The 57,671-nt window shown below is 35.0% G+C and carries 58 protein-coding genes and 1 riboswitch (2 of these 59 running past the window's edge); of the genes, 42 read left to right on the top strand and 16 right to left on the bottom strand.

Going from position 1 to position 57,671, the window contains the following annotated elements:
• Positions 1 to 98: the final stretch of a redox-regulated ATPase YchF gene (gene ychF, locus MKX53_RS18685; protein WP_093538004.1), read on the top strand. 1,003 nt of this gene lie to the left of the window's left edge; only the last 98 of its 1,101 coding nucleotides appear in the window; the start codon falls outside the window, past its left edge; the stop codon is at positions 96 to 98.
• Positions 99 to 313: 215 nt separating this feature from the next.
• On the opposite strand, the gene MKX53_RS18680 is transcribed toward ychF, so the two are convergent.
• The gene (locus MKX53_RS18680) at positions 314 to 871 is read right to left on the bottom strand and encodes a DUF3267 domain-containing protein (RefSeq protein ID WP_340913168.1); all 558 of its coding nucleotides are present in this window, start codon (positions 869 to 871) and stop codon (positions 314 to 316) included.
• 168 nt (positions 872 to 1,039) lie between these two features.
• Here MKX53_RS18680 and rpsF point away from each other — a divergent pair, with 168 nt between their 5' ends.
• The 17 genes from rpsF (at position 1,040) to rlmH (ending at position 18,434) form a co-directional block, all read left to right on the top strand.
• Positions 1,040 to 1,348: a 30S ribosomal protein S6 gene (rpsF, locus tag MKX53_RS18675; RefSeq protein WP_093538002.1), complete on the top strand. Its 309-nt coding sequence runs from the start codon at positions 1,040 to 1,042 to the stop codon at positions 1,346 to 1,348.
• Positions 1,349 to 1,387: 39 nt separating this feature from the next.
• Positions 1,388 to 1,888 (top strand): single-stranded DNA-binding protein, encoded by a 501-nt coding sequence (gene ssb, locus MKX53_RS18670; protein ID WP_093538001.1) that lies wholly within the window; start codon positions 1,388 to 1,390, stop codon positions 1,886 to 1,888.
• Positions 1,889 to 1,937: 49 nt separating this feature from the next.
• Positions 1,938 to 2,174, top strand: coding sequence for a 30S ribosomal protein S18 (gene rpsR / locus MKX53_RS18665; protein ID WP_093538000.1), 237 nt, complete (start codon positions 1,938 to 1,940; stop codon positions 2,172 to 2,174).
• A gap of 232 nt (positions 2,175 to 2,406) precedes the next feature.
• The gene (locus tag MKX53_RS18660) at positions 2,407 to 3,348 is read left to right on the top strand and encodes a YybS family protein (RefSeq protein ID WP_093537999.1); all 942 of its coding nucleotides are present in this window, start codon (positions 2,407 to 2,409) and stop codon (positions 3,346 to 3,348) included.
• A 12-nt stretch (positions 3,349 to 3,360) separates the two neighbouring features.
• Positions 3,361 to 5,337 (top strand): DHH family phosphoesterase, encoded by a 1,977-nt coding sequence (locus tag MKX53_RS18655; protein WP_340913165.1) that lies wholly within the window; start codon positions 3,361 to 3,363, stop codon positions 5,335 to 5,337.
• Positions 5,334 to 5,783: a 50S ribosomal protein L9 gene (rplI, locus tag MKX53_RS18650; protein ID WP_093537997.1), complete on the top strand. Its 450-nt coding sequence runs from the start codon at positions 5,334 to 5,336 to the stop codon at positions 5,781 to 5,783. The genes MKX53_RS18655 and rplI overlap by 4 nt, the downstream gene beginning before the upstream one ends.
• Before the next feature lie 12 nt (positions 5,784 to 5,795).
• A complete protein-coding gene (gene dnaB, locus MKX53_RS18645) occupies positions 5,796 to 7,151 on the top strand; it encodes a replicative DNA helicase (RefSeq protein WP_093537996.1) in 1,356 nt (451 codons plus the stop codon).
• A gap of 202 nt (positions 7,152 to 7,353) precedes the next feature.
• The gene (locus MKX53_RS18640) at positions 7,354 to 8,640 is read left to right on the top strand and encodes an adenylosuccinate synthase (RefSeq protein WP_340913163.1); all 1,287 of its coding nucleotides are present in this window, start codon (positions 7,354 to 7,356) and stop codon (positions 8,638 to 8,640) included.
• Between the two features lie 355 nt (positions 8,641 to 8,995).
• On the top strand, positions 8,996 to 10,474 hold the full coding sequence (locus MKX53_RS18635) for a M23 family metallopeptidase (protein WP_340913161.1): 1,479 nt from the start codon (positions 8,996 to 8,998) through the stop codon (positions 10,472 to 10,474).
• Between the two features lie 247 nt (positions 10,475 to 10,721).
• Entirely contained in the window at positions 10,722 to 11,426 is a 705-nt protein-coding gene (gene yycF, locus MKX53_RS18630; RefSeq protein WP_093537993.1) for a response regulator YycF, read from the top strand.
• Positions 11,427 to 11,431: 5 nt separating this feature from the next.
• Positions 11,432 to 13,255, top strand: coding sequence for a cell wall metabolism sensor histidine kinase WalK (walK, locus tag MKX53_RS18625; protein ID WP_340913159.1), 1,824 nt, complete (start codon positions 11,432 to 11,434; stop codon positions 13,253 to 13,255).
• Complete coding sequence (locus MKX53_RS18620) at positions 13,246 to 14,574, top strand: YycH family regulatory protein (RefSeq protein WP_340913158.1); 1,329 nt, start codon at positions 13,246 to 13,248, stop codon at positions 14,572 to 14,574. Before walK ends, MKX53_RS18620 begins: the two co-directional genes overlap by 10 nt.
• Positions 14,561 to 15,364 carry a two-component system regulatory protein YycI gene (locus MKX53_RS18615; RefSeq protein WP_340913156.1) on the top strand — a complete coding sequence of 268 codons (804 nt, stop codon included), beginning with the start codon at positions 14,561 to 14,563 and terminating at the stop codon, positions 15,362 to 15,364. Before MKX53_RS18620 ends, MKX53_RS18615 begins: the two co-directional genes overlap by 14 nt.
• A gap of 12 nt (positions 15,365 to 15,376) precedes the next feature.
• Positions 15,377 to 16,165: an MBL fold metallo-hydrolase gene (locus tag MKX53_RS18610; protein WP_093537989.1), complete on the top strand. Its 789-nt coding sequence runs from the start codon at positions 15,377 to 15,379 to the stop codon at positions 16,163 to 16,165.
• Between the two features lie 135 nt (positions 16,166 to 16,300).
• Positions 16,301 to 17,533, top strand: a complete 1,233-nt coding sequence (locus MKX53_RS18605; protein ID WP_445678275.1) for a S1C family serine protease — start codon at positions 16,301 to 16,303, stop codon at positions 17,531 to 17,533.
• A 166-nt stretch (positions 17,534 to 17,699) separates the two neighbouring features.
• Entirely contained in the window at positions 17,700 to 17,867 is a 168-nt protein-coding gene (locus tag MKX53_RS18600; protein WP_340913154.1) for a CxxH/CxxC protein, read from the top strand.
• Positions 17,868 to 17,954: 87 nt separating this feature from the next.
• On the top strand, positions 17,955 to 18,434 hold the full coding sequence (rlmH, locus tag MKX53_RS18595; RefSeq protein WP_340913152.1) for a 23S rRNA (pseudouridine(1915)-N(3))-methyltransferase RlmH: 480 nt from the start codon (positions 17,955 to 17,957) through the stop codon (positions 18,432 to 18,434).
• A 277-nt stretch (positions 18,435 to 18,711) separates the two neighbouring features.
• Here the strand turns inward: rlmH and MKX53_RS18590 are convergent, their stop codons facing one another.
• Complete coding sequence (locus MKX53_RS18590) at positions 18,712 to 19,917, bottom strand: GGDEF domain-containing protein (RefSeq protein WP_340913151.1); 1,206 nt, start codon at positions 19,915 to 19,917, stop codon at positions 18,712 to 18,714.
• A 367-nt stretch (positions 19,918 to 20,284) separates the two neighbouring features.
• Between MKX53_RS18590 and MKX53_RS18585 the strand changes: the two genes are divergently transcribed.
• The gene (locus MKX53_RS18585) at positions 20,285 to 20,434 is read left to right on the top strand and encodes a hypothetical protein (RefSeq protein WP_340913150.1); all 150 of its coding nucleotides are present in this window, start codon (positions 20,285 to 20,287) and stop codon (positions 20,432 to 20,434) included.
• Here MKX53_RS18585 and MKX53_RS18580 read toward each other — a convergent pair.
• From MKX53_RS18580 to MKX53_RS18570, 3 genes are all read right to left on the bottom strand, one after another.
• Complete coding sequence (locus MKX53_RS18580) at positions 20,421 to 21,656, bottom strand: polysaccharide deacetylase family protein (RefSeq protein WP_340913148.1); 1,236 nt, start codon at positions 21,654 to 21,656, stop codon at positions 20,421 to 20,423. The genes MKX53_RS18585 and MKX53_RS18580 overlap by 14 nt on opposite strands.
• A gap of 45 nt (positions 21,657 to 21,701) precedes the next feature.
• Positions 21,702 to 22,433 (bottom strand): hypothetical protein, encoded by a 732-nt coding sequence (locus tag MKX53_RS18575; RefSeq protein WP_340913146.1) that lies wholly within the window; start codon positions 22,431 to 22,433, stop codon positions 21,702 to 21,704.
• A 372-nt stretch (positions 22,434 to 22,805) separates the two neighbouring features.
• Positions 22,806 to 23,351: a glutathione peroxidase gene (locus MKX53_RS18570; RefSeq protein WP_340913144.1), complete on the bottom strand. Its 546-nt coding sequence runs from the start codon at positions 23,349 to 23,351 to the stop codon at positions 22,806 to 22,808.
• A 454-nt stretch (positions 23,352 to 23,805) separates the two neighbouring features.
• Between MKX53_RS18570 and MKX53_RS18565 the strand changes: the two genes are divergently transcribed.
• Positions 23,806 to 25,287, top strand: coding sequence for a methyl-accepting chemotaxis protein (locus MKX53_RS18565; protein ID WP_340913143.1), 1,482 nt, complete (start codon positions 23,806 to 23,808; stop codon positions 25,285 to 25,287).
• A 411-nt stretch (positions 25,288 to 25,698) separates the two neighbouring features.
• Here the strand turns inward: MKX53_RS18565 and MKX53_RS18560 are convergent, their stop codons facing one another.
• A complete protein-coding gene (locus MKX53_RS18560; protein WP_340913142.1) occupies positions 25,699 to 26,577 on the bottom strand; it encodes an EamA family transporter in 879 nt (292 codons plus the stop codon).
• A gap of 231 nt (positions 26,578 to 26,808) precedes the next feature.
• Here MKX53_RS18560 and MKX53_RS18555 point away from each other — a divergent pair, with 231 nt between their 5' ends.
• From MKX53_RS18555 to MKX53_RS18520, 8 genes are all read left to right on the top strand, one after another.
• Positions 26,809 to 27,927 (top strand): ABC transporter, encoded by a 1,119-nt coding sequence (locus MKX53_RS18555; RefSeq protein ID WP_340913141.1) that lies wholly within the window; start codon positions 26,809 to 26,811, stop codon positions 27,925 to 27,927.
• Positions 27,928 to 27,939: 12 nt separating this feature from the next.
• Complete coding sequence (locus MKX53_RS18550; RefSeq protein WP_340913138.1) at positions 27,940 to 29,130, top strand: ABC transporter permease; 1,191 nt, start codon at positions 27,940 to 27,942, stop codon at positions 29,128 to 29,130.
• Between the two features lie 18 nt (positions 29,131 to 29,148).
• Positions 29,149 to 30,054, top strand: a complete 906-nt coding sequence (locus tag MKX53_RS18545; RefSeq protein ID WP_245762733.1) for an ABC transporter ATP-binding protein — start codon at positions 29,149 to 29,151, stop codon at positions 30,052 to 30,054.
• A gap of 209 nt (positions 30,055 to 30,263) precedes the next feature.
• Positions 30,264 to 31,013, top strand: a complete 750-nt coding sequence (locus MKX53_RS18540) for a methionine ABC transporter ATP-binding protein (protein ID WP_340913137.1) — start codon at positions 30,264 to 30,266, stop codon at positions 31,011 to 31,013.
• Entirely contained in the window at positions 31,006 to 31,668 is a 663-nt protein-coding gene (locus tag MKX53_RS18535; protein WP_340764605.1) for a methionine ABC transporter permease, read from the top strand. The genes MKX53_RS18540 and MKX53_RS18535 overlap by 8 nt, the downstream gene beginning before the upstream one ends.
• Before the next feature lie 25 nt (positions 31,669 to 31,693).
• A complete protein-coding gene (locus tag MKX53_RS18530; protein ID WP_340764251.1) occupies positions 31,694 to 32,518 on the top strand; it encodes a MetQ/NlpA family ABC transporter substrate-binding protein in 825 nt (274 codons plus the stop codon).
• A 369-nt stretch (positions 32,519 to 32,887) separates the two neighbouring features.
• Positions 32,888 to 34,396 carry a malate:quinone oxidoreductase gene (locus tag MKX53_RS18525; protein WP_093537976.1) on the top strand — a complete coding sequence of 503 codons (1,509 nt, stop codon included), beginning with the start codon at positions 32,888 to 32,890 and terminating at the stop codon, positions 34,394 to 34,396.
• A gap of 169 nt (positions 34,397 to 34,565) precedes the next feature.
• Positions 34,566 to 34,790: a DUF1540 domain-containing protein gene (locus tag MKX53_RS18520; RefSeq protein ID WP_093537975.1), complete on the top strand. Its 225-nt coding sequence runs from the start codon at positions 34,566 to 34,568 to the stop codon at positions 34,788 to 34,790.
• A 118-nt stretch (positions 34,791 to 34,908) separates the two neighbouring features.
• Here MKX53_RS18520 and MKX53_RS18515 read toward each other — a convergent pair whose 3' ends face one another.
• Complete coding sequence (locus MKX53_RS18515) at positions 34,909 to 35,442, bottom strand: ECF transporter S component (protein ID WP_093537974.1); 534 nt, start codon at positions 35,440 to 35,442, stop codon at positions 34,909 to 34,911.
• Positions 35,443 to 35,753: 311 nt separating this feature from the next.
• Positions 35,754 to 36,497: an alpha/beta hydrolase gene (locus tag MKX53_RS18510; protein WP_340913134.1), complete on the bottom strand. Its 744-nt coding sequence runs from the start codon at positions 36,495 to 36,497 to the stop codon at positions 35,754 to 35,756.
• 77 nt (positions 36,498 to 36,574) lie between these two features.
• Here MKX53_RS18510 and MKX53_RS18505 point away from each other — a divergent pair, with 77 nt between their 5' ends.
• From MKX53_RS18505 to MKX53_RS18480, 6 genes are all read left to right on the top strand, one after another.
• Entirely contained in the window at positions 36,575 to 37,378 is an 804-nt protein-coding gene (locus MKX53_RS18505) for an AraC family transcriptional regulator (protein ID WP_340913132.1), read from the top strand.
• Positions 37,379 to 37,563: 185 nt separating this feature from the next.
• Positions 37,564 to 38,526 carry an ABC transporter substrate-binding protein gene (locus tag MKX53_RS18500; RefSeq protein ID WP_340913129.1) on the top strand — a complete coding sequence of 321 codons (963 nt, stop codon included), beginning with the start codon at positions 37,564 to 37,566 and terminating at the stop codon, positions 38,524 to 38,526.
• Positions 38,527 to 38,616: 90 nt separating this feature from the next.
• Positions 38,617 to 39,597: a FecCD family ABC transporter permease gene (locus tag MKX53_RS18495; RefSeq protein WP_445678286.1), complete on the top strand. Its 981-nt coding sequence runs from the start codon at positions 38,617 to 38,619 to the stop codon at positions 39,595 to 39,597.
• A complete protein-coding gene (locus MKX53_RS18490) occupies positions 39,597 to 40,613 on the top strand; it encodes a FecCD family ABC transporter permease (RefSeq protein ID WP_340913125.1) in 1,017 nt (338 codons plus the stop codon). Before MKX53_RS18495 ends, MKX53_RS18490 begins: the two co-directional genes overlap by 1 nt.
• A gap of 5 nt (positions 40,614 to 40,618) precedes the next feature.
• The gene (locus MKX53_RS18485; RefSeq protein WP_340913124.1) at positions 40,619 to 41,407 is read left to right on the top strand and encodes an ABC transporter ATP-binding protein; all 789 of its coding nucleotides are present in this window, start codon (positions 40,619 to 40,621) and stop codon (positions 41,405 to 41,407) included.
• A 42-nt stretch (positions 41,408 to 41,449) separates the two neighbouring features.
• The gene (locus tag MKX53_RS18480; RefSeq protein WP_340913123.1) at positions 41,450 to 42,262 is read left to right on the top strand and encodes a hypothetical protein; all 813 of its coding nucleotides are present in this window, start codon (positions 41,450 to 41,452) and stop codon (positions 42,260 to 42,262) included.
• A gap of 74 nt (positions 42,263 to 42,336) precedes the next feature.
• Here the strand turns inward: MKX53_RS18480 and MKX53_RS18475 are convergent, their stop codons facing one another.
• Together MKX53_RS18475 and pgeF are read right to left on the bottom strand one after the other, a co-directional pair.
• Entirely contained in the window at positions 42,337 to 43,527 is a 1,191-nt protein-coding gene (locus MKX53_RS18475; RefSeq protein WP_340764246.1) for a M14 family metallopeptidase, read from the bottom strand.
• Between the two features lie 112 nt (positions 43,528 to 43,639).
• Positions 43,640 to 44,401: a peptidoglycan editing factor PgeF gene (gene pgeF / locus MKX53_RS18470; RefSeq protein ID WP_340764245.1), complete on the bottom strand. Its 762-nt coding sequence runs from the start codon at positions 44,399 to 44,401 to the stop codon at positions 43,640 to 43,642.
• Positions 44,402 to 44,538: 137 nt separating this feature from the next.
• Between pgeF and MKX53_RS18465 the strand changes: the two genes are divergently transcribed.
• The 3 genes from MKX53_RS18465 (at position 44,539) to gltP (ending at position 48,096) form a co-directional block, all read left to right on the top strand.
• On the top strand, positions 44,539 to 45,804 hold the full coding sequence (locus MKX53_RS18465; RefSeq protein WP_340764242.1) for a sensor histidine kinase: 1,266 nt from the start codon (positions 44,539 to 44,541) through the stop codon (positions 45,802 to 45,804).
• Between the two features lie 4 nt (positions 45,805 to 45,808).
• Entirely contained in the window at positions 45,809 to 46,693 is an 885-nt protein-coding gene (locus MKX53_RS18460) for a response regulator (protein WP_340913122.1), read from the top strand.
• Positions 46,694 to 46,815: 122 nt separating this feature from the next.
• Entirely contained in the window at positions 46,816 to 48,096 is a 1,281-nt protein-coding gene (gene gltP / locus MKX53_RS18455; RefSeq protein WP_093537968.1) for a glutamate/aspartate:proton symporter GltP, read from the top strand.
• A 307-nt stretch (positions 48,097 to 48,403) separates the two neighbouring features.
• On the opposite strand, the gene MKX53_RS18450 is transcribed toward gltP, so the two are convergent.
• Positions 48,404 to 49,708: a helix-turn-helix domain-containing protein gene (locus tag MKX53_RS18450; RefSeq protein WP_340913120.1), complete on the bottom strand. Its 1,305-nt coding sequence runs from the start codon at positions 49,706 to 49,708 to the stop codon at positions 48,404 to 48,406.
• Between the two features lie 412 nt (positions 49,709 to 50,120).
• Here MKX53_RS18450 and MKX53_RS18445 point away from each other — a divergent pair, with 412 nt between their 5' ends.
• The gene (locus MKX53_RS18445; RefSeq protein ID WP_340913400.1) at positions 50,121 to 50,315 is read left to right on the top strand and encodes a YvrJ family protein; all 195 of its coding nucleotides are present in this window, start codon (positions 50,121 to 50,123) and stop codon (positions 50,313 to 50,315) included.
• Positions 50,316 to 50,503: 188 nt separating this feature from the next.
• Here the strand turns inward: MKX53_RS18445 and MKX53_RS18440 are convergent, their stop codons facing one another.
• Entirely contained in the window at positions 50,504 to 51,904 is a 1,401-nt protein-coding gene (locus MKX53_RS18440; protein ID WP_340913118.1) for a purine-cytosine permease family protein, read from the bottom strand.
• A 189-nt stretch (positions 51,905 to 52,093) separates the two neighbouring features.
• A riboswitch (Lysine riboswitch) is annotated at positions 52,094 to 52,277 on the top strand.
• A 124-nt stretch (positions 52,278 to 52,401) separates the two neighbouring features.
• Between MKX53_RS18440 and MKX53_RS18435 the strand changes: the two genes are divergently transcribed.
• The 4 genes from MKX53_RS18435 (at position 52,402) to MKX53_RS18420 (ending at position 55,650) form a co-directional block, all read left to right on the top strand.
• Positions 52,402 to 53,247: a transporter substrate-binding domain-containing protein gene (locus MKX53_RS18435; protein ID WP_340913116.1), complete on the top strand. Its 846-nt coding sequence runs from the start codon at positions 52,402 to 52,404 to the stop codon at positions 53,245 to 53,247.
• A gap of 130 nt (positions 53,248 to 53,377) precedes the next feature.
• Positions 53,378 to 54,139, top strand: a complete 762-nt coding sequence (locus MKX53_RS18430) for an amino acid ABC transporter permease (RefSeq protein WP_340764224.1) — start codon at positions 53,378 to 53,380, stop codon at positions 54,137 to 54,139.
• An 18-nt stretch (positions 54,140 to 54,157) separates the two neighbouring features.
• Complete coding sequence (locus tag MKX53_RS18425; protein WP_340764222.1) at positions 54,158 to 54,892, top strand: amino acid ABC transporter ATP-binding protein; 735 nt, start codon at positions 54,158 to 54,160, stop codon at positions 54,890 to 54,892.
• A 23-nt stretch (positions 54,893 to 54,915) separates the two neighbouring features.
• Positions 54,916 to 55,650 carry a hypothetical protein gene (locus MKX53_RS18420; RefSeq protein WP_340913114.1) on the top strand — a complete coding sequence of 245 codons (735 nt, stop codon included), beginning with the start codon at positions 54,916 to 54,918 and terminating at the stop codon, positions 55,648 to 55,650.
• 16 nt (positions 55,651 to 55,666) lie between these two features.
• Here MKX53_RS18420 and MKX53_RS18415 read toward each other — a convergent pair whose 3' ends face one another.
• From MKX53_RS18415 to MKX53_RS18400, 4 genes are all read right to left on the bottom strand, one after another.
• Positions 55,667 to 56,005, bottom strand: coding sequence for a heme oxygenase (locus tag MKX53_RS18415; RefSeq protein ID WP_340913113.1), 339 nt, complete (start codon positions 56,003 to 56,005; stop codon positions 55,667 to 55,669).
• Between the two features lie 76 nt (positions 56,006 to 56,081).
• Positions 56,082 to 56,615: a 1,2-dihydroxy-3-keto-5-methylthiopentene dioxygenase gene (locus MKX53_RS18410; RefSeq protein WP_340764216.1), complete on the bottom strand. Its 534-nt coding sequence runs from the start codon at positions 56,613 to 56,615 to the stop codon at positions 56,082 to 56,084.
• A 15-nt stretch (positions 56,616 to 56,630) separates the two neighbouring features.
• Entirely contained in the window at positions 56,631 to 57,245 is a 615-nt protein-coding gene (locus MKX53_RS18405) for a methylthioribulose 1-phosphate dehydratase (protein ID WP_340764214.1), read from the bottom strand.
• A protein-coding gene (locus MKX53_RS18400) for a 2-hydroxy-3-keto-5-methylthiopentenyl-1-phosphate phosphatase (RefSeq protein WP_340913112.1) crosses the window boundary here: on the bottom strand, positions 57,242 to 57,671 show its 3' portion. 236 nt of this gene lie beyond the right edge of the window; the window shows 430 of its 666 coding nt (coding positions 237-666); the start codon falls outside the window, past its right edge; it ends in the stop codon at positions 57,242 to 57,244. Before MKX53_RS18400 ends, MKX53_RS18405 begins: the two co-directional genes overlap by 4 nt.

The raw sequence follows: 57,671 nt of genomic DNA, 5'->3' as shown, positions 1-57,671 counted from the left end.
CTATGGCAGCTGCAAAAGAAGCTGGTAAAGTTCGTTTAGAAGGAAAAGAGTATATCGTACAAGACGGAGACGTAATGTTATTCCGCTTCAACGTATAATAGAAAAAGGATTAGTGAGAAATCACTAATCCTTTTTTCTATTGAATAATAAGTATATGAAATGTACACAATCAATTAATTGAGTAGTACTCTCATCTATTAGATAGAGCACAGCTTCTGCTTAGATGTTAAAAGTAGTAAAATTGGTTTTGTATCCAATTATATAAAGTAGAGATCTAATTGATTGGAGCGCAAATCAATCGCATATCTCCCTTTTAATTTTGCGTGCTTTTTCTTAATACATATAACCTAGGCTTCACTGGATCATCTTTTATCAATAAATCATTTGGATATTTTCTGAGCTCCTTATACATGGCAAAGTCTCCAGCTGCTCCAGCAATTAACCAGGCACCCAACAGGACAAGTGAAAGAGAACCAATCCAAAAACCAAAAATCATTGGTAAAAATCCAGTAGCCCAAAAAGGAAGTAACAATGCTTTTTTCATGGCACTGTTTGGGATAGGCATAGTTGTAGTAGCATATGCTACCCCCATTTTTAGGTTGACCCCATAGTCCATACTATTCCAAGGTGCTTTACCAAAAAGCCAGAATCCAACGAGATGAAGGCACTCATGCAATATGATTAATACTACATAACCGATAAAGAACCAGAGGAAGTTCCAAAAAGAGAAAGTTATTTCGGTAATACTAGTTAACCAAGGAAATAGAATTAGCCCTGTTATAGATAAACCCACAGTTAGTCCAATGCTTTCCAATGCGACCTTTTTTAAATTGATATCAATTACGGCTAAAGTTTCTTCATTGTTTTCCATATACGTGCCTCCTATTTAAAATAAATATACCTCAATGAGTAAAATAATGACAATCATCCTTGATACGTTAGATAAACTATGTTACAATTCATTGATGTGAGTAATAGAATTACTTGCTCCTTGTCGGCTTTCAATAGTCGGCCAAAGACCATAGGGAGGTGTAAATAGATGAGAAAGTACGAATTAATGTACATTATTCAACCAGCAATCGAAGAAGATGCGAAGAAAGCTTTAGTAGAGCGTTTCCAAGATATCTTAACTTCAAATGGTGCAGAAATCATCGAAGCAAAAGAGTGGGGTAAACGCCGTTTAGCTTACGAAATCAATGACTTACGTGAAGGATTCTACCAAATCCTTAAAGTAACTGCTGATTCAAAAGCAATCGATGAATACACACGTTTAGCTAACATCAATGAAGACATTATCCGTCACATTGCTGTTCGTATCGATGATATTAAAGTTAAAGCAAAAAAATAAAACTGACTAAAAAAGCTGATCGAGGGAGGTTGTTTACTGATGATTAACCGTGTCGTATTAGTTGGAAGACTAACAAAAGATCCGGAACTTCGCTATACACCAAGTGGTGTTGCAATGGCTAGATTTACACTAGCTGTAAATCGTACATTCTCCAACCAACAAGGTGAAAGAGAAGCTGATTTTATCAACTGTGTCGTTTGGAGAAAACAAGCTGAAAACACAGCAAACTACTTGAAAAAAGGAAGTTTAGCTGGTGTTGAAGGACGCATTCAAACGGGTAGTTATGAAGGACAAGATGGAAAACGTGTTTATACTACAGACGTTGTTGCAGACAGCGTTCAGTTCTTAGAACCACGTAATAGCTCTGGAGGCAACCAAGGTGGACAATCATCTTCGGGGAATGGCCAGCAGCAATATTCAGCACCTTCATATCAGCAAAACCAACCATCGAATCAGCAAAATTATACACGTGTAGATGAGGATCCTTTTTCTAATAGTAGTGGACCAATCGAAGTATCGGATGACGACTTACCGTTCTAAAAAGCATTACTTAGCATGTTTACTTTAATCGAAAAGGAGGCAACCCGATATGGCAATTCGTCGCGGAGGCAAAAGACGCCGTAAAGTTTGTTACTTCACATCAAACAATATCGTACACATTGATTATAAAGATGTAGATTTGTTGAAAAAATTCGTGTCAGAACGTGGGAAAATTCTTCCACGTCGTGTGACAGGAACTAGTGCGAAGTATCAACGTAAATTAACACGAGCTATTAAAGTATCTCGTATCATGGCTTTACTTCCATTCTCTTCTGAAGAGAGATAAGTATAAATTAGAAAGACCGGGAAACCGGTCTTTTTTTTGTAAACTTTTAAAATACTTCAAGTCCTTCACTTTTATTGACAGATAAAGGAAAAGGGTGCCTTTACCTTCATACTTCCCCCGCATTTCAAGGCAAACATAGACGCTTGTACTTTTCTATACAGTATGTGGAATTTTAGTTGTTGTAAACAATCTGTTACAATGAATAGATGATTACATTAAAGGAAGGTCTTAAATGCAAAGAAATCAAACAAATTATTTAACTTATGGATCTATGATGATTGCGCTATTTGCTATTTTGTTGGCAATGTCAGTTTATGTTCCAGTACTAGGATTTTTCACGTCATTTATTGTACCGTTACCCCTTGCATGGTACAGTGCAAAGTTTGAAAGAAAACAAGCTGTATTTGTCACGGTGATTGCGATTATTATTTCTTTTGTTATTGGCGGAGTTTTTGGATTTATCTTTGGATTACTAGTTGGTCCGTTAGGTTTTCTCATTGGATATGCAATCCAGGCTAAAAAGTCCAAATTGTATATGCTCATGTCAACAGGGTTGTTTTTACTTTTAATGACTGCTGTACAATACATAATATCCATTTTGTTTTTAAATATGAATGTTTTGAAGCAATTAATCACGACCATTGAAGTATACTACGAACAACTGGGAAATATTATGTCTTCTTTTGGTCAATTGCCTGAGGGTTATGACGAGTTAGTTGAACAAAGCATAATGCTTATCGAATCAATTATGCCCAGCTATTTTATTGGCGGGGTGTTTATTAGTGCTTGGTTATATTTAATCATTAATTTATCGCTATTAAAAAAGTTGAAATTAAGTGTACCTAAGTTCCCTAAATTCATGGATTTTAGACTACCTAAAGCAGTGTTATGGTATTATTTAATCGTATCGATTTTCTCATTGTTTGTATCATTTGACGTAGGAACGTTTGGCTATTTAGCTTTGGTGAATGCAGCATTAATATTACGAGCTCTTTTGTTTTTACAAGGTGTTTCTCTAATACACTACTATTTTTATATAGAGGGATGGCCAAAATGGTCAATGATTCTTGCGACAATCTTTGCAGTTCCACTATATACATTCACTATTATAGTAGGGGTATTAGATTTAGGATTTAATATCAGAGGTTTTATAAAAGACAGATACAAAAAATAAGGAGCTGATCTAGTGGCATCTTTTTTTAGAAAACGGCCAATTCGATATCCACTCATATTGTTTTTACTTCTTAGTGGGGTTGCAACTTATTTATTACTGTCTATCAACACATTGATTGGACTATTGTTCGCTCTAATGGTAATTGGTGTATTCATCTATGCATGGATGATTGAACAACGTGTGTATGAAGAGACAGAAAAACATATAGAAACTCTTTCTTACCGGATGAAAAGGGTAGGAGAAGAAGCCTTATTAGAAATGCCAATCGGAATTTTACTCATAAATGATCAGTACATCATTGAATGGGCCAATCCGTACATGACCCAACAACTTCCATTCGATACGATTATTGGTGAGGAGCTTCTTTCGATATCAAAGGATTTTCAACAGCTTAAAAAACAGGAAGAATCTAAAGAAATGGTTATTTCCTTAGATGAAAAAAATTATAAAGTGTTTTATAAAGCGGAAGAAAAGCTTCTATACTTCTTTGATATAACCGAACAGATAGAAATGGAATCGCTCTATTATGGAGATCGAACAGTTATTGGTGTTCTGTTTATAGATAACTATGATGAAATATCACAAGGGATAGATGATCAAACTCGAGGAAGGCTTAACAGTCTGGTAACTTCCTCTGTGAACGACTGGGGAGCCAAATACGGAATTTATGTAAAACGGATTTCCTCGGATCGTTTTTTAGCCGTTTTTAATGAATCCATATTAGTAGAAGTAGAAAAAAGTAAATTTTCCATATTAGATGATATAAGAGAAACTACTGCTAAATTCGGATTTTCCCTTACTTTAAGCGTAGGTGTTGGTGCTGGGTCCACTTCCCTAGTAGAACTTGGAGAACTTGCTCAGTCCAGCTTAGATTTAGTATTAGGACGTGGTGGAGATCAGGTAGCGATAAAGCATTCAAGTGGAAAAGTGAAGTTTTATGGTGGGAAAACAAATCCAGTAGAAAAACGTACGCGAGTAAGAGCAAGAGTTATTTCCCATGCGCTACGTGATCTTATCCAGGATAGTGACCAAGTATTTGTTATGGGGCATAGAATGCCCGATATGGATGCAATTGGCTCTGCTGTTGGTGTAAGAAAAATGGTTGGTATGAACAAAGTAGAAGGTTATGTTGTATTGGATACTAATGAGTTGGATAATAGTGTTGTTCGTTTAATGGATGAGATCAAAGAACAACCAGAGTTATATAATCGTTTTATAAGCCCAGAAGAGGCATTAAGCAAAATTACAGACAAAACATTATTAGTAGTAGTAGATACACATAAGCCTAGCCTAGTTATTGATGAAAAGCTGCTTCAAAAAGCAGAGAAGGTAGTTGTGATCGATCATCATCGACGTGGAGAAGAATTCATCTCCAACACGATGCTGGTTTACATGGAACCTTATGCATCCTCTACTTCAGAGTTGGTAACTGAACTAATTGAGTATCAACCGAAAAATGAGAAGTTATCTATGTTGGAAGCAACATCCATGTTAGCTGGTATTATTGTTGATACGAAAAGCTTTACGCTACGTACAGGAGCAAGAACATTTGAAGCAGCATCCTATTTGCGTACGCATGGTGCAGATACAATTCTTGTTCAACGTATGTTGAAGGAAGACATTGACACCTATATTGAACGCTCTAAAATTGTTCAGACGGTAGAATTCTTTAGAGAAGGCATTGCTATTGCACATGGTATGGAAGACATCTCTTATAGTCAAGTATTGCTTGCTCAAACCGCTGATATCTTATTGACGATGAATAATATTGGTGCCTCTTTTGTAATAGGCCGGAGAAGTGAATCTACTATAGGAATCAGTGCCCGATCATTGGGTGATGTAAATGTTCAAGTTATAATGGAAAAGCTAAATGGTGGAGGGCACTTAACTAATGCCGCCTGTCAGTTAGAAGATACCACAATAGACGAAGCAATAATACTTCTAAAAAATGCAATTATAGATACAATCGAAGGAGGAAATGAAGAATGAAAGTAGTATTCTTAAAAGACGTAAAAGGTAAAGGGAAAAAAGGCGAGGTTAAAAATGTTGCAGATGGTTATGCACACAACTTCTTACTAAAAAACAAATTAGCGGTAGAAGTAAATGCAGCTGCATTAAGTGCTCTTGAAGGGCAAAAGAAAAAATCAGAAAAAGAAGCAGCTCAAGAGCTAGCAGATGCACAACAATTAAAAGAAACAATAGAGCAATTAACAGTAGAGTTAAAAGCAAAGTCTGGAAATGATGGTCGACTATTTGGCTCAATTACAACAAAACAAATTGCTTCTCAATTAGAAAAGTCACATGGTATAAAATTAGACAAACGCAAAATGGAATTAGATGATGCAATTCGAGCATTAGGATATACTAATGTTCCTGTGAAACTTCATCATGAAGTTGTAGCAACATTAAAAGTTCTTGTTGCAGAAGAAGCGTAAGGAGAGAGGTAAATGAGCGATCCAATGCTGGACCGTGTACCGCCACATAACCAAGAAGCCGAACAATCTGTCATAGGAGCAATATTTTTAGAACCACAGGCATTAATTACTGCAGGCGAGATCTTACTAGCTGAAGATTTTTATCGTGTAGCACATCAAAAAATCTTCCAGACGATGCTTCATTTAAGCGACAAAGGGAAGGCAATCGATGTTGTAACCGTGACGGAAGAACTTTCTGCTAAGAAGGAATTAGAAGATGTAGGTGGCATTTCGTATATTAGTGAGATTGCTAACGCCGTTCCAACCGCAGCAAATATAGCATATTACGCCAAGATTGTAGAAGAGAAATCTATTTTACGTCGTTTAATCCGAGTAGCTACTACCATAGTAGAAGATGGTTTTACTCGGGAAGACGAAGTAGAAGCATTGTTAGCAGAAGCTGAACGTAAGATGATGGAAGTTGCCAGCCGCAAAAATGCTGGTGATTTCGAGCATATTAAAGACGTTTTAGTGGAAACATACGATAATATAGAAAAACTTCATACAAGAAAAGGTGATGTTACTGGTATAGCAACAGGGTTCCGTGATTTGGATCGAATTACAGCTGGTTTCCAACGAAATGATTTAATCATTGTAGCTGCCCGTCCATCTGTAGGGAAAACTGCATTTGCACTAAATGTAGCACAAAATGTAGCGACCAAAACAGATGAAAATGTAGCAATCTTTAGTTTAGAGATGGGTGCAGAACAGTTAGTCATGCGTATGCTTTGCGCGGAGGGGAATATAGATGCTCAAGTACTCCGTACGGGGGCATTGACAACCGAAGATTGGCGCAAGTTAACAATGGCAATGGGAAGTCTTTCAAATGCAGGAATTTTCATTGATGATACTCCTGGTATTCGAGTTAATGAAATTCGAGCTAAATGTCGTCGCTTGAAGCAAGAGCACGGACTTGGAATGATTCTAATTGATTATTTACAGTTAATCCAAGGTAGTGGTGGTAGCCAAGCTAACCGTCAACAAGAGGTATCAGAAATTTCTCGATCATTAAAAGGCTTAGCGCGTGAACTGCAGGTTCCTGTTATTGCTCTGTCTCAGCTATCTCGTGGAGTGGAGCAGCGTCAAGACAAGCGACCGATGATGTCTGACTTACGTGAATCTGGTTCTATTGAGCAGGATGCGGATATTGTATCCTTCCTATACCGTGAAGATTATTATGACAAAGAAACCGAAAATCAGAACATGATCGAAATCATTATTGCAAAACAACGTAATGGTCCGACTGGAACAGTTACACTTGCATTCGTTAAAGAGTTCAACAAATTCGTTAATATTGATTGGAGTCAACACCAAGCACCACCTGCATAATTAGAAAAGAGCAAGAACTTAAAATTTCATTAATAATTTATAATGAAAATAGAACTTTATATCTAAAACACGAACAATAAATGCGCTTACACATTTTCTGTTCGTGTTTTTGTGTTAAATCAGTTGACTAAGGACACTTAGATTGGTACAATAACAATGTTTGAATCAGGACATACAAAATGTCTGACGGAGGTGCTGGCAAATGCCATCAGTAGTAGTAGTTGGAACACAATGGGGAGACGAAGGTAAAGGGAAAATCACAGACTTTCTATCCGAACACTCAGAAGTAATCGCACGTTACCAAGGCGGTAATAATGCAGGCCATACGATTATTTTTGGAGGAGAAACTTACAAGCTTCACTTAATTCCTTCAGGTATTTTCTATAAAGATAAAATTTCTGTTATAGGAAACGGAATGGTAGTGGATCCGAGAGCGCTTGTAAAAGAGCTAAAGGGATTACATGATCGTGGTGTTACAACTGAAAACTTACGCATTTCAAATCGTGCGCATGTTATTCTGCCATATCATTTAAAACAAGATGAAGTTGAAGAAGCTCGTAGAGGAGCAAATAAAATTGGTACTACAGGTAAAGGTATTGGACCAGCTTATATGGACAAAGCTGCTCGTGTAGGAATCCGTATTGCAGATCTTCTGGATTACGAAGTTTTTAAAGAAAAGTTAGAACTTAACTTACAAGAAAAGAATAGAATGTTTGAGAAGTTTTATGAAACAAACGGCTTTACATTAGAAGAAATTTTAGAAGAGTTTTATGGTTATGGACAAGAGATTGCTAAGTACGTTACAGATACTTCAAAGGTATTAAATGACGCATTAGATGATGGCCGTCGTGTATTATTTGAAGGTGCACAAGGAGTTATGTTGGATATCGACCAAGGTACTTACCCGTTTGTAACTTCTTCCAATCCAGTAGCTGGCGGAGTAACAATTGGTGCAGGAGTAGGTCCAACCAAGATCAGTCATGTAGTAGGAGTTTGTAAAGCTTATACATCACGTGTAGGTGATGGTCCTTTCCCTACGGAGCTATTTGATGAAGTTGGAAATCAAATCCGTGAAGTTGGTAAAGAGTATGGGACAACTACTGGCAGACCACGTCGAATTGGTTGGTTTGATACAGTAGTTATCAGACATGCACGTCGTGTAAGCGGGTTAACTGATTTAACTGTTAACTCTATTGATGTTTTGACTGGATTAGATACCGTTAAAATATGTACTGCTTATAAATATAAAGATGAATTAATTACAGAGTATCCAGCTAACCTTCGTATTTTAGGTGAATGTGAACCAATTTATGAAGAGATGCCAGGTTGGAGTGAAGACATTACTAAGTGTAAATCACTTGATGAACTTCCTGAAACAGCTCGTCATTACTTAGAACGAATTTCACAACTTACAGGTGTGCAAATCTCTATTTTCTCAGTAGGTCCAGATCGCACTCAAACAAACATCATTACAAGTGTTTGGAAATAATAAGCAAAAAAACCGTCATAAAGCATGCTTTATGACGGTTTTTTGTCTGTTAATGTAGAAATTCAGGAATTCGCTATTATATAAGTCTTCTATTATGACAAATATAACAAAGATATTTGGCGGTATATATATAATATATGAATATTTTGGAGATTACTAATTTATATAAATAGAGGCAATAGGTTAAAAGGATTATTTTATTATAAAAAATGTAAAAAATAACTAGTATATGGAAGTAATACTACAGTTTCTTTACAACGTCCTGTTATCCTACACATCTTCATTTCAAATATGTTAAATTAGAGTAGCGTGAAATGAAGTAAAAGTTTATATATAGTTTGGAAGGGGCTTTATCATGTTTTTGAAAAGTAAGAATGAGGAACAAAAGTTATCAAAACTGAATGTTCTATCAAACGGAAAGTCAAATATGGTGAAAAAAGCAGCCGTATCAGTTTTACTTATCTCAAGTATTTCATTTAATATGGCTTTTGCAAAAGAAAGTGAGAGCAGCACATTAAAAGAAATATACCATATATATACGAATGGTCAATATGTCGGGGCCGTTTCGGATCAAACAAAAGTACAGTCAATGCTTAACAAAAAGGTTGAAGAATCTAGCTCCCAGTTTAAGGATTTGTCTTTAACGGCTGGATCTAAGTTATCGGTAGTACCGGAACAAGTTTTTACTCCTAATACTGATGATAAAGCTACTCTTCAAAAGCTTGAGAGCTTAGTAGAAGTAGAAGCAAAAGCATTTGCATTATCGATCAATGACGAGATGGCAGTCTACGTCAAAGACTTAGATGCATACAACGAAGCTCTAAGAAAACTAAAATTACACTTTGTTTCAGAAGCAGAATTAAATATACTGGAAGCTAGAAATAATACTAGTGACACTTTACCCGACTTAAAAGAAAACGAAACTCGTATTTCTAATTTAATAATAAAAGAAAAGGTATCAGGGGTGACAGTAGAAACAAAACCTAGTCAGATTGTTTCACCAGACGATGCCGTGAAACTTCTTTTAGAAGGAACTTTAGAAAAAGAGTTATATACAGTTGCTACAGGTGACGTATTAGGAACTATTGCTGAAAAGCATAGTTTAACATCTGCTGGACTTATGGCACTTAATCCTGGGATAACAGATTCTACCGTATTACAAATAGGTCAAGAGTTAAACGTTACAGTCTTAAAACCACTTATTAATATAGAAGTACAGTATGAGAAAAAGGCTGTAGAAACTATGTTACATACAAAAAAAGTAGAAGAAACAGAAGATATGTATAAAGGCGATACGAAGGTAAAACAAGAAGGCTCGGATGGTCAAAAAGAGGCGACATACTTAATTAGTAAAGTGAATGGGTTACAAGTTGGGCAATCTGTAATTGAAGAGACAATTCTTGTGGAGCCAAAAGATCATATCGTTTTAAAAGGAACGAAAGTAATTCCCTCACGCGGCTCGGGTGTATTCGCTTGGCCAGCTGAAGGTGGATATATTTCTAGTAAAATGGGACATCGTTGGGGGCGCCAACATGAAGGCATTGATATTGCACGACCAAGTGGGTTTACGATAAAAGCAGCAGATAATGGAATAGTAGTTGCTGCTGGTTCGGATGGGACATATGGCAACCGTGTAATCATTGACCATCAAAATGGATACAAAACAACTTATGCTCATCTGTCGTCTATTTCTGCAAAAGTAGGTCAAGTAGTACCAACCGGCACTAAAATTGGAGTAATGGGAAGCACTGGACGTTCTACAGGAACTCATCTCCATTTCGAAGTGGAGAAAAATGGTGTGACGATTAACCCATTAACTGTATTAAATCAATAATGTATAGGAGACAGTCGTAATATGGACTGTCTCTTTTTTATCCAAGTAAAATAGAGTGCAAATCCCCACTGGCGGAATTTGCACTTTATTAAATTTCCTGGGAAATAATTCGACAAAGTGAGTCGAATTATGGGGCCATGACCTGTCAGGGATGCAGGAAGTTTAAAACAATGTTAAAGTAGATATGATTATTATTAAAAAAAATTACTTAAAATAAATATAGATAATAGAAAAAGGGGAATTTAAAATGAGTAAAAAAATATTAGTTGTAGATGATGAAAAACCAATTGCAGACATACTGCAATTTAACTTGAAAAAAGAAGGGTATCAAGTAGTTTGTGCCTACAATGGTGATGAGGCATTAAAAAAGGTGGAGGAAGATCAACCTGACTTAATGTTATTGGATATTATGCTTCCTAACAAAGATGGAATGGAAGTTTGTAGAGAAATCCGAAAAAAATATGATTTCCCTATAATCATGCTAACAGCAAAAGATTCAGAGATAGATAAAGTACTTGGTTTAGAACTTGGTGCTGATGATTATGTAACAAAACCATTTAGTACAAGAGAATTAATTGCTAGAGTTAAAGCGAATATGCGCAGACACCAAACTATTCAAGAAGATGCAGAAGTAGTGACAAATGACATTGTTATTGGTCCACTAACGATACAGCCAGATGCTTATCAAGTGTTAAAAAGAGAAGAGACAATTGAGCTTACACATCGAGAATTCGAGTTATTGCATTATTTGGCGAAACATATAGGACAAGTGATGACTCGCGAACATTTACTACAAACGGTCTGGGGGTATGATTATTTTGGGGATGTGCGTACAGTGGATGTAACAATTCGACGTCTACGTGAGAAAATTGAAGATAGCCCAAGTCATCCTACCTATATCGTAACTAGAAGAGGTGTAGGATATTATTTAAGAAGTCCTGAACAGGAGTAGAAGGAATGCAAAAAGTTGGCTACTTTAAATCGATTCACGTTAAGATTGTGCTGATTTATGTATTACTTATTGTTATTGCGATGCAAATTATAGGGTTATATTTTGTTCGTGAACTAGAAATAACACTGAGAGAAAACTTTCAAGACTCTATATCCGATCGTGTTAGCTTAATAGAATATAGTGCCCGGGAAGAAATGATCAAAGTACGAAGCGAAGAAGACCAAACAAAAGAACAAAGTTTATATTCTATTTTGTCTGGTCTCAATTCAATTGATATTAAAGAAGTACGTGTTATAGATGCTAGGTATCAGATTTTAGCAACCTCAGATTCAAACAACCAATCGATTGTTGGCCAACGATCAATGGATGATTTAGTTCGAAAATCCATTACGGCAGAAGCCACCTTTAATAATATATCGGTAGATAGAGAAACAACAAATAGAATTTGGAATCTAGCCACACCGATTATTTATAAGGGTGAAGTAATTGGAACATTATATGTAGAGTCTAATATTGAAAATGTTTTTGGTCAGATGAATGAAATTAATCGAATACTTGCTGGAGGTACCGCAGTAGCATTAGTTATTACAGTAATATTAGGGATACTAATTGCCCAGACTATTACACGTCCTATCTCCGATATGAGAAGACAAGCACAAGCAATGGCAAAAGGGAACTTTTCAAGAAAAGTACGAGTTTATGGTAATGATGAAATCGGACAGCTGGCAATTGCCTTTAACCATTTAACGAATAGATTACAGGAAGCTCAATCAACAACGGAAGCAGAGCGTAGAAAGCTAGCATCTGTTTTAACCAACATGACTGACGGGGTAATAGCGACAGATCGTAAAGGTAGGGTTATCCTTATAAACGATCCGGCTCTAAGATTATTACGTATACCAAGAGAAATGGTTTTAAATCGTCCGATCATTTCAGTACTTGGAATAGATCCAGTCTATTCATTTGAAGATTTAATCCATTTAAAAGAAGCAATTAATTTGGATTTAAGCTCAAAAGAAAGACCTTTTATTTTACGCGCCAACTTTTCGGTCATTCAAAAAGAAACTGGTTTTGTCAACGGATTAATAGCAGTATTACATGACAATACAGAACATGAAAAAGTTGATATGGAAAGAAGAGAGTTCGTAGCAAACGTGTCTCATGAACTCCGTACACCTCTTACAACAATGAGTAGTTATTTAGAAGCTTTGGCTGATGGTGCTTGGCAAGATGAAGAAATTGCACCATCATTTTTACAGGTAACTCAGACAGAAACACAAAGAATGATTAGACTAGTAAATGACCTACTTCAATTATCTAAAATGGATAGTAGAGATTATGATTTGAATAGAGAAATTGTTAACTTCAATCAGTTTTTCAATAGAATTATCGATAGATTTGAACTTTCCAAGTCAGATCATGTAAGCTTCGTACGAATACTTTCTGACAATGCTTATTACGTGGATATTGATACAGATAAGTTAACACAAGTAATCGATAATATTATCTCAAATGCTATTAAGTATTCTCCAGATGGGGGCAACATACGGTTTGGTGTCGTAGTTTCAGACTCTATCTTAAAAGTTATGATTTCTGATGATGGTATGGGTATTCCATCTGAAAATGTAGATCGAGTCTTTGATCGTTTCTACAGAGTGGATCGTGCGAGAGCAAGATCAATGGGTGGTACAGGCCTAGGCTTAGCAATTGCCCGGGAAATGATTGAGGCCCATGGCGGTAAAATTTGGGCAGAAAGCGATGAAGGGAAAGGAACGACTATTTTCTTCACACTAGATATTTTAACTGAAGAGGAAGGTGAGTGGGATTGAAATATATTGAGCAATTAAAATCAGTTGTTCTGGTCTTACTTATTTTCCTTAGCTTTACATTAACTTTTGCTATCTGGACATATTCTCCTGTTATTCAAACAAGCGAAGGAACCACTGTAGATATATCCATTGCTCAAAAAAAGAAAATGGAAGACGTTATTAAACCTTATCGTATGATTATAAGTCAAGAAGGTGAGTTAAAAGGGTCTTTTAACAGTAAGCCTATTGAGTTTATACTCGACAATATGAAAAATTGGGAAATTCAAACGGTCGAATTAGCTAGTAATAAACTAAATACCGATCAAATAAATGAATTTATCAAAAAGCCTAATCGTGCAAGTTTGTTTTTTGCAGCGGATGTTCCTGTAGAGGTTTTAGGCACGACCTTAAAATTTGCAGATCCCGCTTTTCCAGATGCTTATTTTAATCGATTAATAATCGATTGGAATGAGGAAACCCCGGAGCACATGAACTTGTATTTTATAAGTACATCACAACAGAAGATGTATACAGCGACTGCTAAACAGGTGAATAAATTAGGATTTACGGATCGTATTTTAAAGTACACAGAAAAAATGCAAGTATATAATGAAATAATTACAGACAATAAATTATCATTATACGTTTCATCGTCACCAGAAAAAATCTTGAGTTATACCTATTCTATTAAAGAGATTGAATCAGAGAAATTCAAAGATGCTCTTTTCAATAACCCAAGCTTAGTGAGAAGTAATTCAGTTGGTACGAACGAGCTGCAATTCACCGATGATAGCGCATTAATGAAAGTGAATTATAATACTAGAAGTTTAAACTATGTGCATCCTGCTTCGGAGAACGATAATCCAGGGGTCCCAGTAGATCTTATTCAAAATAGCTTAAACTTTGTCAATGAGCATAACGGATGGACAGATGACTATCGTTATTACCGAATGAACACCGACAATAGTCAAATTAACTATCAGTTGTATTTTGCCGACTTACCGGTTTTTGGTAGAGAGATATTAACTGAAATCGCTCAGAAGTGGGGAGTTGAGCGAGTGTATGAATATTATCATCCTCTTTATACACTTTCCGCTGCTGTCCCTTTTAAAACACGGGAAGTAGAGCTAGCTTCAGGACAGTCCGTTTATGACTTTTTGTCTAATGCAACTGATATTAATACGAGTACTATAGACGATATCATAATAGGATATTACTTATCTCGAGATGAGACTCAACCTCACTTCAATTTAGAACCTTCCTGGTACTACTTAGAGAGTGGAAGCTGGATTCCCATATCTCCTGAATTATTAGGAGGGATGAAATATGGATTGGAATAAAACAAAAACTATCTTTATAATTGTCTTTTCTATTTTAAACGTATTCTTACTTTCTTTATATTTAGGTCGGTATAATGAATCTCAACAAATGGACAAACCAAATGATACACCTATCTCAGAGAAACTCGCTATAGATAATATAAAAATTTTAGAGACAGATCATGCCATACAAGAGGCTTCGTATGTGTCAGGAACTGTTCATAAATTTACTCTAGAGGAAATAGAAGAATTAGAGAATCAAGAAATAGAAAACCTTAATACAGATAAACTAGTGAGTACCTTTAAAGAACCTATAAAAATAACCGATGAAAATACCATTGAAAAAATAGTACAAGAGCAAGTGATAAGAGGTTCAGCTTATGGTCTATGGAAAATAGATGAAGAAAGCAAAACAGCTATATTATTTCAGCAAGTAAATAAACGGTTGGTATACTATAATACGAATGCGAAGCTAGTAGTTCACTGGAATGATAATAATGAGCTCATTGGTTATGAACAGACTATACTTGATGACTTAGAAAATTATAATGAGTCCCAAAAATTGTTGCCTCATTTACAGGTGATAAAAATACTGTATGATAATATTCTTTTAAAACCAGACTCCATGATTAAAGATATTGAACTTGGATATTCGACGTTAGCCCAGGTAACAGAGACACAAGTTTTTGCACCAACTTGGCATATTCTTGTAGAACTAATAGATGGCACAATGGAAGAATACTTTGTAAATGCAGTAGAAGGAAGAGTAATTGAGATGCCAAAAGAGACGGAACAATCAGTAGTAGAATAAGGAGTTTTAAAGATGAAGTTTAGTGTGTTAGCAAGTGGTAGTAGTGGTAATGCTGTTTATGTAGAAAATGAGGAACATTCATTTTTAGTAGACGTAGGACTAAGTGGGAAAAAGATGGATCAGTTATTTCAAGAAATTGATCGCGATATTAAAAAGCTCTCAGGAATTTTTATCACACATGAGCATAGCGATCATATTAAAGGGTTAGGGGTCTTAGCTAGAAAGTATGGCATTCCTATTTTTGCAAATGAAAAAACATGGTCTGCTATGGATCCACTAATCGGTAACGTACCATTAGACCAAAGATTTCAATTTGATATGGAAACAGTAAAACAATTTGGCTCTATTGATATACAATCTTTTGCAGTATCTCATGATGCAGCCGACCCTATGTTTTATATTTTCCATGAAAATGATCGAAAACTTGTTTTAATCACGGATACAGGATATGTGAGCGATCGTATGAAAGGGCTTATTAAAGGAGCAGACTCCTTTGTCTTTGAGAGTAATCATGATGTTAGCATGTTGCAGATGGGTCGTTATCCTTGGTCCGTTAAACGAAGAATATTAAGTGATGTTGGACATGTCTCTAATGAGGATGCTGCAGTTGCTATGAGTGAAGTAATTGATGTGAAGAATACGAATATCTATTTATCACATTTAAGTAAAGATAATAATATGAAAGACTTAGCTCGTATGAGTGTTACGCAAACACTTCAATCCTGTGGTGTGATTGCAGGAGAGTATGTGCATCTACATGACACAGATGCCAATAAACCTACAGAGCTAGTATTTGTATAAAAATCGAAGTTCCGAATACTATGGATGTAGTATTTGGAACTTTTATTTATTTTTTAAGAAATTTTCATCTTATTTTAATGTGTAATGGGTACATTGTTAGTATCAGACATATTAGAAATAGAGAGGAAGAGAAAGATGGATATAAATAATCCCTATGGACCACAATTGCCAAATGAACAATCAACGATAGAACCCAAGAAAAGGAATGGAAAAAAACGAGGCATGGCTGGCTATTTCTTTAGTGGACTTGCAGGCGTACTTGTTGGTGCTTTACTCGTATGGTTCTTAATACCTTCTGTAGTAACAAACCTACCATCAGACAGTGAAACAAAGTCAAAAGATACAACACAACAGACACAACAGCTTTCAGTAGATGTTACTACAGATGTCACTGATGCTGTAGAAAAAGCTTCAAGTGCAGTTGTTGGGATAACTAATATTCAGTCCGCAACAAATTTCTGGAACCAATCAGAAGCAACTCAGGATGCGGGAACAGGCTCCGGCGTAATATATAAGAAAGAAAATGGTAAAGCTTATGTTATTACAAATTATCATGTTATTGAAGATGCAAAATCAGTAGAAGTAACATTAGCTGATGGATCTAAAGCAGAAGCAAGTATTGTAGGAGGAGACATTTGGTCTGACTTAGCGGTGCTTGAAATTGATGATACTGGTGTAGAAGCGGTTATAGAGTTTGGTGACTCAGATATATTAAAACAAGGTGAAACAGTTATTGCTATAGGTAATCCTCTAGGACTTGATTTTTATGGCTCGGTTACAACAGGAGTGGTATCTGGTAAAGACCGTGCAATACCAGTAGATTTAAATGGCGATGGTTTAGAGGATTGGCAGTCAGAGGTTTTACAAACGGATGCTGCGATTAACCCTGGAAACAGCGGTGGTGCTCTGATTAACTTAGCAGGGCAGCTTATCGGAATAAATTCGATGAAGATTTCTGAATCTACGGTAGAGGGTATAGGTCTTGCAATACCAGTTAATACAGCCATTCCAATTATAGAAGATTTAGAGCAAAACGGAAAAGTTAATCGCCCTTCTATGGGAATAACACTTATTGATTTAACGAATGTACCGGCGGTTCACCAAAAGGAAACATTAAAATTACCGGCTGAAGTTACAACTGGTGTTGTAGTTGATGAAGTAGTGGAAGGAACTCCAGCGGCAGCAGCGGGGATGAAATCATACGATGTCATTGTAGAAATGGATGGTGAAAAAGTAGAAAATACTATTGAACTCCGCAAACATCTGTACAACGAAAAGGAAACAGGAGAAGAACTAAAAGTAAAAGTCTATAGACAGGGAAAACTAGTAGAGTTAACATTACTTCTAAAGGAAACAACAGAACTATAAACATGTGGATAACTTATTAGTGCAAATAAAAGATGTACACAACGAGTAGGAAAAAAAAGCGTGGCTTTCCTACTCGTTTTTTCTTTGGTAAAATAGGTTGTGGATAACAACGAGTGATTTGTGTATAACTATTAAAAGTATTCGGACAATAAAAGGAGTGATGGAAGTGAGAATATTCAGTTGTGAAACCCATATAAACCACGCTTTAGACATGTTTGTGGCAGAACAAAAAACTTTTCCTATGTTAGAGGAATTAAAACAAGAGGAAAAGTTATCCACAGTTTGTTCATACTGTGAAAACTCTGCATTATATATTGTGGCTAATGAAAATTGAAACACAAGATGTAGATAACTATTGTGGATATGTGCATAAGTGGTGTGCATAACTTGTTTGTAAACGAAATGTAAAGGTGGATAACCTGTGAATATACAAATTGTATCAGTAGGTAAATTAAAAGAAAAGTACTTAAAAATGGGAATTGAAGAATATACGAAGAGACTAGGGGCATACGCCAAAATAGATTTAGTAGAGGTGGCTGATGAAAAAGCACCTGAAAATCTAAGTGAAGCTGATATGGAAATTGTAAAGAAAAAAGAAGGTGACCGAATTCTATCAAAAATAGGAGCAGATACATATGTTATTGCTCTTGCAATTGAAGGGAAGATGAAAACGTCGGAGCAATTGGCTGGCGATATAGAATCCCTCATGACATATGGAAGAAGCAAAATTGCGTTTGTTATAGGAGGATCTTTAGGATTACATGTAGATGTCATGAAACGCTCTGATGAAAAACTTTCCTTTAGTAAAATGACCTTGCCTCACCAATTGATGAAGTTGGTGTTGGTGGAGCAGATTTATCGTGCTTTTAGAATTATGAAAAATGAACCTTATCATAAGTAATGAGGTTTACATGAGAAAATCTGAAGTGAAAGAGGAAGGGGGTTAATCTATCTCTTTCACTTTGTAAATTATGATCAATCGATAATCAATTTTCAGAAAATGTCCCTTGTCTTTATTTTATTATCTGAATTAAAATGAGCCATAACATAAATGACTTAGATTATAGTTGAAATTAAATTATTTAGAATACTTGCTTATGATTTAAAAAAATCGAATGAGTGACCTTCCGAGAGAGTCAATCTTCCTCTACTAATAAAAAATGAACTATAATCAGCAGTTATTTGCTTACACAGTTTCGACCTTTTTTCTTAGCTCTGTAAAGAGCCTTGTCAGCTCCTTTTGTTACATCGCTAGAATTCTTATATGTACTGTTTTTCTCACATACTCCTATGCTTATAGTGACAAATAATTGGCTTAAATTTCCACGTTTTGATTTTGAGTTTTGAGCTTTTGATAATTTTCTGGTGTATCCTGACTTGGATACTTGTTCACGTAATTTTTCCAAATGAGGAAGTACATCATTCATAGATTTACCTGGAAACAGAATTGTAAATTCTTCCCCACCATAACGAAAGGCTTTTCCCCCACCTGTGACCTTCACCAAATTAGAAGCTACCAATTTTAAAACATCATCTCCAACATCATGTCCATGCTTATCATTGAATTTTTTAAAAAAATCAATATCAATCATTGCAATAACATATTTATTTCCTAGTTTCATCAAGTTTTCCCTAAGGGCGCGGCGGGAAGGGATTCCTGTAAGTTCATCAAGATATGCCATGGAGTAGGAGTCCTCGATAATGCTAATAATTAATATTAAACCGGAGGCACTTAAAAATATAGAAAAAGATATTTTATCATTAATGAAATAGAGGGCTGTGAAAATAGAAATAATAACCCCAACTAGTCGTACCTCAAAGACACTATTTTTCACATAGGCTTTTATTATAAAATATATTAACGTGAATAAGAAAATTGCCAAAGCTGTTTGATTTATAATGGTTCGCTCTAAAGGGAGATTGATGAGTTGATAATTCAATACCTTTTGTATTGAATTATTGGACACAGCGATTTTATATATAACAAACAGCTCAATTAGTAAAAGAGTTATACGTATTTTTCCCCATAAGGAGAATAACCCTCTTTCCTTTAAGTGCGAGATAGTAAAGATATTAAGAGGGATAAGCAAGCACATCAAGGAATAAAGGTCCTGAGAATAAGTTGAGTTATTTATTGATAATTCTAAGTAATAGTTCAAAAACAGTTGAGATAGGATAAGCAGTAAAGTTATCAGGAAAACCCTTCCTTGATTAAATCGAATGCTTAAGGCAATTCCTAACCCAAAAATGACGTATGAAGAATATTCAATGACAAGTATAACTGGAGGTGTGAAGGAAGGAATGTTTTTGATTAAGTAATAACATCCCAAGAGAATAAAAATAGAAATAATAGATGAAAAGACAGTTTTAAAAGTAATTTTCACTTAAGCTTGACTCCTTTAATTGTGTGGTCATATTATACTATTTGTAGCTTAAGAAGCTAAGTTGTCGATTAAGACTATACAATAAATTTCGGCTATTCAATTAGAATCTTTAACTTTAAAAATTATAGAAATAGTGATGTTCCTAAATGCTTATTGTTAACGCTGACGATAAGTAATCACAGTAAATACTAATAAGTAAAACCTCATTCAGATAAACTAAGGAGAACCGTCACATAAGTAAGTCGATTTTTTTATTTGTAAAACCGAAGATTGGATTAGTAATATTTTCTTATTCTGATGGTAGTGAGATAAAAAATTGTTCTATAGTCGAAGTTTTCCTGATAGAAACAAGCAGAGGAAGGGGAATATGAGAGAAAGGATCTGTAAAGACTTCTGGAGTGAAAATAAAGGAGAAGATAAAAATAAATCCTTTAGAATGAAGAAATTCGTCAATCTAGAGGATCTATTGGATGCGATATGTATTAAAAATAACAGCAAAGATTTTAATGTAAATTAACAATTTTTAAATCCTGCTCCTGTAAGTATTCAATTATTTTTGGTAAAGCATCAATTACAGCTTGAGATTCATGCAAAAGGATAATTGACCCGGACGTTTTATTATTACGTACATAATCAAATATTTTATCTGCATCTCGTGATTTCCAGTCTTCAGGATCTTTATTCCAAAGTGTTATTTTGTAATCGTGATTATATAGAACATCTTTTGTCTGTTCATTTAAAGCGCCATATGGTGGTCTGAAGAGTACTAATTTTTCTTTTGTAATATCTTCAATTGCTAAAGTAGATTGTAAGATTTGATCTTCTAAATCTGTGATGGATAGGTTCGACATACTAATGTGGTTCATGGAATGGCTACCAATTGAATATCCATTGGATTGTACATATCGAACGAAGTCCGGATGTTTTTTTGCGTTAATTCCTAAAAAGAAAAAAGTACCACCAACCTTGTACTCTTTTAATATATCAGTGATTTCCGTTGTATACTTTGAAGGGCCATCATCGAATGTGATTGCAACGTATCCTTCTGGAATGTCGTATGCTACGGAGTCAGTAAGCATTACATAAGGAAAACTGTAGTTGGAAGAAACTTCGCTTGATAAGTTAGTATGGGATGTAACATTACTGTTACTGTTGACTTCTTTAATTTTAGCTTCGGCATTAGCCACGACAGTATTATTAATTTCAGCCTCATATAGATACAAGTTATATATATATCCAAACAGTATGATAAATATAAAGCCAATTACACCACCACTTATCCATTTTATAGTAGTATTGTATCTTTTGGATATAATACTATTTGTTTGCGTGGCGATTGTGTCCTCAATTTCCGTCATACTTATAGATAAAAAGGGTAGTAAATCCAAATCATTCATACTATTACTATTTTTAATAGCTTCTAAATTTTTTTTGTACTCAACTGAGCAATTGAAATATATTCGTTGACTTGTATTTAGGTATGTTTTTGTAAGTACACTTTTAAAATAATTGTTAGATGTTTCCGATGTTATATGCAATGATAATCTGTATTTATGGTTACCGTTAAATTGACATATATTCTTTAAATTATTTGCAGTATCTCTATCAATTTCCCAGCAAAGTTCATATTCTTCTTCAAATGATAGTTTTATACGTAAATATGATTTTTCATCATGATTTTCAATAGCTAATAATTCAATAACTTTTACGAACTTATTAACAAGGTTTCCTCCTTTCACTGTCAGAAATTAACTCTTACTACTACCTATTTACTTTGATTGTGATTAATTTGAGGGAGTTGTCTTCGTTGAGAAAGAGAAAGACATTCTATCAGTAAAATCATTAATAGTTTGCATTAATTCCTCCTTCTCATTTACAATTTTCTGATGCTGTTCAGCATACTTTTGATTTTCGATTTCTAAGATTCTAATTTTATCTTCAAGTTCATTGGTTTTTAACATGCTGTGATATTGCATGTTTTCGAATTCTTCGTAAAGTTTGTTGTATTTAGAAACTTCTGCTTCAAGTTGATTAGAAGTCTTTTCGTATTCCATGTTGGATGTAAGCTGATATGTCTTATAATCTTCAAGGAGCTGATCATAGCTCATTTGTTTATTCGTTAAGGTAATTTCTAATTCGCGAATTTCCTTATTTTTTTCTTGAAAAAGCTGGTCTTTCTTTATTTGTTCATGCTTAAAACGACTTATCGTTTCATTTGCTGCATTTACTTGTTCCTCAAGGCCTTTGTTTTTATATGATACCAATTGTCGTTCCGTCAGCATATTTTCTATCGAAATCATTACATCAAGTACTATTTTATCTTGATTATCTTTTGAAAAAATTTTTTTATTGTTATCTGTAACTAATTGTTCAACCTCTTCCGTAATCATTGAGGGTCTGTCTATAATAATATCGGTAATAATTTCTTTCTGTTCTACAGAAATATTCTCCATTTGGTTTTGTTTGGAAAGGATACTTTTAAACCAACCTGTTCCTTTTTTGTCTATTTCATTCACCGAAATATCATCTCCTATTGACACTTATAAGTTTAAGGGCCATATAAACTAATTAAAAACTAATTAAAAACTATTTAAAAATTCCTAATTTTATTGTATAACGTCGCCAAAAATTGTCAACTACTGTCGGTTTTTTGATAAATGAAGTTAATATTGTATATATGAGGATTTTGTAAAGTTTGTAGCAAAAGAAATAGAGGCGTTGTTAGATTTATACTTCAATATTAAACCGCACTTAGCCATAATTACGAGGAACCATATCATAAGTAAGTGAGGTTTATATCAGAAAAAAGTCAAATATATATTGAATTCTAAAATACCCCTTTAAAATAGATAATTTAATCTACATATTGGGCTTTATTATATAATTACTTAAAGTAAGGCCTGAATAGCTTCTTGAATATCAATCATAGAAGCATCTGGCTCAAAACGAGCAACAACTTTTCCTTTACGATCTACTAAGAACTTTGTAAAGTTCCAACGAATATTATTACCAATTAAAAATTCTGGATAATGCTCTTGGATATTTTCAAATAACATTTTTTGTTGAAACGTATTTTTATCCATTTCCGGTGCATCAATTTCATGCTTTAAATAATTAAATAAAGGATGCGTGTTGTCGCCGTTAACATTGATTTTATCAAAAACTGGATAGCTTACACCAAATTGTACCTTACATTGTGCAGCAGTTTGCACGCTATCCTCGGGATTTTGATTACCAAATTGGTCACAAGGAAAAGAAAGTACTGTAAAACCATCTTTTAATTTTTTTTCATATAACTTCTGTAAATCTTCGTACTGATATGTAAATTCGCATTGACTAGCAGTGTTGCAAATTAGCATCACTTTATCTTTGTAAGTTTCCATAGAAAGAATATCCCCGTTAGGCTTTTTCACTTTATAATTATAAATACTCATTTTTATTAACCTCCATTTATAGGATATTAGTATATAAGAATACTCATTAATAGTCCAAAAGTTTGTTTGGATATGAAATTCATTAATAGTTGACCAGTTACTGGTAGAAATATGAATGTCTCTATTGACAAAATACATATTCCTTTTGCTAGTGGGAGATTGAGATAACAAACATAAAATAGTGTAGTGAAAGATAATATCTTATGCAAATAGTTCTATTGACTATAAGGTTTAATTTACCATATACTAAAGTTAGTTATGGTATATATTTACTAATATATGGTTGTTATCTAATATTGAGAAAAAATAGTACAGGGATTAAACAGGTTTGAATTTTTTTAAGATAGAAAAATACATTCATTTACAATAGACACAGGTAAGAAAAAACAAAAATAATAATTGAAAATAAAAATCAATTAGTAGAATGGTGATATGTATGGAGGAAAATAAACTCATGGAAAATAAACCTTTTTCATATAATTTTCAAAGGGTTCATCAGTTAAACTTAAAAATTACATGCTTCCTATTGGCGATAATTGTAATCCCACTAATCATTAATAACGGATTTGGCGGATCGATACTGTATATTTTAACTGCTGCTGTGGTTATAGCATTTGCTTGCTTAAATTATTTTTTGAAGCATTCTGATATTGTGAAGGCAGTATTATTTGCAGCCTTACCAGGAATGGCAGTATTCACATTATTCTTATTAGATGGTTATACATTAAATAAGCATTACTTAGTTTTCATTACAATTGTAATGGCCGCAATTTATTTTGAGCGAAAGATTTTGATTACGTATGGGCTTATTGTAGAAATCTGTGTCGTGTTACTTTACGTACTAGCCCCGGATAAGTTTTTAGGGGAAAATAAATCGTTCACGAGCTTTCTTACAATATTTTTCGTATATAACGGAATTTTATATATGTTAAATAAACTAAATGCATGGGGTGGCGAATTAGTTTCCAAGTCTGAAGAGCGTGAGCAAGAGGCAAGTAAGCTACTACAAGAAACGAAAGAATTAGTAGCAAAGATTGAACAAAGTGCTCATACGTTAGGTATAGAAACAGATGATGTAAAAAATACGTCGAATTCGTTAGCAACCGTCAGTGATACAATTTTAAATACGACACAACAAATTGCACAGTCTATTCAAAGTGAAGCCGACTCAATTTTTGCGATGCATAATATGATGCATGATTCGAAATCAGAGCTTTTGCAAACAGTTGATTTATCCCAAGAGGCGATGGGGCATTCACAGCAGGTAAATGAGCAGTTATCGATGAACACACAAAATGTAGATAAAGTAACGAAACAAATGGATATATTAAGTGATTCCATGAATATGACAGTGAGCACGATGAATGATTTACAAAATAGTCTACAAACGGTGAATGATTTACTTGGCAACATAAAAAATATTGCCGACCAAACGAATTTATTGGCACTAAATGCTGCGATTGAGGCGGCACGTGCTGGTGAACACGGGAAAGGCTTTGCAGTAGTAGCAGATGAGGTTCGAAAGTTGGCAGAGGAAAGTGCAGTAACGGCATCAAAAATTACGGAAGTTACTTCTAAGCTATTCACTAACTCATCAGCGGCACAAGAGCAATCTTTACAAGGTCAAACAACAGCGTTAGAAGGTCAAAAGTTACTCCAAGAAATAGCAACGGTGTTTAATAATGTCAAGGAGTCAAGTGATATTTCAAATGTAAACGTGAAAAATAGTGTACTTGCGATTGAAAAAGTAAGCAATCAGTTCACTCATTTATTGGGTGAAATTGATATGCTATCAGCAGTAGCGCAACAAAATAGTGCGGCAACTGAAGAAATCGTATCTTCTATTTATGAGGAAAATAAACTATTAGAAGCAATTGGAGATGCAACAACTAAACTTCAAACGTTAAATAGAGAGCTTATTGTTTTAACAAAATAGTTCAAACCGGCAGTATCGAAGAAGAATAGCTATATTACGGAGATCGATATTATATATGTTCTAGGTAAAAGAGTATAAAAATAAACAATTAGAAAAACAGCCTGTTTATTAGGATGTTTCAGACTGTAGACAAACTCTTGAAATTTGAGTCTGCTTACAGTCTGTTTTCTTTTAAAATAGACTTGTTAGATAATAAGGTAAAAGATAAAGCGAAGACTACGCTAAAAGAAAAAGGTGAATAAAAAACCAGTCTGACTAAATAAAGTCAGACTGGTTTTTTTACTAGTAAGGAGAAGTTTATATCAAATTCATTAATTCGATCTGATCCATATTCCATCCGCTTGAAGACACAAAAATATCAACATATTTGGGTAAATACTCTTCTTAGCATTAAGGATATTCTTTAATTCTTTAGAACAGTTTAGTACCTAGTTCATTACAAGCGATAGCTACTAGTATGATAGCGATGCCTAACCACTGTAAAGGAGTTACTACTTCTGACAAAATAAGACTCGCTGAGAGGATGGCAATAGGCAATTCAATAGACGTTAATATATTGGCGACTCCACCTGAAACTAACGGAGCACCAGCGGCGAAAAATAATGGTGGTAGCACTGCTCCGAATAACGAAACACCAACAGCAATCGTCAACAAGTCACTCTCCAATGGCAGTACCGTAGGAATGTCATGCATGAATACAATGAACACTAAAATGGTTGAACCAGTCACCATTAAAGAGCTTCGCGTCCATGGGTCCACATTTACAGCAACTTTACCACTGCAAAATATAAACCCTGCATAAGTGAATGCTGATAGGATTCCAAAGATTAACCCTTTATATGGTAGACCACCTATATCGCCATTTACAAAATTGGAAGCAAAAAAGACCCCTATTAAGATTAGTATGATGGACAATATAGTTATAGGTGCAGGTTTTATTTTGCTGAAAATCCATTCTAAAATAATGCCTATCCAAACAAACTGGAACATTAAAATAATAGCCAGTGACGCCGGCAAATATTCCATCGAACCATAATAAAAAATACTAGTTAAACCGATTAAGCAACCGGTAATCATTATTTGAACAATATTCTTCTTATTCAGGCCATTGAAGCTGGCGCGTTTGATTAGAGTTAGGGACCATAATAAAAAGAAGGAAATGACCATTTGTACAATATTGATTTGCCCAAGCGAGTAGCCAAAGCTAAATCCAAGTTTAGCAAATATAGGTGTAAAGCCGAAAAAGGATGCACCTAATAATATATAAATAACACCTTTATTTAATTTCACGATATGACCTCCTTCGCGCCAATACATCATCATATCATGAAAAAAGAGATTTTCTATAAATACCTAAAATGAGGAACAAATTATAGAAAAATTACAGTCATTTTACAGATTATTTTTTCTGAAAAAGGTATTTTCCTAGTACATAGAGAATGGTTAATATAGGAGATATGTAATAAAAATTAACTTAATATTCAAATTATTTTTTTGTTTTTGTTAAAAGGGGTGGATTATGTGAGAGGTATGTTAAAAACGCTATTTATTATAGAGAAAACAAATAAGAAAAATATTTTTGCTTGTCTAATCGTGGCGCTTTGTATTATTGGGATGGTTGTTTATGCGAATTCAACAGAGTTAGGTAATCCTATTAAAGAAAAATCAAGTGAATCATTACCAGTTAAGGTAGCTATGAATAAATTTCAAATTGTAGATGCCAGTGAGTACGGAGATGGTAGTGATATATACAAAAATATCGTTAAACAATATTATACATATCCGAAACAAGGGATGGCCTTAAAAACAGAGCAACCAGAATTATTTGTAGATACAGCAATAGAGCTAACAGAATTACGAAAACAAGCATTTGAAATGGACAATTATGATCTGGTAGCTGGAAATCTGCCATCAAAGATAGAGAATGAAATGGACTCTTCCTATTATAAATATTTAAAACAACATAGTTTAGAATTGTCTTTTGGCTCCCTAAGTTTCTATCCATTTTTAGCGTTTTTATTTAGTGTAGTAGGCTCGGTATGGTTTGTTCTAATTTGTATTTACTCGTCTAATATTATGATAGAGGATTTCCGCCATATTACTATTATTAAAGGTTATCCTATTGCTTTTAGTAAGTATGTGTTAGCGAAATGTATGACTTCGATGGGTATAGTAGTTATTTTCATAATTGAGCTCTTCATATGTAGTTTACCTCTAATCTTTTTTAAAGGATTAGGACAGGCATCCTATCCTGTAGCCGTTTTTAACGGGGATGTAATGGTTTATCCTATTTATAAATACATAGCAGTTTCGATTATTTATATGATTGTTCTGGCGATTTTTGCGATTTTATTGTCTGTAATTTTAAATGTACTATTAAAAAATGTTTATTTAACTATTTTTGTACAAGTTATCCTTGTTGTTTTACCCATTTTGTTCCCGGGGCTAATCGAGCTGATACCGTTTAATCCATTTAACTATGTTAACTTTCCGAGTGTCTTAAATGGAGAGTCTTTGAATTTAGCTACGCCAGTCGCCTTAAATAGCAATGCAGGATTGCTTTATTTGTGTATTAGCATTGGATTGCTAATGGCTATTATAAAATGGGTTTTATCGACAGGTAAGCTACAGAAAATATAGGAGGTGGATAAAATGTGGGCCTATTTTAAGTGGGAGTTGAGTCAATTTTTTACGAATAAGAAAAACATAGCTGTATACGTGATTTTACTATTTTTAGCTATATACTTTGTATTAAAAATTGCACCTTCATACGAACCTATTGAAAAAGTCGATGTAGCAGAGATGGAAGCACGTTACACAACGAGAGATGATTTTATAAAAAGTGTCGAAGGGAAAGACAATATACATCCTTCCGTTGCATTTGCACTGGCCATATTCCCGGGGTGGAATGAATATGATAAGGCAAGAATTGATGCAATTGGTGATAAGGATTACTTAAAATATGCAGAAGCAACAGCGGGATGGTATCTGTATTCAGACCAACTAATTGTCAACAGTGGTGACTTCTTCTACAACCCTCTCTATTACACCTATGGTAATAATTATGCTCATGCTGATGGACATTATGGGTATGGTTATACAGCTAGCAGGTTTACTGGTTACGTAGAGGGAAGCTCGGAGCTGTCTATGCAGTTGTTTGAAGAAAGAACTGCTCTGCAAACTTTACAACGGATGCTAAATGATTATTTGCCAATCGTATTATTTATAAGCTGTATCCTTTTATCTGTAGATATTGTGTTGAAAGATCGTCGTAACCCTAGTTTATTAAAAGGATTTCCCATAGCTGATTGGAAAAAGCTATTGATGAAAGGAATAGTTGCTTTTATAGGAAGTGTTCTAACATTTATTCCTCTATGCGTAGGTTTTATAGTTATTGGATTACAAAATGGATTTGGTGATTTTTCACTGCCGGTGCCTATCTATTCTTACATAGAAGAAGCCTTTACTAATATGCCAATGATTACATTTATATTAAAAAATGTCTTGTTTATGGCTATTTGGTTCTTATTCTTTATAGTGATCAGTTTGTTCCTAAGTATAATTGTGAAAGCGGAGTTTGCTAATTTATTTGTCAGCTTTCTCCTAATTGCTGCGGAGTGGATATATTTTGAACGAGTAATGGGGGCATATTCAGATATTGAACGTTATCCAACATCATATGTACAAGTAGGACAAGTCATTTCAGGATATAGAAACTTTGTTTATGAGTCGCCTGATTTAACCTATCAATACGGGTTAACGATAGTAGGTGGTTGTACACTCTTTTTGATGATATTGACGCTGATTGTGAGTAAATTTAAAAGGTTTAAGTTAATAGCCTAGGAAAGGGTGATAGACTTGTTGGAACTAAAAAAAATAGGTGTACAGTTTGGAGACAAACAGGTATTAAAGGATATATCGATTAAATTTCAACCAGGGGAAATCATTGGTTTAGTAGCACCAAATGGCACAGGGAAATCGACATTGATGAATGTGATCATGAATTATTTACCTCCCAATCAAGGAAAGGTGATTTTAAATCATGAACTACAATATTCAAGTAAAGCAAATGAGGTGAAGATACATCAGGATGTATCTATGATGCCGGACCAAAGTGATTTATATAATCATGTTTCTGGTAAGAATCATCTGAAAATCTATCAGGAAATGTGGAATAGCGATCCGAAATTAATAGATGACACAATTGTAAAACTTGGTATGGAATCTTATGTAAAGAAAAAAACAGGCACTTATTCTTTAGGAATGCGTCAGCGTCTATGCTTTGCTATGCAAATTGTTTCCAATACACAAGTGATGCTGATGGATGAAGTGATGAATGGATTGGATCCAACGCACGTAGAGCTAATATCTCAAATACTTTTACAAAAAAAGGCAGAAGGTAAAACAATTATTATTGCCTCTCATTTATTGGAGAACCTAGAGCAATACGCAGATCGTATATTCTTTATGAAAAATGGGGAACTAAAGTTAGTAGACGATGTGTCACCTGGTTTTAGTGACAACAAGGTAACAACGGTTCGTGTATCAAATTTCTCGCAGGAGCTCCTTATAGTTTTTAAAGAGCAGTTTCCAGAACTAGCAGTGCAGACATTACCAAACGGTAAAACGCTTATTGATGTAAAGGAGCAAGACACAATAACTTTAGGTGCCATTACCCAGTATTTAATAGCACAAAGACTAACTGATTTTAGCTTTGGTAAGTTGACATTGAATGATTTATATTCGTTGGAGTACCAGCAAAGCTAATTACTTCTTGAAACAGAGCAGACTTGCGATTCCCAATGGGACCTTGCGATTTGCTCTGTTTGAGTTGCGCTTATTATGCTATGGACAAAATTGTGGAGTATTTTACTACGATTAGTCCCATAGTATTAGCTTAATGACAGTACACCCATAATGCGTTATAATTAACCACATTGTAATCACCCTTCAACTAAAAGAAAGGGGTTTTTTTTATGATTAAATTAGTTAATGTCAGTAAAAGCTTTTCGCAGTTTAAAGTCATTAAATCTGTATCTCTAACGATAGATAAAGGTGAGGTCCATGGGATTATCGGAGCTAGTGGAGCAGGGAAATCCACCTTGTTGAGGCTTGTGAATTTGTTAGAACTCCCGGATCAAGGGGAAGTAGAAGTGAATGGTCAAAAGCTAACAAATCTTAGCAGCAAAGAACTTCGACGAGCCCGCAAGTCAATCGGAATGATTTTTCAACACTTTAACCTAGTGGCAAATAAAACTGTTTACGAGAATGTAGCAGTATCGTTAGAGTTGGCTAACTATCCAAAGAAGGAACGTAGGGATCGAATAATAGAGTGTCTTCAATTTGTTGGATTAGAAGATTTAATAAAGCAATATCCAGCTCAATTAAGTGGTGGTCAAAAACAGCGTGTTGCAATTGCAAGAGCATTAGCGAACAATCCACAAGTTTTGTTATGTGATGAACCAACCTCTTCACTGGATCCAAATATAAGTGCTGAAATACTAGGAGTATTAGAAAACATTAATAAAGTTCTAGGTGTTACAATTGTTATTGTCAGCCATGAGATGGAAGTAATTAAAAGTATATGTAATCGAGTAACGGTTATGGCAAATGGAGAAATTTATGATACCGTATCAACTGAACCAATTGGGGTCCACCATATAGATAAGAGCCCTAGCTATTTTGTAGAGCAATTAGCAAAGGCTGGTGAGATGGATGATGCCTGATATATTGGTTCAATATGAAGCTGAAATTTGGTTATCCATTGGCGAAACATTTATAATGGTTGGGGCATCTATAGGAGCAGCGATACTATTAGGTCTCCCGGTTGGGACTTTACTTTTCCTTTGTCGCAAGGGAGAAGTAATTGAAAATCGATTGGTTTTTACTGTTTTAAATTTATTGGTAAATATAATACGATCTTTTCCATTCTTACTACTAGTTGTTTTTTTAATTCCTTTTACAAGATTAATCATAGGGACAGCTATCGGCACAACAGCTGCAATTGTTCCGTTAGCAATCATTGCTATTGCACATTATTCAAGACTAGTCGAGCAATCATTATTGGACGTACCTAAAGGTGTAATGGAAGCAGCAATTTCAATGGGTGCTTCTGTTAAAGAAATAGTATTTAAATTTCTTTATGTAGAGACTAGATCTGGTCTTGTTCTTGGACTAACTACATCAATAATTAGTTTTATTTCTTACTCGACCATTATGGGAGTAGTAGGAGGCGGTGGTATTGGTGACTTTGCTATACGGTATGGGTATCAACAATTTAAGACGGATTTAATGATTTATATGATTATTATTATGATTATACTAGTACAGCTCATTCAGTTTACTGGTACTACTATCGCCAGAATAATAGATAAGCGTTAGATAACAGGGATAACAGGAGGAACATATGAGAAAAATTCTTTTATTAATAACATTGTTAGTGGTAATTTTAGCTGGTTGTAGCCAAGAGAAAGAGAAGAATGATAAAGAAAAAGTGCAGGGAAATGATGAAGAAGTAACATTAAAAGTAGCGTCATTAATCCCTCCAATGACAGAAATTCTTGAACTTATTAAACCGAAGTTAGCAGAGCAATCAATTAATCTTGAAATAGTTGTTTTAGGAGATAATGTTCAACCTAACACTGCACTAGCAGCAGAAGAAGTAGATGCGAACTTCTTCCAACACGTTCCCTATATGGAGGAATTCAATAGAAATAACGATGCAAATCTAGTGCCAATTATTCCTATATACTTTGCGAATTATGGTACATATTCTAAAGAGTATAATTCGATGGATGAATTACCGGAAGAAGCTGTAATTGCAATAGCAAATGACGTTTCAAATATAGATCGTTCACTAGCATTGTTAGCCCAGCATAATGTCATTACTTTAAAAGAAAAAACAGGTTCCTACTATACGAAAGCTGACATCCTGGAAAATCCGAAAAACTATAAGTTTGAGGAAGTAGATTTGTTGATGCTAGCGAGAATGTACGATGATGCAGATGCAGTAGTAATGACACCAGCATATGCTGCACCATTGAATTTGACGCCCAAAAGTGATGCGCTCCTTACAGAAGGAGACGACAACGACTTTGCTATTACTTTAGTTGCGCGCGAAGATAATAAGGATTCAGAAGCAATTAAAAAACTAGCGGAAGCTATGACAAGTACTGAAGTACGTGAGTTTTTAGAGAAAAACTATGATGAAACGGCAATTCCAGCATTCTAATATAACTTAAAAAGGGCTATTCGAGTGGACTTACACTCTGAATAGCCTTTTTTGTGAGGAGAAAACTATAGAAGGGCATTTAGCTCTAGTGACAGCAGCCAACATACTAATTCTTATGTGAACTCAAGTATAGTCAGCGATTTTGTATGTCATTATCTGACTGGAAGTAGTCACATTTTTTGCTGACTTTAAAATCGCTTACAAATAGCTTATAATGGACTCGTAGTAGAAGATAGAATATTTATAATTGTAATTTATGATATGGTTATATTAGAATAGAAAAGATGTATTTCTGTAATTTAACTTGACATAAAGTTATGCCTAAGTAGTGTACATCCTTTAAACAAATACGGAGTAAGGAAGGTTTATATGAACAAGAGAGAAACTGAAATAGAAACAGAAGTTATCTTAATAGGTGCCGGAATTATGAGTGCTACTTTAGGAACATTATTGAAGCAATTAAAACCAGAGTGGAAAGTTAAAGTATTTGAGAAACTCGATAAAGCAGGGGAAGAAAGCTCTAACGAATGGAATAATGCTGGAACAGGGCATGCAGCACTGTGCGAGCTAAACTATACTTCAGAAAATCCTGATGGCTCTATGAATATTACTAAAGCTATTAATATTAATGAACAGTTCCAACTTTCCATGCAGTTTTGGTCTTTTCTGGTAAACAGTAAGCTACTAAATAATCCGGAAGATTTTATCATGCCGTTACCTCACATGAGCATGGTACAAGGAGAAGAGAACGTCGCATTTTTAAAGAAACGTTTTGAAGCAATGTCAAATAATCCTTTATTCCAAGGAATGGAATTTTCCGATAATCCAGAAAAACTGAAAGAATGGATTCCGCTGATTATGCAAGACCGTCCAGCAACAGAAGCAATTGCAGCTACAAAAATTGACTCTGGAACAGATGTTAACTTTGGAGCTTTAACACGTATGTTGCTTGACCATCTAAAAAACCAAAACGTTGATATAAATTATAATCATAGTGTGGAAAATCTTAAACGCACGAGTGATGGTAAATGGGAAGTAAAAGTAAAGAATGACGCTGAAGGTAAAATTGAATACCATACCGCAAAATTTGTCTTCGTTGGAGGCGGAGGTGGAAGTCTTCACTTATTACAAAAATCCGGTATTCCTGAAGGGAAGCATATTGGTGGATTCCCAGTAAGTGGACTATTCTTAGTATGTAACAAACCAGAGGTTGTAGAACAACACCATGCAAAAGTATACGGGAAAGCTAAAGTTGGTGCTCCACCAATGTCTGTTCCGCATCTTGATACTCGATTTATTGACAATAAAAAATCGTTACTATTCGGACCATTTGCAGGTTTCTCACCGAAGTTTTTAAAAACTGGTTCCATGATGGATTTAGTAACTTCTGTGAAACCAGATAACTTAACAACTATGTTGGCAGCAGGCGCAAAAGAGTTATCATTAACAAAATACTTAATCCAACAAGTTATGTTGTCAAAAGAAAAACGTATTGAAGAATTACGTGAGTTTATCCCTAATGCTAAACTTGAAGATTGGGATACAGTAGTTGCAGGTCAACGTGTACAAGTTATAAAAGACACAGAGACTGGTGGTAAAGGCACACTTCAATTTGGTACAGAGATTGTTACCGCAGAGGATGGCTCTATCGCAGCATTGCTAGGTGCCTCTCCAGGTGCCTCAACCGCTGTACATGCCATGATCGAGATACTTTATAGATGCTTCCCACAACATGTAGATGAGTGGGAACCAAAAATTAAAGAAATGATTCCATCATATGGCGTATCGTTAATGGAGAATCCTGAGCTTTTACAGGAAGTTCATGCTTCAACTGCAGAAACACTTTTACCTAGCAAGAAAGAGAAAGCTCATAATTAAGTCTTCCAAAGAATCTTTAATCTGTCTATTGATGGATTAAAGATTCTTTTTTGATTTCTAGGACTTTCAGAAGAAAAATTCTTATAAATTAATATCGTAGAATGGGACAAGATACTTTATAAGGAATACATTTTGTATTTCTTAATAAATTTCAATGAGGAGGACATTTATGCCAAATGTAGAAGTGAAATGCGCTGTATCAAATTGTATTTTTCACGCAAAAGGGAATGTTTGTGGTGCCGAAAAAATTGAAATAGATATGGATTACCATGCAAACCACAATAATACAGAGTTCGCTTCTGAATTTGATTACCGCTCTATTTCTGAAGAAGCTAGTCATTCTGCAGATACTTGCTGTAAAACGTTCAAATCTAAAGATGTAGCTTGTGAATAGTATTAGTACATCATACTAATGATAAAAGCAGCCCTGTTTTAGATTATATTGGCGAAAATAACCTGATCATTGAGATGGAGGGACTAAAGAATATTATCTTTAGCCCCTCTTTATATAGCTATTTGAAATACGGGATTTTTTTTAGTACTACACAAACTGGAATGGCAACACAGAGTCCTACAACATTTTGTACGATGTTTCCAGGAATAGAGGCTGCTGGTATGATCCAACTTTTAAAGATGATTGCTTCTCCAAGATAATAGACAGCTAGCATAAAAGGAATCGACACAATTGTAGCAATTAGATTGAGTGCTAAACTACTTCCGTTGCGTCCCTTCGACCAAGCAACTTTTCCCACGATATAACCCTGCAAGCCACGTGCTAAAAACGTAATTGGTGCCCATAAAACCCAAGGACCTACTAAATCGAATAAGCCCATACCAATAGCACCAGCAATAGCACCTTTTTTAGGGCCAAATAAAATAGAAGAGATAAAGAGTACGGCCGTTCCAAGATGAACTAACCCTCCATTAGCTGTGATAGGTAATTTAATGTTTAACAAAATAGTAGCAACGAAGACAAGTGCAATTAACATAGATGTAATAATTAAATCGAAAGTACGTACATGAGAATAGCTTGTTGTTTTTTGCATAGTTGAATCCTTCCTTTTTCAAATTATTTTTTAGATTTAATTTACATTAGCAATGAATTGATGTTTTTAAAAGTACCAATATAAAGAAAACTGTAGTGGTCAGTTTTGATGTGTGAAGAAATTTATAGTCCTAAATCATGAAAATTTTAAACTAACCAAATGTATTCTATGGTCCTTCGGCGGGTAGTAGAAATTTTGAAAATTAACTAAAAAGAAACGTTCAAAAGTAAAAACACTTTTGAACGTTTCTTTATCTTTAGTATTAACTGGTTCTCATCTTCAGGGACTAATTGTGAATAATCATGTAAACATTATTCACTAATATAACGGAAAGCGCGGCTGATGACAGTCGGGACGACTGAAGCATGGTTCTCTTCTAATGCTTCGTAAAAAACTACAGGCAAGCCGTGTTTGGAAAGGTATTCATATACTTTACGTGTATCATCTACCATAAAGCCTTCTAACTCGCCAACCGCTAAAAACAACCTTCTGTATGACCCTTCACTTTGAACAAAACCCTCTAAATAAGCCAGTAATTCATGATTGTTCCACCAAATAGATGGGCTCAGAGCTATGTATTTTATAAAGGAATTTGGGTGATGGAACAAGCTCCAAAGAGCATAATAACCTCCTAAGGAGTGACCTAGTAATGTTTCGTCGCTAGTGTTTACGGTATAGTCGCGGTAAATAATCGGTTTAAGTTCATTTTCCAAAAATAAATGAAATTTTTCTGCACCCCCTACTGCATCAGGAATCATTTTTTGCATGCGATCGGGATATATATATTCTTTTGCTGGTGCTGTAAAATCATAAAATCTACGTGGTCGCATTGTTTCTAATTCATGATTAATACCGATTATAATGGCAGGCCCCACCTTTGTTTTTAAAGAGTTTTTACATTGCAATTCAATCGTTTTCTGTGCAATTTCAAAATAGGATAAGCCGTCTAACACATAGATAACTGGGAAACCATCTATTGGACATTGGGTCTCCGGAACGAAAATATCCACTGAGTAAGTATATTGAGTGTAGTTTGAATGCAGTTCAAAGGACAACTATTTTCCCTCCTAAAGTCGTGATATAATCTAAATGATAAAGATTATCAATTAAACAGTCAATATAGGAGAGAAATATGGATTATACAATCAACCAGATAGTCGACTATTTTGCAAAGTCATCAATTGAATTCGTGGATATTATTACAAATCAAGTATTACCACACCATACAAACGGTAATAGAACCACTGCTCGGGGGGTATCAGGAATTGTTATTCCACTTTCAGGTAGTGCGAATTTTTCATTCAACCAGACAGTTTATAAAATGAAAGAATGCACCATTGTTCATGCAGGCTCTCAAATGAATATAGAAATTGAAACCATAGGAGAGAAACCTTGGGAGTATGCGGTAATTCATTATAAAACATTGCATAATGCACCGCTAGATTTAAAAAATATAGACTTTGCAGCTAAAGTAATGCAGATGGATAAAATTAAAGAGTATGTATATCAGCTTATAAAATATTCTTCAGAGCCTGGGAGTTTCTCTACGTTTCAGGTAAAAGTAATTTTTTATAATCTAATTAAAGAAATTTTAGAACAGGCAAAAAAACATTTAGATGATAAAAATACAATGATTATTCCAAAGGCAATTACCTATATCCATGACAACTTTGCTGAGGAATTTTCAATAGCAGAGCTAGCCAGAATGTTAGGTATGGAGCGACGACGATTTTCAGAGTTATTTGAGCAGCACAAAGGGCTTAGTCCTATTCAATATATAACCGAATATCGTATTCGTATTGCAAGAGAAATGTTAAGAGTTGGAAACCACTCTATTGCTGAAATTGCTGAGAAAGTAGGATATCAAGATCATTTTTATTTTAGTAGGGTCTTTAAAAAACATGTGGGAATGTCACCTTCTAAATATAGAAAATAAATGGTGGAAAAGTGTATATACATATAGCAAGCAAATTACTTTGTTTGCTTTTGTTGTGGAAAAATTCCGGCAAAAGTCCATGTTTAAAATAAATAAGTCCATTCCTTTTCACAGTTAGCTTTGTTAAAATTTCAAATGTAAATGAGAATTGATATCAATTAAAAAATAAATTTGGAGCTGAGAACATGAAAAAATATTGGTTAATTGGGGCAACTATGGTAATTACGTTCGCATTGGTGGGCTGTGGGGAAACAAAGAAAGTTACTGAAGAAACTGAGAAGGCTTCGGAGCAAACGACTGAAGCAACGACACAAACACTTTCATACTTAGGGACAGACTATATAATCCCTGCAACAGTAGATAGCATCGTTACTGCTAGTTTAGAATCGATGGAAGACGCAGTAGTACTGGGTATCAAGCCAACAGGTGTACTTGAAATTGCTGGAGAAATTCCATCATATTTAGAAAAAGAATTAGCAGGTGCAGAACTAGTGGGTGATAAAAGAGCACCGAATGCAGAAGCAATCTTAACACTCGATCCAGATGTAATTGTTGGAACATCGAAATGGGGCGAGGATACAATGGCAGAAATGAATAAAATTCAGACAACACTTCCATACTCTCATATCTCAACTAACTGGAAAGAAAACCTAACAGCCCTTGCTCAATTAGCTGGAAATACAGAAGTTGCAGAAGAAATTATTGCAGACTACGATGACAAAGCAGAAACTGCAAAAGTAAAAGTGAAAGAACAACTAGCGGATAAATCAGTAGTGATAATTCGTATGCGTGGTGGACTAATGTATATCTATCCTACAAGTGTGTACTTAAACCCAGTACTCTATGAAGATTTAGGATTATTGGTTCCTGAAATTATTGCTAATAGTGAAGCACAATCAGAAATTACAATGGAAACATTAGCTTCTGTCAATCCAGATGCTATCTTCCTTCAATTCGAGGAATCAGAAAATACAGAAGCTCCAAATGCACTGGGAGATTTACAAAGCAATCCTATTTTTGCAAGCTTAGCAGCATCTCAAAGTGATCAAGTATTTGTTAACACAATTACTCCTCTTGCTCAAGGTGGTACTGCTTGGTCTAAAGTGAAGTTCTTAGACGCAGCAGTTGAAAGTTTACTTCATAATTAGGTAGTGTATTAGCGGACAGGAAAATGCTTGTCCGCTATTATATTTTCATCAACTAGGAGAATAGGTGGCATTTTGAAAAATAGACAACCAATTTTCATTTTAACGTTAGCACCTGTATTTATTGTATTGCTAACGTTTATTTCTATTATTTATGGAACGAAAGAAATTAGTATGATAACAATCTGGGAGGCAATTGTTCATTTTGATGGTTCAAATATAGATCACCAAATCGTTCGTACAGGGCGCATACCCCGAGCAATCGCGGTTCTTTTAGTAGGAGCTTTTTTAGCTGTAGCTGGTTCTATTATGCAAGGTATTACAAGAAACTACTTAGCGTCTCCTTCATTGATGGGGGTAAACGATGGTTCAGCTTTTGTCATTACAATCGCCATTGTATTTTTGCCCGGATTATCCAATTTACATATGATTTTACTTTCGATGGTTGGTTCTGCACTTGGGGCTGGTCTTGTTTTTGGTTTTGGTACTATTATTCGAAACGGACTATCCCCTGTTCGACTTGCCATTATTGGAACCGTCATCGGTACATTTCTAAGTAGTATAGCTACAGCCATTGCGATGTACCACCAAGTGTCTCAAACAGTTAGTGCTTGGTATAATACGAAAGTTCAAGCAGTTGATATGGATATGCTCATGCTATCATTACCAATCGGTGTCATTGGTCTTATATTAGCGATGATTTCGGCAAGAGCTATTACTATTACATCTTTAGGTGAGGATGTAGCGGTTGGTTTAGGCCAAAAAACAAAAGCAGTTAAAATTGTTAGTATGATGGCAGTCGTTTGTTTAACTGGAACGGCTGTAGCATTAGTAGGGAAAATTGCATTTGTAGGATTAGTCATTCCCCATATTACTCGTTTTATAGTTGGCGTCGATTACCGGGTTATCATTCCTTGTTCTGCAGTAATCGGGGCATTTTTTCTTTCGTTTTGTGATTTGATTAGTCGTTATATAAACTTCCCATATGAGACACCAATAGGAGTGGTGACAGCGATAATTGGGGTGCCATTCTTTTTATATTTAATTCGTAGACGTGGAGGGGAAAAAGCATAATGAGACGTTTCATCCTTACATCTACTGTGATTTTTATTATCTTTTTGGCGGGTAGTTATTTACATATAACGAATGGTGTATTTGATATGACTATACTTGATGTTATAAAAACATTACTCCGTATTGAAACAAATGAAAAGTTTGAATTAGTAATTTTCGATTTTCGATTACCACGTATTGTTATTGCAGCATTAGTTGGAGTTGGTCTTGCCATTGCTGGGGTAGTAATGCAGGGAATCACTAGAAATGGATTAGCAGATCCAGGAATATTAGGTATTAATTCAGGGGCAGGTTGCTCTATCGTTATTTTTATGTTTTTTTTCCAAGTTCATGTTGTCAATGCTGATGTAAGTAACTGGTTATCAATTATGATTATGCCTTTATTTGGTTTTGTTGGTGGACTGCTGGCCGCTACATTAATATTTATTTTTTCGTATAAGCAGGGACGTTTAGATATGCAACGATTAATCTTGACCGGAATAGCGATCAACAGTGGGTTTGGTGCTTTATCAATGTATTTATCGCTCAAAATGAATTCGAAAGACTATGAATCAGCAGCACTTTGGATGTCTGGATCGATTTATAATGCTAACTGGATTTTTGTCGTAGCCATGCTTCCATGGATAATTATTTTAGGGATATATACATATAAAAAGGCATACTTACTTGATTATTTTCAACTCGAGGAAGAGAGCATAAAGAGCCTCGGGATTGCAATAGAGCGAGAGAAAGTGGTCTTGCTTCTTGCAAGTGTAGGTTTGGTAAGTGCTTGTGTTTCAGTGTCGGGAAGCATAGGCTTTGTTGGGTTGATGGCGCCACATATCGCTCGCCAACTAGTAGGTATTAGACATCGGTATGTCATGCCTACCGCAGCGTTAATCGGAGCGGCATTACTGGTATTTTCAGATTTTGTGGCGAAAACGGTATTTGCTCCTTCGGAGTTGTCTGTAGGGGTGGTTGTTTCTATTATCGGAATTCCATATTTCCTATATTTACTCGTAAAAGCGAAAGGGTGAGCGATATGAATAATATTTTTAAAATAGAGCAGTTAACGGCAGGTTATGAAAATACCAAAATATTGAATGGGATTAATATGTCTATAGAAGCTGGGAAAGTTACGACTATTATTGGACCAAATGGCTGTGGGAAATCGACATTATTAAAAACAATTGGCCGTATTTTGAAAAAGCAACAAGGTAATATTTATATTCAGGGTGAAAATATGAAAAGTATGCCAACAAAAGAAATAGCAAAGCGACTCGCAATGTTATCACAAGCGCCATCTGCACCGGGAGAGCTAAAAGTGGAAGAACTGATTTCTTACGGTCGTTATCCTCATCGGAAAAATGTAAATCGCTTAACTACAAAAGATAAAGAAATGATTGAATGGGCGATGACGGTAACAAATACGCTTGAGTTTCGAAGCCGTAATCTATCACAACTATCAGGAGGTCAGCGTCAGCGTGTCTGGCTTGCAATGGCACTTGCTCAAGAAACGGATATATTACTACTCGATGAACCGACAACTTATTTGGATATGTCTCATCAGTTAGAAGTATTAAATATTGTTAAAAGATTAAATGAAGAACATGGTTGTACAATTATCATGGTACTGCACGATATTAATCATGCTGCTCGTTTTTCACACCATTTAGTTACGATGAAAAAAGGAGAGATAATGAAATGTGGTACACCGTTTGAAATTATATCATGCGAAGTATTGCGGGTGGTATTTCAAATTGACGCTTGTATTATTCAGGATCCTAAATTACAGATTCCAATTTGCTATTCGTATGATGTATTGGAATAGTGGCATGGTACAATTTAATAATCTGAAAACCTGAAAAAGGGAGTGAAGAATATTATTGGTAAATTTGCTCCATATGTTTTGGTAGTTGGTCTATTCTGTATAGTATTGGATGGACTTTGGATTGTAGAGTCATATGATTCGTCTGTTTCCTATCCAAGAGAGGCATTTGTTTATTTGTTAATAGGGATGTGTTTGATCGTTATTTCCTATTTCTTTTTCAAATTTAAAAAGCCTCTAAGTATAGCAATACCGAAGGATTGCGAAGCTAAGAAAGATAATAGATTGTATATTCGTAAAGTATGGGATAAAAGAGAGGAACTTGGAGAAAGGGCAATGGCAGTTCTCTTGATTACTTTAGTAATTATAGCTGTTTTCGATTTTGGGCTAGCTGTTCAATTATTATTACCAATCTTATTCTGTGGAATGGTTGTAGTAGCTTTCCTCTATGCAATGTATCATGAAGAAATGCAAATGGAAGATGATGAACAACTAAAACCCAAAACTGCTAAAGTCCGAAAGCTTATGAGTTTACTTGATTATAGAAATCACCTCTTCAGCTTGTCCTTGCTCCTATTTATAATAATAATCTTTTCTTATTTATTCGCTAAGGATCTAGGTTATACATTTGCCGAAATAAGTGGTATGAATGTAATGACTTTAGAGGGTGGAGTATATAGCTTAGCTGGCCTTATTTTTTTATGTGGGTTTGTCTATATTATCCACCACGTAGATTTTTTAGGTGTTCGACAAGCAAGACAGAGTTATGAAAAGGTATTAAGAATACATTTTTTGGAACTCGGTTTTGTGGGAATAGTTTTCTTTATTTGGTTAATTTCTTTAGTGTTCAGCAATTAGAGTCTATATAGTCAGTCGTCGAGATATGATAATCACGATGACTGACTGATAATATATATGCAATTCTATTTATTTTATACATACAGACCTGCTAAGAAGATACCTAATGCCTCTTCATAGATTTCATCAAATTGGGAGAGGGGTAGTGGATTTATACCTGTGCCAAGCTCAACCGTAAATCCTGGTCTGCGCCAATCCTGGATAAACCAGTCTTTATAGCCCGCATAGCTATCAATCGTTTGCACAGCCTCGTAGCCACTGACTCTACTAAATTCTGTGACCATTGCTTCAGACTCGGGTGGCTCGAGGTTTTCAAATCCCCAATAGATAACTTCTCCTTGTGTATGAAATGCAAGTACTCTTGCAAAATCACTATTCCTAGTCAAATCTGCCATTGCAATTGCTTCGGGTTCAGACAAGGGGCTTTCCCCTCCGTAATCTCTGGGACCTGGTACCTGAGGATTACGGGCACGTTCTAATTCCCATTCAGCAGGAAATTGATCATTCAGATCGACTCCTCGAATATTTGCTTTCCATCCTGAAAAATCAGAGCTGCCATTATTCCACTCAATTACTCTATCTCTCCATGGACTTTCCTCTGGTAGACCATTTAGTACAAGATCCACACCATCCGGATTAACCATGGGAACTATAGACAGAGAGGCTTGTGAGTATAGTGGAAGCGTATTGAGCCCTCGAATAGGAGTTTGGTTAGTAAGAGACAATGCGTAATCGTTTAAAAAGGTTAATATGATGGGAGTTGTAATCCATTCATTTGCATGGAAGGAAGCATTATAATGAACTCTTTTTTCTCCATCTCCTATTAATACTTCAGGTATTTCCCGCCCCTCCACTGAATTACCGATAGAAGATATCCTTAAAAACGGGTAAACAGTTTGTAGTTGTCTCATATCATTCATCAATGTGCTATAATCATAATTCTGTTTTCCATTCACTATTCTCCATGTCACTCTAATGGGAATGTTAATTGTCTGTCCGATTCTTAAAAACGCTGGATTAAGTGTAGGATTAACAAGAAAAAGTGTATCCAATGGAAGATTTCTGCTACTAGCAATAGACCACAGTGAATCCCCCGATTTAATTTGGTAAGAAGTAGTAACATATCCTGGGATTTGAATACGCGCACCTATTGATAGTGTTTGTGGGTCGATATTCCGATTAGAGTCAATAATAAGCCGAAAAGGAACCTTGAATAATTGACTATAATACCAAAGCGAGTCCCCGGATCTAACGTATACGTCCATGTCGTTCCTCCTTTTTAAAAAAACCAATCATAAAAGTATATGAAAATAACTCAAAATTAGTGAGGAGTGCAATAAGTAAAAAGCACATCGAAGTCGATGTGCTTTTGGGAGGTTAATCTTTTTTCATAATAAAACTTAAATGCCGACCTGATTGTCGATCCTCTCGATAAGAGAATCCATCTGGACTTATAAACGTACAGGTTGGATCAATTGTAATATGGTCTGTAGGAATTCCGGCGAGCTCGCACTGTTTTTTCACCGTTAACTGATTGTCGATATGATACTTGTTAGTTGAACTCTTAAAATATATAAAGTCTTTAGCATAGCCTAAGTTATTAAACTTTTTATAGACATCTAGATCTACTTCGAACTTTTCTTGGCTCAGGGCAGCACCTATTTGTACATGGAAGTCACTTGGGTTACAGTTTTCAACACTTTTTAAGTGTCTAAACAGCTTTAGGGTCACTTCCTTAATCGTCCCTTGCCAGCCCGAATGAATAACACCAATAAGACCATTCACTTTGTTGTAAAAGATGACGGGAACACAATCAGCGGAGAAACTGGTTAAAATAATATTCGACTCAAAAGTATACAAAGCATCCGTGTCAGGTATGGCGGTATCCTTTGTTCTAGCTCCAAGACCTTTATCTTCAATTGTTACTCGATGAAAGTTGGCACTATGCGTTTGATTGGCGCAAACGAAATTGTCCATTTCACTAGAAAGAGAAGTCGCTAGTTTTTTTCGGTTTTCAAGGATGTACTCCGTATTTTCACAAATATGTAGAGCCATGTTTCCTTGTTCTAGTTCTGTAGTATTTTTCAAGGTCATTCCTGCAACTATCTTGTCATTATTAACGTACATTTTCATTTTCATGTCATCACCTAAATTCACTATATAATAGCGGGTTTTAAATGTATATATAATACAATGGGATGATTGTACTTTTGTCTAAAGTTTCGTTGGAAATGCTATACTTATATCTAATAAATATATCCATATAGGAGAGTTTTATGGTTTTTAAACGACACCAATTAGTCGCTAATAAATGGAGTGTACTAATTTTAACGATATTAATAACTGTAATAGCTAGCGAATTTAAAGTGATTCCTTTTAATGGGGAGGATTTCCGTTTTGGATTAGGAAGTGCTGCTTTTTTCTTTCTTCTGTTAATATTTCAACCGACGTCTTTAATATTCACGGGTTTTTTAACAGGAGTTACGGTTGTTCTTGTGCGAATTGGGGAGGATATGATATTTACTGATGAGGCTTTTGGGCTAATATTAGTAGATCATATACCCGCTTTTTTATTTTATTTGCTTTTTGCAACTGGGTTTAGTGTTATACGCATAGAGCGGTTTAAAAAGGCGCCTCTGCTTCTAGGAGCGTTTGCCACAGTTTTGGAGTTTACAGCTAATAGTGTGGAGCATATTGTTCGATATTTATTATGGAGCAATATGCATCTGGAGGTTCAAGAATGGGTACTATTAGCATTGGTAGCCATTTTTCGAAGTTATTTTGTAGTAGGCTTATATAGCTCAATTATTATAATGGAGCAAAATAAGCGGATACAAGAAATGTTAAAGGTTGGTTCAAACTTATATGCAGAAACACTTTATCTACAAAAATCGATGAATCATATAGAGAAAATTACTGCTTCTAGCCATGATTTATACCGCAAATTAAAGAGCCAGGATCATCTTGCTTTAAGTACCCAAGCGTTGAAAATTGCTCAAGAAATACATGAGGTAAAAAAGGACTCTCAACGGATTTTAGCAGGATTGCAAAAGATCACAACAGTTGAAAAGAACAAACATTACACGCTCTCAGAAGTTGTACAGCTTGTTATCCAAGGGAACGAAAAATACAGTGAATTACTTAATAAAGAAATTGTCATTCACTCTACTATTTTAGTCGATTATGAGACAGAGCAACAAATTCCATTGTTGGCACTATTGAATAATATATGTGCTAATGCAGTAGAAGCTATATCAACTACAGGCAAAGTTAGCATAGAGGTTTGTGAAGAGTCAGAATTAACGTGGTTTATTATCAAAGATACTGGAGGAGGTATCTCCAAAGAAGATCATGGCATTGTATTTGAACCAGGCTATACTACCAAATTTAATGATTCAGGAGTAGCTGCAACAGGTATTGGTCTATCCCACGTCAAAGAAATTATTACAACCTTGGAAGGCCAAGTACAAATTGAATCTTTTGATAAAGGTACTACCTTTAAGGTAAATATCCCAACAGAAAACATAAGAAAAGGTGGGTAAAATATTGCGTTACTATATTGTAGATGATGATCCAGCAAGTAGAATGATGCTAAGAAAAATCATAACAGATGACGAGTTAGGATTAGTAATTGGAGAAGCAGAAAATGGTGAAAAAAGCTTAGTTCCAATACTTGCTACACTTCCAGATGTAGTGCTGGTTGACTTTCTCATGCCAGATTTAGATGGCATCGAAACAATTGAAAAATTGAAAAATAGAGGATTTGAAGGTCAATTTATCATGATTTCTCAAATTGTTAATAAAGAAATGGTAGGAGAAGCTTATAAAAAAGGAATTGAATTTTTTATACATAAACCAATTAATAGGGTAGAGGTTCAAAGTATATTGCAGAAAAATGCAGAACAAAAACGGTTAAGGAATTCGCTTTTAACGATAAAAGAATCATTAGCAAGCTTCAATACAATTATGCCCCCTCTAAAAAAGGTAAACGTGGGAGAATTGGTAAGTATCAAGCTTGGTGATATGGGGATAATGAGTGAGGTAGGCAGCAATGACCTGAAAGAGATTATAGAAATGCTAGTGCACGGAAACAATGAGTCGAACGTTTTTCCAACATTAATCGATATTTATGAGTCTCTTGCGAGGAGACGGAATGCAGAAGATATAAAAAAGGAAATGAAAGCAATTGAGCAGCGGCTCCGAAGAACTATATTAGCAGCAATCCAGCATATGGCTACAATTGGTTCAATCGACTATACAAGTAGAGAATTTGAGCATTATGCACCCCGATACTTTGAATTCCAAGAAGTTCGAAGGTTGATGATTGAGGTAGGAGAGAACCGCTTTAACTCTTCCAAAATAAAGATTAATATTAAAAAGTTTCTTCAAATGTTATACGTCGAAGTATTGGAAAGTTATAAGCAAATTTAGAAGACTCTTCGTTCGGGGAACTATAATGTAGGATTTTGTAGTATTTGATAAGTTATCTTTAAAATAGTTTTAAGCTAATTTATATATGGAAAGCGCTTACAAACTAGGGGGGATAGCATAATATGAAAAAGAAATTCAAGTTTACATTAGCATATCAAATATTAGTAGGTCTAATCCTAGGGATTATTGTGGGTGCAGTTTTCTTTGGAAATCCTTCAGTAGAAAAGTACTTGCAGCCAATAGGAACCATGTTTATCAATATGATTAAAATGATAGTTGTTCCTATCATTGTTTCAACTTTAATCTTAGGTGTTGCGGGAACTGGTGATATCAAACAATTAGGTAAATTGGGTGGGAAAACACTAATTTACTTTGAGCTTGTAACAACCTTTGCTATTATCATTGGATTATTTGCAGCAAACATTTTCCAACCTGGTGAAGGGATAGATATGTCAAGCCTTGCTAAAGGTGATATCGATCAATATGTTCAAACAACAGAGCAAGTCCAAAAAGAGGATCATGGGATATTAGATATAATTGTAGGAATAGTTCCTGATAATATCGTGCAAGCGATGGCGGCAGGAGAAATGCTTCCAATTATTTTCTTTTCGGTATTATTTGGACTAGGTATTGCGGCAATCGGTGAAAAAGGAAAACCTGTTTTAGCTTTCTTCCAGGGTACAGCAGATGCGATGTTCTGGGTCACAAATCTTATTATGAAATTTGCTCCTTTTGGCGTTTTTGCTTTAATCGGAGTAACAGTTTCTAAATTTGGTCTCGAATCCTTGTTACCGCTGGGCAAGCTAATGATTCTTGTGTACGCCACAATGATATTCTTTATAATCATTGTACTTGGAGGTATAGCAAAATTTGTTGGAATCAATATATTCCATCTACTAAAAGTACTAAAGGATGAACTTCTTTTAGCGTATTCAACGTCAAGTTCAGAAACAGTTTTACCAAAAGTAATGGAGAAGATGGAGAAATTCGGAGCACCAAAAGATATCGTATCGTTTGTAGTGCCAACAGGATATTCGTTTAACTTGGATGGTTCTACGTTGTATCAAGCAATCGCAGCAATCTTTATAGCTCAGATGTATAATATTGACTTAAGTATTTCTCAACAAATTACATTAGTACTAGTTCTAATGGTCACTTCTAAAGGTATTGCAGGAGTTCCAGGGGTTTCGTTTGTTGTGTTACTGGCAACTTTAGGAACAGTTGGTATCCCACTTGAAGGTCTAGCCTTCATCGCCGGAATTGACCGTCTTCTAGACATGGCTCGTACAGTTGTTAATGTTGTAGGAAATGCACTAGCTACGATCGTTATGGCTAAGTGGGAAGGCCGATTCGATCAAGAAAAAGAAGAAGCGTATTATCTTTCTTTAAAGAAAACGGTGTAACATCTTTTATAGAAAAAGGTCACTATATTCTAGAGACAAAACAAAAAAACCGGTTATCCAATTGGATGACCGGTTTTTTGTAGTCTCAGAAAAGCTCTAACGATAAATTTTAGTAATGAATGGTGTGCTTCGTTAAAGACTTGACTTGAAACTGTGCTTCAAATGTTGAGTTTTTTAAATAAACGAATTGTCTATAGATGTTGGTCTTGGAGTTTCGTCTTCGCTAATATGTTTTATGTTCGTTGTAAAGCTTAGAGCTAGGACGACAATACTTGATAAGGTTAGCAATACAATCTTTTTTTTCATTTTATAAATCCTCCCAATTCTTAATAAATTTTTGTTTAAATAAAACCTGATTTGCTTTTTGATAATATATACTTGCTGCTTTAAACTTGTGATGTTTAAAAAGGTAATCTGCCAATAATATAGAATACTTTTGAACATGTCGTCCATCTTGTTCGTTTTCAAAATAACTTATAGCTTCGGTTAATACCATTTCAAGTTCTTCCGTTTGGTTAAGGTAATGACTATAAATTTCAAGGTGGTAAAAATAAGCAAAGTAATTTTTTGTAGATGATTTTTCTTGAGCAATTTTTATTAATCCTTTTTGACACCATTGCAGAACCTGTTGATGGTCAGATTGCTTGGAATACTCTTTTATAATAGATAAAGTTGTTAGTAAGTATCCTTCCGCATTACAGTCTTCTTCTTTAATTTTTAAACTAAGCTTATAAAACTCAATTGCTTTTTCAGGACACCCTTGTATGGCATATAAGGACCCTAGGTTTTGGTAAATCACCTCCTCATAGTTAATCAATTTATAGTCTTTCGCAAGCTTTGCCGCTAAATAATAGTTCTTTTCCGCTTCTTGAAATTGTCTCATTTTTTTATAGGCAATTCCTATAACAATGTAATTATCAATAGCTCTTTCGAATAACAGATTATCTTTATAATAAAGTAGTGATTTGGAAGCGTAATTAATTGCATTAAAAAATTCATTACATTTTGAGTACGTTAAACTAAGTACATTATAGAAATCAGCTAATTCCCATTCTTCAATACTCCCTTTATTTAAGTGTCCTAATGAAAGCTCTAACCGGCTTAATGCAGCTTGGTAATTCCCCTCTAAATAACTATAAATCCCCAAATTCAAATTAAGAATAAACTTTGTTTTCTCGTCTATCTCGTCTTTTATTTGTACAATTGCCTTATAGATTGACTCCAGGTTTTCCTTCTTCTCATCTAGTATTAACAGTAGTCGGAAGAGGTAAAGTTGATAACTGTAATAATTATTTAGTTGTAAAAAGTGTAGTTTTTCGTCGGTGTATTTCTGTAAAGCTCCCCTTATAAAGTTTTTATCTCTCTTCAAAATTCCTATTTTGTATAATTCGGATAGGGATGTAATCACTTTATTTTCCTTTTCACTGGACACTTGATCTATTTCTATATCTAGTTTTTTGAGTAATAAATTTACTACTTCTTCACTTGGAACAGTTAAACTATTTTCTATTTTACTTAAATAGGATGTAGAGCAGATTCCTTTGGCCAATGTGGTTTGTTTCATACTTTGGTCTATTCTTTCTGATTTTATTATATGACCTATACTACTCATTTTCTTCACCCCTTATGAATTAGTAATGTACTAATTCTTGAAATAATCTAAATATCCTTTTTCAATCGTTCGACCAAAAACGACTACTAAATTGTAGAAAGACTTATTATATTGTAGAGATTTGTAGAATACTGATACAATAATTATCCGAATTGATTTAGAAGTAGTAAATTTTCATTAAAATAGGAAAATAGGTTGAGTTACATAGTAATAAGGGAAGAACTCAGGTAATGTTTCCCAACCTTTAATCATTCTAAATATAACAAAAATTTAGTATAATTAAATAAAATATTAATAAAAAGGAGGAAGAAGACTAACGTGAGATAAAATTGTTTTTGGACAAGTAAGTTTTAGCAATACAACAGTCATACTTTAATTGGTTTTACTCAACGGGAATATCAATTGTTTGGGAATGGTAAATAAAAGGGAAAGGGGGGTACACATGATTGGGGAGGAAAACATCGTACAATTAATTGGAAACTTTGGATTTCCTATTGTAGTCACTATTTATTTATTACATCGCTTTGAAAATAAAATAGACTCTCTCGAAAATACCATTCACAATATAGCAAATGTTGTTAACAATAGTATAGAAAAAAGAAAGTGAACATGTAACAAGAAGGATTGAGTTCCTGTTGATAATATAGATTAAAATTATTCTTTTAAAGGTAAGCTAAGCTTATTTTCACTAACTATAATTTTCTTCTAAGAAAATGCTAGAAGTGAAAAGTAATCCATCCTGAGTAATAACTCAAAAATGGATTACTTTTTTAATGTGAATAAGGGGAACTACTGTTATGCAATATAATCCTCTTTGGAGATATCGTCGGCAGCACCTTTATTGTAATATTTTCCTTTTGTTAATACTGCTATAAAAACAGTAAGAATTGCTGCTAAAATAGCTGCAAAGAAAGCAGCGGTACTTTGTAAAAATGAACCCATATAACCTAATGCTGCAAATGTACCTATGCCACTGGCAACGATTAAAGATACAACTCCAACAGGATTCCATTTGTAGAGAAATTCCTGGCGAGCCTCATAATAACCATTCCCAATTTTCAAAGCTTTTTTAACGACCAGTGCATCGGTCACCAATATAGCTGCCCATGATAGCAAAAATACTCCTTGAAATGTCATAGCTGTATCTAAATGATCTACAATACCACCGAGCATTAGAATTATTGCAGTAATTGCACTTACAACCACCCAAAATCTGCGTCCAGGTGTAAATTTAAAAATGTTTTCAAAAAAGTTTGATAGCGATAGGGAACTACTATATATGTTAGTAATATTTATACGTAGTTGAGTTAGCATCGTGAATAATGCTCCACCAATACCTAGAAGCATTACAATATAAACTCCTGGATTTGGTTCACCTAAGCGAACACCAAACCAAATACCAAGACCCCCCATAATACCGAAGCAGAAAATCTGTGGAATAAAGCCGATTGCCACCGAACCAATTTTAATATCTTTTGGTTTTAGAAAACGAGCATAATCAGATGCTAGTAGGGCTGTTAGACCCATTATTCCATGTTGAACACCTATGCAAAGGAGTAGGGCTTGTCCTCCAACTTGAACGCCTTCAGGTAAATAAGTCCAAAAAGGTCCTTCAAATACGGAAGGTTTATAAAATGATATAACAACTGCTGTTATTAAGAAAACTACAAATATAGGTAGAGACCACTTTTGTAACTTATCTAGTTGTTTAATTCCAAACCAGTTTAAAGGTATAACGATAAAACCGAAGAAAATGATTAATGCCCATTCTTGTAGGTTAGGGAAGAAGGTGTGAACCGCGGATACTAAAATGAGTCCTTCAAATGCACAATACATAATAAAGTTTGTCGCGTAGAGGAACGATGTTAGGGAAGCACCTATATAGCCAAAACCACCGCCTCTAGATAATAAATTGACATTCATACCAGATTTCGCGGATAAGTAAGCAATGAAGGTTCCTAATATACCGGCAACTACTATTGCGTAAATCGAGGAGATAATAGCATTTAGTGCCCCAAATTGCAGAGCCATTACACTACCCATTTGAAAGTAAAAAATGGCAGTGGCTATGCCGAATGTAATATTGGTTATACTTAACCAACCCATATTTCTTTGGCTACGGGGTACCTTTTCTAATGAATAATCTGAGTCCATTTGTTCTGTTACTTTGTGATCTGTAGTTTGGACAGATCTCATAATATCATTCTCCTTTAAAAAATAATTACCAATGTAAGTAGACACATTAATAACTAAATTCTCATTGTTTTTATATTTCCACCATTAATTATAACATATACCTAGCTAAGTATTAATACTGAGGCAGTTGACAGAAATATATGTGTATTGTAAACTATGAAACATAATTGAATATAACCTCACTTAGTGTAGTGAGGTAGAGGCGCGATATTTAACAGTCCTTAGTGGAGTTTGAGAAGCTATGATGCTAGGGAGAAGGAAATGTCGCCGAAGTTTGTAATATTACTCGTTATTACTTGCTGGGTCTGTAGTTAATAATTGCAGGACTGTCCACTATAAACATCCCGGTTTATAATGGTGTGCTATCTCATTTGGGAAAAGTAGAGGACCTGGGCAACTATACATATTGCGACCTGAGTTCATCTCAGGTCTTTTTTTGTACAAGTTGTCTTTTTTTATAGGCAAGAACATATATTGATAAAAAGGGAGAAATTAGAATGAAAAAAAGATTAGCATTTTTAACGATATTTGCATCTATTACATTGTTATTAGCGGCATGTGGAACGGCTGATAAAGAGACTTCGGGATCTTCAACAGCTAAAGATTCGCCTGATACATTTACAGTAGGCTTAGAAGCAGGTTATGCACCTTTTAACTGGACTCAACTAGACGATTCCAATGGTGGAGTGAAGATTGATGGAAACGCAGAGTATGCTGGTGGATATGATGTGGAAATTGCTAAACGTATTGCGGATGGATTAGGAAAGGAACTAGTTATCGTTAAAACAGAGTGGGATGGGCTAGTGCCATCATTGCAATCAGACAAAATTGATGCAATTATAGCGGGAATGTCACCTACAGAAGAGCGTAAAGAAACAATCGACTTTTCGGAAAACTACTATACTTCCAACTTTGTTATGGTAGTGAAAAAAGGTGGGAATTTTGAAGGGGCTACTTCTATTCAAGACTTTAGTGGTGCTAAAATTACAGGTCAGTTAAATACTTCTCACTATGGTGTAATTGATCAAATCAAAGATGTGCAAAAACAACCAGCATCTGATAATTTCTCTGCAATGCGTGTAGCATTAGAATCTGGAGTTATTGATGGTTATGTGTCTGAACGTCCAGAAGGAATTAGTGCTTCTTCCGCTAATGCCAACTTTGCAATGGTTGAATTTACGGATGGATTTAAAGCGGCAGAAGAGGATACAGCAGTAGCAGTAGGCTTGAAAAAAGATAGTAAATTAACAGAAGATATCAATAAAATTTTAGCGGAAATTTCTGAAGAAGAAAGACAAGAAATTATGGATGCTGCTATTAATAACCAACCAGCGGCAGAATAAGGGTGAAGTGATACCGGCTGCATCTTTTTGCAGTCGGTTTTTATATGGAATATATACTTTCTAATTATTAACTACCTAGCTCCAGACGCCAGCAGCGTCTGCGGCTTTTCTAAGAAAGGAGGGGAAATGTATGAGCATTGAATATATTATTTCGATGATTACTAATAACTGGCCGATGTTCCTTCGTGGAGCAGGAATGACATTATTAATATCAATTATTGGTACAATTTTTGGAGCAGTTATTGGCTTGCTAGCAGGGGTTATTCGTACAATTCCTAAACCTGAAAGAAAAATGAAACGTATTTTGTTAAAAGTAGTAAATCTAATACTTTCTGCATATATTGAGTTTTTTAGAGGAACTCCGATGATCGTACAGGCCATGGTAATATTCTATGGATCTGCGCTTGCTTTTGGGATAGATATGGACCGTACAACAGCAGCAATATTCATCGTTTCGATCAACACGGGTGCATATATGGCAGAAATTGTACGGGGCGGTGTTATTTCCATTGATAAGGGGCAATTCGAAGCTGCACAAGCAATTGGTATGAATCATGTTCAAACAATGTGGAGTGTTGTTCTACCTCAAGTCATCCGAAATATTTTACCAGCAACAGGCAATCAATTTATCATTAATATTAAAGATACGTCTGTCTTGAATGTAATAGGTGTTACGGAACTATATTTTCAAGCGAAAACAGTTGCAGGTATAAGCTTTAAATACTTTGAACCATTCTTTATAGCATGTATTTTGTATTTCGTCATGACGTTTACAGTAACATTAATATTACGATATATAGAGAGAAGATTAGACGGCCCGGAAAACTACAGTATGATTGGTCAGCCGCCACCGCAACTTATGTTACCTAAAAATAATGCAAATATCGATTAAACGAAGGAGGAGAAATCTATGGGAAATGTCATCGAAGTTCAACATTTAAGTAAATCCTTCGGAAATCATGAGGTCTTAAGAGACATAGATTTTTCAGTGAACAAAGGAGAGGTTATTTGCATCATCGGTTCCTCTGGATCAGGAAAATCTACTTTACTTCGTTGTATAAATTTGTTGGAAAAGCCTAGTGGCGGTCAAATTATTTATCGTGGAGAGAATATTTTAGATGAAAAACATGATATCCATGCCTACCGAAAAAAGTTAGGAATGGTTTTTCAACAGTTCAACTTATTTAATAACCATAATGCGTTAAACAATTGTATGGTAGGTCAAGTAAAGGTATTAAAACGTTCTAAAGAGGATGCCGAAAAGATTGCGTTAAAATACTTAAAAGTAGTGGGAATGGATCATTATGTAAATGCCAAGCCTAAGCAACTATCAGGTGGTCAAAAGCAACGTGTCGCTATAGCAAGAGCACTTTCCATGGAACCGGATGTCATGTTATTTGATGAACCTACCTCCGCACTGGATCCAGAAATGGTTGGAGAGGTATTAAAAGTGATGAAAGAGTTAGCAAGTACGGGACTTACAATGTTAATAGTGACACATGAAATGGAGTTTGCTAAAGAAGTAGCCGATCGGGTTGTTTTTATGGATAAAGGTGTAATTGCTGAGGAGGGACCTCCAGAACAAATTTTCAACAACCCGAGGGAAGAAAGAACTAAAACATTTTTAAAACGAACATTAAGCTAATAACAGTATGGAGGAATCGAAAGGTGGACCTTTTCAATCTGATAAAAAAAGAACGAGAATACTGGCTTGTGGATCAACATAAAGTATCCCATATTCCAAATATAGATTATTTAGTTGCGTTCGATCAATTATTAACAGAGTGGAAAGAACAAAAAGTAGCATATCTATCCCTTCTGATGGATGAAGAAAATGAGGATTGGCTTTTAAAACGTCGGTTCAAAAAAGTGTCGTCTATTGTAGAGTACACAAAGACACTACAAGGACCATTTAAAAATACTAGTGATTTTCAAGTAGATGCTCTCTCTGAGAGTCAAGTTACGGATTCTGACTTTGCTAGATTGTATGATGCATGTAGGAGTGGCTCAGCGAACAAGAATAAGCTGTTTTCTATCAGTCAAATAATGGAGTCATTAGAACTTGAATTAGGTACTAATTGGCGAGATCAATGTTTTATCTTTTCTCAAAATGGCAGGAACTACGGTATTAGTATTCCTCATATTGAACAAGGCACGACAGAAGAAGGTAGAATGTTTTACTTTGGGGTAGTTCCAGAGCAACGTCAAAAAGGATATGGAAAGATATTTCATGCTATTTCTTTAGAGCTTTTGAAAACATTAGGTGCCAAGATATATGTAGGGAGTACAGACACAGTAAATGCCCCTATGAGACGGATTTTTGAAACAAATGGATGTATATTACGAGATATAAAGGGGATTTACCGAATAGACATGAAAAAAGTGGATGAACTCAGAAGATGAGTCCTCCACTTTTATTTTAGTTTTTGGAAATTGCTTCTATTGAAGCGGCAACTTTAGAAATGATTAATTCATTACCTAAAAGTGGAGATTCTTTAGAAGCATCAGGAGAGCCAGACTCGGGACGTTTATGCGATTCTTTGAAGAGATCACTGTCTTTCCATGCTTGGAAGTTTTCTTCTTTCTCCCAGTACATATTTACATTCATTTCATCATATTCAGTTGGTCCTTGAGTAATAGCGACCTCTACTTTGATGAAGCCTTCCATTTCTTGAAGGGGGCTTGGTTTTGTGAAATTTGGAGCCATTTTTTCTGCGAATCCTGGTTTAGTTTTGATGCGATTCGTTACAATAATCATTGTACATTCTCCTTTCTTATTAGATAAAGTTAGTATAGCATTCCTTTTTTCTTATTCCTACAAAGAGCATTTACCTTTATTGTTCTACTGCTTCCTCTTGATAAACTGGGACCCACCCCTCTGTTGTTACAAATATGCGTACAGCAACAACTTTACGGTCCTCTGATAATGTGAAGTAATGTGTAATATTCTCAGGCACAGATATCAAATCACCAGGTGAAAGATGAACTTCAAAGTAGCGTTCATCCTTGCCTTGTATGATGAAGACACCGTGACCACTTACAATATAACGGACTTCATCGTCGGTATGAAGGTGTTTGCGTTCGAAATTTTTTAACAGTTCGTCTAAGTTTGGGTTCGAATCTGAAAGAGAGATAATATCGGCCGCTTGATAGCCACGGCGACTAGAGATATCATCTATTTCAATTTGGAAGGCTTGGAGAATCTCTTGCTTTTCTCCGTCGCTTAAGTCAAATTTTTCACGAAGGTTTTCTGGTAGTTTGTTAATATCCCAATGCTCATAAATTACTTCTTGGTTCTCTAAAAATGCTGCTACCTCTTTTTGCTCTTTAATTGTTTCATTTGTTCCTTGAATTTTAATAATAGCCATTAACAATCTTCCTTTCTATTTTGAGTGTATTTGATGTAGTGCTAATTGATACTGAAATAAAAATTCGCAAGCTTCAAGTAATTTTTTTGCCTCAAATCCATCTTTTCCCCAAACAGTTATTCCGTGATTTCGAATGAGTATAACTCCCTTGTCTGCAGAAATATACGGTGTAAACTCTTCTGCAAGCTTTGGTATATGGGCGTAGTTAGGGATAATGGGTATCGATAGTATGGCATCCTCTTCCCACATTCCAAAAGCTTTAATAAGTTCAATCCCTTGAAAATCCACTGAACCTTTGTCACCATATAATTCGGAAATAACGTTATTTGCAACTGTATGGATGTGTAAGCTACAACCTGCATTTGTTTCGCGATATATTGCACAGTGTAATAATGTTTCGGCTGATGGAGTTAAATGTGTATTTTCGACTGGGTTTCCATCTGCATCAACAAGTAAAAAATCCTCTGCTGTTCTCTTTTTTTTATCTTTTCCGCTTGCTGTCACTAAGAACTCCATAGGATTATCATGTACTTTAATAGCAAGATTACCGCTCGTCCCCATAAACCAATCCCGTACGGCTAATTCATCTTTTATGTCTGCAAGTTCTTCCCATTTATCTTGTAAAGTCATATTTCCACACCTAACTTTGCGTCAATAATTTTTATCACATCGTGGAAGTTCTCAAAAGGTTCATAGGGAATATTCAATTCATCGCATTTTTCGATTAAGAAATCCCTCGCAATAACGACATCACCTAATTTTGCTGCTTCAAGATCAGTGATGGAATCCCCAATCACAACGCTCACAGCATCTTGGTCAAGAAGGGTACGAATAATAGAGGGTTTACAGCAACCACAGCCTTGGCTAGTACATTGATCATCACAGCTATACGGAAACTCAATGTGAATTGTATCCTTGGAAAATTGGGATGTATTACAATAGACTCCTGTAAATGGCCCGAATGGTTCTAGTAGCTTGTGGACAAAAAAGTCTATGCCACCACTTACGATGTAGAGTGGTATGTTGTGTTTTTTTGCATAGGAGACAAATTCACTA

This window comes from Psychrobacillus sp. FSL K6-4615 (assembly GCF_038008225.1).
GTDB lineage: Bacteria > Bacillota > Bacilli > Bacillales_A > Planococcaceae > Psychrobacillus > Psychrobacillus psychrotolerans.
The sequence above is the reverse complement of the archived record's forward strand: the minus strand, read 5'-3'. Positions and strand labels throughout refer to the sequence as shown.

Excerpts from the sequence above, each read along its gene's own strand:
- MKX53_RS18680 (WP_340913168.1), bottom strand. The coding sequence starts at position 871 with ATGGAAAACAATGAAGAAACTTTAGCCGTAATTGATATCAATTTAAAA.
- MKX53_RS18540 (WP_340913137.1), top strand. The coding sequence starts at position 30,264 with ATGATTAAATTAGTTAATGTCAGTAAAAGCTTTTCGCAGTTTAAAGTC.
- MKX53_RS18435 (WP_340913116.1), top strand. The coding sequence starts at position 52,402 with ATGAAAAAAAGATTAGCATTTTTAACGATATTTGCATCTATTACATTG.
- MKX53_RS18425 (WP_340764222.1), top strand. The coding sequence starts at position 54,158 with ATGGGAAATGTCATCGAAGTTCAACATTTAAGTAAATCCTTCGGAAAT.
- MKX53_RS18640 (WP_340913163.1), top strand. The coding sequence starts at position 7,354 with ATGCCATCAGTAGTAGTAGTTGGAACACAATGGGGAGACGAAGGTAAA.
- MKX53_RS18550 (WP_340913138.1), top strand. The coding sequence starts at position 27,940 with ATGTGGGCCTATTTTAAGTGGGAGTTGAGTCAATTTTTTACGAATAAG.
- MKX53_RS18565 (WP_340913143.1), top strand. The coding sequence starts at position 23,806 with ATGGAAAATAAACCTTTTTCATATAATTTTCAAAGGGTTCATCAGTTA.
- MKX53_RS18520 (WP_093537975.1), top strand. The coding sequence starts at position 34,566 with ATGCCAAATGTAGAAGTGAAATGCGCTGTATCAAATTGTATTTTTCAC.
- gltP (WP_093537968.1), top strand. The coding sequence starts at position 46,816 with ATGAAAAAGAAATTCAAGTTTACATTAGCATATCAAATATTAGTAGGT.
- MKX53_RS18535 (WP_340764605.1), top strand. The coding sequence starts at position 31,006 with ATGCCTGATATATTGGTTCAATATGAAGCTGAAATTTGGTTATCCATT.
- MKX53_RS18615 (WP_340913156.1), top strand. The coding sequence starts at position 14,561 with ATGGATTGGAATAAAACAAAAACTATCTTTATAATTGTCTTTTCTATT.
- MKX53_RS18450 (WP_340913120.1), bottom strand. The coding sequence starts at position 49,708 with ATGAGTAGTATAGGTCATATAATAAAATCAGAAAGAATAGACCAAAGT.
- MKX53_RS18415 (WP_340913113.1), bottom strand. The coding sequence starts at position 56,005 with ATGATTATTGTAACGAATCGCATCAAAACTAAACCAGGATTCGCAGAA.
- MKX53_RS18475 (WP_340764246.1), bottom strand. The coding sequence starts at position 43,527 with ATGGACGTATACGTTAGATCCGGGGACTCGCTTTGGTATTATAGTCAA.
- MKX53_RS18525 (WP_093537976.1), top strand. The coding sequence starts at position 32,888 with ATGAACAAGAGAGAAACTGAAATAGAAACAGAAGTTATCTTAATAGGT.
- walK (WP_340913159.1), top strand. The coding sequence starts at position 11,432 with ATGCAAAAAGTTGGCTACTTTAAATCGATTCACGTTAAGATTGTGCTG.
- rplI (WP_093537997.1), top strand. The coding sequence starts at position 5,334 with ATGAAAGTAGTATTCTTAAAAGACGTAAAAGGTAAAGGGAAAAAAGGC.
- ssb (WP_093538001.1), top strand. The coding sequence starts at position 1,388 with ATGATTAACCGTGTCGTATTAGTTGGAAGACTAACAAAAGATCCGGAA.
- MKX53_RS18530 (WP_340764251.1), top strand. The coding sequence starts at position 31,694 with ATGAGAAAAATTCTTTTATTAATAACATTGTTAGTGGTAATTTTAGCT.
- MKX53_RS18610 (WP_093537989.1), top strand. The coding sequence starts at position 15,377 with ATGAAGTTTAGTGTGTTAGCAAGTGGTAGTAGTGGTAATGCTGTTTAT.
- yycF (WP_093537993.1), top strand. The coding sequence starts at position 10,722 with ATGAGTAAAAAAATATTAGTTGTAGATGATGAAAAACCAATTGCAGAC.
- MKX53_RS18505 (WP_340913132.1), top strand. The coding sequence starts at position 36,575 with ATGGATTATACAATCAACCAGATAGTCGACTATTTTGCAAAGTCATCA.
- MKX53_RS18445 (WP_340913400.1), top strand. The coding sequence starts at position 50,121 with ATGGTAAATAAAAGGGAAAGGGGGGTACACATGATTGGGGAGGAAAAC.
- MKX53_RS18440 (WP_340913118.1), bottom strand. The coding sequence starts at position 51,904 with ATGAGATCTGTCCAAACTACAGATCACAAAGTAACAGAACAAATGGAC.
- MKX53_RS18490 (WP_340913125.1), top strand. The coding sequence starts at position 39,597 with ATGAGACGTTTCATCCTTACATCTACTGTGATTTTTATTATCTTTTTG.
- rpsF (WP_093538002.1), top strand. The coding sequence starts at position 1,040 with ATGAGAAAGTACGAATTAATGTACATTATTCAACCAGCAATCGAAGAA.
- pgeF (WP_340764245.1), bottom strand. The coding sequence starts at position 44,401 with ATGAAAATGAAAATGTACGTTAATAATGACAAGATAGTTGCAGGAATG.
- MKX53_RS18430 (WP_340764224.1), top strand. The coding sequence starts at position 53,378 with ATGAGCATTGAATATATTATTTCGATGATTACTAATAACTGGCCGATG.
- MKX53_RS18515 (WP_093537974.1), bottom strand. The coding sequence starts at position 35,442 with ATGCAAAAAACAACAAGCTATTCTCATGTACGTACTTTCGATTTAATT.
- dnaB (WP_093537996.1), top strand. The coding sequence starts at position 5,796 with ATGAGCGATCCAATGCTGGACCGTGTACCGCCACATAACCAAGAAGCC.
- MKX53_RS18465 (WP_340764242.1), top strand. The coding sequence starts at position 44,539 with ATGGTTTTTAAACGACACCAATTAGTCGCTAATAAATGGAGTGTACTA.
- MKX53_RS18410 (WP_340764216.1), bottom strand. The coding sequence starts at position 56,615 with ATGGCTATTATTAAAATTCAAGGAACAAATGAAACAATTAAAGAGCAA.
- MKX53_RS18500 (WP_340913129.1), top strand. The coding sequence starts at position 37,564 with ATGAAAAAATATTGGTTAATTGGGGCAACTATGGTAATTACGTTCGCA.
- MKX53_RS18635 (WP_340913161.1), top strand. The coding sequence starts at position 8,996 with ATGTTTTTGAAAAGTAAGAATGAGGAACAAAAGTTATCAAAACTGAAT.
- MKX53_RS18405 (WP_340764214.1), bottom strand. The coding sequence starts at position 57,245 with ATGACTTTACAAGATAAATGGGAAGAACTTGCAGACATAAAAGATGAA.
- MKX53_RS18570 (WP_340913144.1), bottom strand. The coding sequence starts at position 23,351 with ATGAGTATTTATAATTATAAAGTGAAAAAGCCTAACGGGGATATTCTT.
- MKX53_RS18660 (WP_093537999.1), top strand. The coding sequence starts at position 2,407 with ATGCAAAGAAATCAAACAAATTATTTAACTTATGGATCTATGATGATT.
- MKX53_RS18485 (WP_340913124.1), top strand. The coding sequence starts at position 40,619 with ATGAATAATATTTTTAAAATAGAGCAGTTAACGGCAGGTTATGAAAAT.
- MKX53_RS18605 (WP_445678275.1), top strand. The coding sequence starts at position 16,301 with ATGGATATAAATAATCCCTATGGACCACAATTGCCAAATGAACAATCA.
- MKX53_RS18585 (WP_340913150.1), top strand. The coding sequence starts at position 20,285 with ATGAGAGAAAGGATCTGTAAAGACTTCTGGAGTGAAAATAAAGGAGAA.
- rpsR (WP_093538000.1), top strand. The coding sequence starts at position 1,938 with ATGGCAATTCGTCGCGGAGGCAAAAGACGCCGTAAAGTTTGTTACTTC.